46 protein-coding genes and 1 pseudogene (2 of these 47 running past the window's edge) are annotated in these 57,671 nt (G+C 72.5%); 25 read left to right on the plus strand and 22 right to left on the minus strand.

Going from position 1 to position 57,671, the window contains the following annotated elements; all coding sequences use genetic code 11:
* From ACIQJT_RS01580 to ACIQJT_RS01590, 3 genes are all read left to right on the plus strand, one after another.
* Positions 1–348, plus strand: the 3' end of a protein-coding gene (locus ACIQJT_RS01580; RefSeq protein WP_402638932.1) for a DegT/DnrJ/EryC1/StrS family aminotransferase. 771 nt of this gene lie to the left of the window's left edge; 348 of the gene's 1,119 nt are visible here — the last part of the coding sequence; the start codon falls outside the window, past its left edge; the stop codon is at positions 346–348.
* A 232-nt stretch (positions 349–580) separates the two neighbouring features.
* Positions 581–4,015, plus strand: coding sequence for a DUF4082 domain-containing protein (locus ACIQJT_RS01585; protein WP_402638935.1), 3,435 nt, complete (start codon positions 581–583; stop codon positions 4,013–4,015).
* 74 nt (positions 4,016–4,089) lie between these two features.
* The gene (locus ACIQJT_RS01590; protein ID WP_402638937.1) at positions 4,090–5,136 is read left to right on the plus strand and encodes a glycosyltransferase family 2 protein; all 1,047 of its coding nucleotides are present in this window, start codon (positions 4,090–4,092) and stop codon (positions 5,134–5,136) included.
* A 17-nt stretch (positions 5,137–5,153) separates the two neighbouring features.
* Here ACIQJT_RS01590 and ACIQJT_RS01595 read toward each other — a convergent pair whose 3' ends face one another.
* On the minus strand, positions 5,154–5,816 hold the full coding sequence (locus ACIQJT_RS01595) for a hypothetical protein (RefSeq protein ID WP_402638940.1): 663 nt from the start codon (positions 5,814–5,816) through the stop codon (positions 5,154–5,156).
* A 71-nt stretch (positions 5,817–5,887) separates the two neighbouring features.
* On the opposite strand from ACIQJT_RS01595, the gene ACIQJT_RS01600 reads away from it, so the two are divergent.
* The gene (locus ACIQJT_RS01600) at positions 5,888–7,906 is read left to right on the plus strand and encodes an O-antigen ligase family protein (protein ID WP_402638942.1); all 2,019 of its coding nucleotides are present in this window, start codon (positions 5,888–5,890) and stop codon (positions 7,904–7,906) included.
* Complete coding sequence (locus tag ACIQJT_RS01605) at positions 7,903–8,787, plus strand: glycosyltransferase family 2 protein (protein WP_402638944.1); 885 nt, start codon at positions 7,903–7,905, stop codon at positions 8,785–8,787. The genes ACIQJT_RS01600 and ACIQJT_RS01605 overlap by 4 nt, the downstream gene beginning before the upstream one ends.
* Here the strand turns inward: ACIQJT_RS01605 and ACIQJT_RS01610 are convergent.
* The 11 genes from ACIQJT_RS01610 to ACIQJT_RS01660 all read right to left on the minus strand — a co-directional run bounded on the left by ACIQJT_RS01610 (position 8,780) and on the right by ACIQJT_RS01660 (position 20,391).
* A complete protein-coding gene (locus ACIQJT_RS01610; RefSeq protein ID WP_365454629.1) occupies positions 8,780–9,571 on the minus strand; it encodes a glycosyltransferase family 2 protein in 792 nt (263 codons plus the stop codon). The two genes, ACIQJT_RS01605 and ACIQJT_RS01610, sit on opposite strands and share 8 nt — an antisense overlap.
* A gap of 11 nt (positions 9,572–9,582) precedes the next feature.
* On the minus strand, positions 9,583–10,638 hold the full coding sequence (locus tag ACIQJT_RS01615; protein ID WP_402638946.1) for a hypothetical protein: 1,056 nt from the start codon (positions 10,636–10,638) through the stop codon (positions 9,583–9,585).
* Positions 10,635–12,131: an oligosaccharide flippase family protein gene (locus ACIQJT_RS01620; protein WP_402638948.1), complete on the minus strand. Its 1,497-nt coding sequence runs from the start codon at positions 12,129–12,131 to the stop codon at positions 10,635–10,637. The genes ACIQJT_RS01615 and ACIQJT_RS01620 overlap by 4 nt, the downstream gene beginning before the upstream one ends.
* Positions 12,094–12,945, minus strand: a complete 852-nt coding sequence (locus ACIQJT_RS01625) for a Wzz/FepE/Etk N-terminal domain-containing protein (RefSeq protein WP_402638950.1) — start codon at positions 12,943–12,945, stop codon at positions 12,094–12,096. Before ACIQJT_RS01625 ends, ACIQJT_RS01620 begins: the two co-directional genes overlap by 38 nt.
* Before the next feature lie 51 nt (positions 12,946–12,996).
* The gene (gene wecB, locus ACIQJT_RS01630) at positions 12,997–14,112 is read right to left on the minus strand and encodes a non-hydrolyzing UDP-N-acetylglucosamine 2-epimerase (RefSeq protein ID WP_402638952.1); all 1,116 of its coding nucleotides are present in this window, start codon (positions 14,110–14,112) and stop codon (positions 12,997–12,999) included.
* A 3-nt stretch (positions 14,113–14,115) separates the two neighbouring features.
* Positions 14,116–15,375, minus strand: a complete 1,260-nt coding sequence (locus tag ACIQJT_RS01635; protein WP_365454644.1) for a nucleotide sugar dehydrogenase — start codon at positions 15,373–15,375, stop codon at positions 14,116–14,118.
* Entirely contained in the window at positions 15,375–16,145 is a 771-nt protein-coding gene (locus ACIQJT_RS01640) for a WecB/TagA/CpsF family glycosyltransferase (RefSeq protein WP_402638954.1), read from the minus strand. Before ACIQJT_RS01640 ends, ACIQJT_RS01635 begins: the two co-directional genes overlap by 1 nt.
* Positions 16,142–17,299: a hypothetical protein gene (locus ACIQJT_RS01645; RefSeq protein ID WP_402638956.1), complete on the minus strand. Its 1,158-nt coding sequence runs from the start codon at positions 17,297–17,299 to the stop codon at positions 16,142–16,144. The genes ACIQJT_RS01640 and ACIQJT_RS01645 overlap by 4 nt, the downstream gene beginning before the upstream one ends.
* A gap of 253 nt (positions 17,300–17,552) precedes the next feature.
* The gene (locus ACIQJT_RS01650) at positions 17,553–18,152 is read right to left on the minus strand and encodes an acyltransferase (RefSeq protein ID WP_402638958.1); all 600 of its coding nucleotides are present in this window, start codon (positions 18,150–18,152) and stop codon (positions 17,553–17,555) included.
* Between the two features lie 380 nt (positions 18,153–18,532).
* Positions 18,533–19,549 (minus strand): zinc-binding dehydrogenase, encoded by a 1,017-nt coding sequence (locus ACIQJT_RS01655; RefSeq protein WP_402640047.1) that lies wholly within the window; start codon positions 19,547–19,549, stop codon positions 18,533–18,535.
* 26 nt (positions 19,550–19,575) lie between these two features.
* Positions 19,576–20,391 (minus strand): IclR family transcriptional regulator C-terminal domain-containing protein, encoded by an 816-nt coding sequence (locus tag ACIQJT_RS01660; RefSeq protein WP_402638961.1) that lies wholly within the window; start codon positions 20,389–20,391, stop codon positions 19,576–19,578.
* Positions 20,392–20,442: 51 nt separating this feature from the next.
* On the opposite strand from ACIQJT_RS01660, the gene ACIQJT_RS01665 reads away from it, so the two are divergent.
* The 11 genes and pseudogenes from ACIQJT_RS01665 to ACIQJT_RS01715 all read left to right on the plus strand — a co-directional run.
* Positions 20,443–22,155, plus strand: a complete 1,713-nt coding sequence (locus tag ACIQJT_RS01665) for an IlvD/Edd family dehydratase (protein WP_365454659.1) — start codon at positions 20,443–20,445, stop codon at positions 22,153–22,155.
* A gap of 122 nt (positions 22,156–22,277) precedes the next feature.
* On the plus strand, positions 22,278–22,400 hold the full coding sequence (locus ACIQJT_RS01670; RefSeq protein WP_365454662.1) for a putative leader peptide: 123 nt from the start codon (positions 22,278–22,280) through the stop codon (positions 22,398–22,400).
* A gap of 98 nt (positions 22,401–22,498) precedes the next feature.
* A complete protein-coding gene (locus ACIQJT_RS01675) occupies positions 22,499–23,365 on the plus strand; it encodes a glutathione S-transferase C-terminal domain-containing protein (RefSeq protein ID WP_402638965.1) in 867 nt (288 codons plus the stop codon).
* Positions 23,366–23,808: 443 nt separating this feature from the next.
* Positions 23,809–24,792: an amino acid ABC transporter permease gene (locus ACIQJT_RS01680; RefSeq protein ID WP_053850113.1), complete on the plus strand. Its 984-nt coding sequence runs from the start codon at positions 23,809–23,811 to the stop codon at positions 24,790–24,792.
* Positions 24,789–25,553 carry an amino acid ABC transporter ATP-binding protein gene (locus ACIQJT_RS01685; RefSeq protein WP_365454671.1) on the plus strand — a complete coding sequence of 255 codons (765 nt, stop codon included), beginning with the start codon at positions 24,789–24,791 and terminating at the stop codon, positions 25,551–25,553. The genes ACIQJT_RS01680 and ACIQJT_RS01685 overlap by 4 nt, the downstream gene beginning before the upstream one ends.
* Positions 25,554–25,590: 37 nt before the next feature.
* Entirely contained in the window at positions 25,591–26,613 is a 1,023-nt protein-coding gene (locus ACIQJT_RS01690; protein WP_402638968.1) for a transporter substrate-binding domain-containing protein, read from the plus strand.
* A gap of 57 nt (positions 26,614–26,670) precedes the next feature.
* Positions 26,671–27,426: a GNAT family N-acetyltransferase gene (locus ACIQJT_RS01695; protein WP_402638971.1), complete on the plus strand. Its 756-nt coding sequence runs from the start codon at positions 26,671–26,673 to the stop codon at positions 27,424–27,426.
* 56 nt (positions 27,427–27,482) lie between these two features.
* A complete protein-coding gene (locus ACIQJT_RS01700) occupies positions 27,483–27,569 on the plus strand; it encodes a putative leader peptide (protein ID WP_402640049.1) in 87 nt (28 codons plus the stop codon).
* Between the two features lie 85 nt (positions 27,570–27,654).
* Entirely contained in the window at positions 27,655–28,851 is a 1,197-nt protein-coding gene (locus ACIQJT_RS01705; RefSeq protein ID WP_402638973.1) for an LLM class flavin-dependent oxidoreductase, read from the plus strand.
* A 59-nt stretch (positions 28,852–28,910) separates the two neighbouring features.
* A complete protein-coding gene (locus tag ACIQJT_RS01710) occupies positions 28,911–30,284 on the plus strand; it encodes an NtaA/DmoA family FMN-dependent monooxygenase (protein ID WP_402638975.1) in 1,374 nt (457 codons plus the stop codon).
* Positions 30,285–30,461: 177 nt separating this feature from the next.
* Positions 30,462–30,812, plus strand: a pseudogene (locus tag ACIQJT_RS01715) (GNAT family N-acetyltransferase); the annotation flags it as partial.
* A 201-nt stretch (positions 30,813–31,013) separates the two neighbouring features.
* Here the strand turns inward: ACIQJT_RS01715 and ACIQJT_RS01720 are convergent.
* On the minus strand, positions 31,014–32,099 hold the full coding sequence (locus tag ACIQJT_RS01720; RefSeq protein WP_402638977.1) for a M12 family metallopeptidase: 1,086 nt from the start codon (positions 32,097–32,099) through the stop codon (positions 31,014–31,016).
* A 96-nt stretch (positions 32,100–32,195) separates the two neighbouring features.
* Here ACIQJT_RS01720 and ACIQJT_RS01725 point away from each other — a divergent pair, with 96 nt between their 5' ends.
* Positions 32,196–34,040, plus strand: a complete 1,845-nt coding sequence (locus ACIQJT_RS01725) for a LuxR C-terminal-related transcriptional regulator (RefSeq protein WP_402638979.1) — start codon at positions 32,196–32,198, stop codon at positions 34,038–34,040.
* Positions 34,041–34,158: 118 nt separating this feature from the next.
* On the opposite strand, the gene ACIQJT_RS01730 is transcribed toward ACIQJT_RS01725, so the two are convergent.
* The gene (locus ACIQJT_RS01730) at positions 34,159–36,726 is read right to left on the minus strand and encodes a CHAT domain-containing protein (RefSeq protein ID WP_402640051.1); all 2,568 of its coding nucleotides are present in this window, start codon (positions 36,724–36,726) and stop codon (positions 34,159–34,161) included.
* 148 nt (positions 36,727–36,874) lie between these two features.
* Between ACIQJT_RS01730 and ACIQJT_RS01735 the strand changes: the two genes are divergently transcribed.
* From ACIQJT_RS01735 to ACIQJT_RS01745, 3 genes are read left to right on the plus strand one after another with little or no spacing between them, the layout of a single operon-like run.
* Positions 36,875–38,302: a S8/S53 family peptidase gene (locus ACIQJT_RS01735; protein WP_402638981.1), complete on the plus strand. Its 1,428-nt coding sequence runs from the start codon at positions 36,875–36,877 to the stop codon at positions 38,300–38,302.
* 59 nt (positions 38,303–38,361) lie between these two features.
* Positions 38,362–38,937, plus strand: a complete 576-nt coding sequence (locus ACIQJT_RS01740; protein WP_365454698.1) for a sigma-70 family RNA polymerase sigma factor — start codon at positions 38,362–38,364, stop codon at positions 38,935–38,937.
* A gap of 5 nt (positions 38,938–38,942) precedes the next feature.
* Entirely contained in the window at positions 38,943–39,449 is a 507-nt protein-coding gene (locus tag ACIQJT_RS01745; protein WP_402640053.1) for a hypothetical protein, read from the plus strand.
* Between the two features lie 15 nt (positions 39,450–39,464).
* Here ACIQJT_RS01745 and ACIQJT_RS01750 read toward each other — a convergent pair whose 3' ends face one another.
* Positions 39,465–40,238 (minus strand): N-formylglutamate amidohydrolase, encoded by a 774-nt coding sequence (locus ACIQJT_RS01750; RefSeq protein WP_402638983.1) that lies wholly within the window; start codon positions 40,236–40,238, stop codon positions 39,465–39,467.
* 447 nt (positions 40,239–40,685) lie between these two features.
* Positions 40,686–42,905 carry an NADP-dependent isocitrate dehydrogenase gene (locus tag ACIQJT_RS01755; protein ID WP_402638985.1) on the minus strand — a complete coding sequence of 740 codons (2,220 nt, stop codon included), beginning with the start codon at positions 42,903–42,905 and terminating at the stop codon, positions 40,686–40,688.
* Between the two features lie 235 nt (positions 42,906–43,140).
* On the opposite strand from ACIQJT_RS01755, the gene ACIQJT_RS01760 reads away from it, so the two are divergent.
* The gene (locus ACIQJT_RS01760; RefSeq protein WP_402638987.1) at positions 43,141–44,676 is read left to right on the plus strand and encodes a M1 family metallopeptidase; all 1,536 of its coding nucleotides are present in this window, start codon (positions 43,141–43,143) and stop codon (positions 44,674–44,676) included.
* Between the two features lie 3 nt (positions 44,677–44,679).
* Here ACIQJT_RS01760 and ACIQJT_RS01765 read toward each other — a convergent pair whose 3' ends face one another.
* The 3 genes from ACIQJT_RS01765 to ACIQJT_RS01775 all read right to left on the minus strand — a co-directional run bounded on the left by ACIQJT_RS01765 (position 44,680) and on the right by ACIQJT_RS01775 (position 48,481).
* A complete protein-coding gene (locus ACIQJT_RS01765; RefSeq protein ID WP_402640055.1) occupies positions 44,680–45,768 on the minus strand; it encodes a mechanosensitive ion channel family protein in 1,089 nt (362 codons plus the stop codon).
* A gap of 160 nt (positions 45,769–45,928) precedes the next feature.
* Positions 45,929–47,452 carry an amino acid permease gene (locus tag ACIQJT_RS01770; RefSeq protein ID WP_402638989.1) on the minus strand — a complete coding sequence of 508 codons (1,524 nt, stop codon included), beginning with the start codon at positions 47,450–47,452 and terminating at the stop codon, positions 45,929–45,931.
* 39 nt (positions 47,453–47,491) lie between these two features.
* Positions 47,492–48,481 (minus strand): hypothetical protein, encoded by a 990-nt coding sequence (locus tag ACIQJT_RS01775; RefSeq protein WP_402638991.1) that lies wholly within the window; start codon positions 48,479–48,481, stop codon positions 47,492–47,494.
* 288 nt (positions 48,482–48,769) lie between these two features.
* Between ACIQJT_RS01775 and ACIQJT_RS01780 the strand changes: the two genes are divergently transcribed.
* Genes ACIQJT_RS01780 through ACIQJT_RS01790 form a run of 3 tightly spaced genes read left to right on the plus strand, consistent with a single transcriptional unit; the run spans position 48,770 to position 52,850 of the window.
* Entirely contained in the window at positions 48,770–50,209 is a 1,440-nt protein-coding gene (locus ACIQJT_RS01780) for an FGGY family carbohydrate kinase (RefSeq protein ID WP_402638993.1), read from the plus strand.
* Entirely contained in the window at positions 50,206–51,624 is a 1,419-nt protein-coding gene (locus ACIQJT_RS01785; protein WP_402638995.1) for an FAD-dependent oxidoreductase, read from the plus strand. The genes ACIQJT_RS01780 and ACIQJT_RS01785 overlap by 4 nt, the downstream gene beginning before the upstream one ends.
* Positions 51,621–52,850: an FAD-dependent oxidoreductase gene (locus tag ACIQJT_RS01790; protein WP_402638997.1), complete on the plus strand. Its 1,230-nt coding sequence runs from the start codon at positions 51,621–51,623 to the stop codon at positions 52,848–52,850. Before ACIQJT_RS01785 ends, ACIQJT_RS01790 begins: the two co-directional genes overlap by 4 nt.
* A gap of 16 nt (positions 52,851–52,866) precedes the next feature.
* Here ACIQJT_RS01790 and ACIQJT_RS01795 read toward each other — a convergent pair whose 3' ends face one another.
* On the minus strand, positions 52,867–53,841 hold the full coding sequence (locus ACIQJT_RS01795) for a YbhN family protein (RefSeq protein WP_402638999.1): 975 nt from the start codon (positions 53,839–53,841) through the stop codon (positions 52,867–52,869).
* A 144-nt stretch (positions 53,842–53,985) separates the two neighbouring features.
* On the opposite strand from ACIQJT_RS01795, the gene ACIQJT_RS01800 reads away from it, so the two are divergent.
* Positions 53,986–55,893 carry an ABC transporter ATP-binding protein gene (locus ACIQJT_RS01800; RefSeq protein WP_402639001.1) on the plus strand — a complete coding sequence of 636 codons (1,908 nt, stop codon included), beginning with the start codon at positions 53,986–53,988 and terminating at the stop codon, positions 55,891–55,893.
* A gap of 26 nt (positions 55,894–55,919) precedes the next feature.
* Here ACIQJT_RS01800 and ACIQJT_RS01805 read toward each other — a convergent pair whose 3' ends face one another.
* Positions 55,920–57,137, minus strand: coding sequence for a PP2C family protein-serine/threonine phosphatase (locus tag ACIQJT_RS01805; protein WP_402639003.1), 1,218 nt, complete (start codon positions 57,135–57,137; stop codon positions 55,920–55,922).
* 129 nt (positions 57,138–57,266) lie between these two features.
* On the minus strand, positions 57,267–57,671 hold the 3' portion of the coding sequence (locus tag ACIQJT_RS01810) for a hemerythrin domain-containing protein (protein ID WP_402639006.1). It continues 165 nt past the right edge of the window; 405 of the gene's 570 nt are visible here — the last part of the coding sequence; the start codon falls outside the window, past its right edge — the gene reads right to left on this strand; the stop codon is at positions 57,267–57,269.

Below are 57,671 nucleotides of genomic sequence, written 5' to 3' on the forward strand. Positions count from 1 at the left end.
CGCTACGACGAACTGCTCGCCGACCTCGTGGACGCCGGCCGGGTCGTCCGCCCGGTGACGGCCCCCGGCAACGTCCACGTCTGGCACCTGTACGTCGTCCGGATCGCCGGAGCAGACCGCGACGACGTCGTGGGCAAGCTCAACGCCGAGGGCATCGGCGCCGGGGTGCACTATCCCGCCCCCGTCCACCTCACACCGGCCTACCGCCATCTCGGCCACGAGCGGGGCGACTTCCCGCACGCCGAGAAGGCCGCCGAGCGGATTCTGTCGCTGCCGCTCTACCCCCAGATCACCCCCGACCAGCAGCACCAGGTCGTGGCCGCGCTCGCCGAAGCGCTCCGAGGCTGATCGGTCCCCTCACCACACGCCTCACCCCGACTTCCGGGTCGGTCCTGCACAGCACCGCTGAGAGGTACACATGAACAGATGGAGCAGACGGCTCCGGGGCGGGCGCCTCGCCGTCGTAGCCGCATTGGTATGGGCTGTGCTCCCGCAGGCGGGGTCCGCCCAGGCGGCGGCCGATCCCTGCGGTACGGGCTCGAACCCGGTCGTATGCGAGAACTCCAAGGCGGGCAGCCCGATGTCCGACTGGTACTCGCCCAACGCCTACGGTGACATCAAGGGGTTCTCCACCAAGGAGAGCGTCCAGGCCGGTGACACCGTCCAGTTCAAGATCCAGTCGCCGGTCTCGTACCGTGTGGAGATCTACCGCCTCGGCTGGTACGGCGGTGACGGGGCACGTCTGATCTCCACCCCGGCCCAGGCGGCGACGACCTACCCGGCGAACTACACGACCAAGCCCGCCAGTTGCACCACCAAGGCCGCCACCGGCCTGGTCGACTGCGGCAACTGGCCCACGACCGTGAACTGGACGGTGCCCGCCGACGCCGTCTCCGGCCTGTACATCGCGAACCTCACCCAGACCGACGGCGACGGCCTGATGCCGTACCCGTTCGTCGTCCGCAAGGACTCCAGCACCTCCGACATCGTCGTGCAGACCAGTGACCAGACCTGGCAGGCGTACAACGACTACGGCGGCCAGGACCTCTACGGCGGCACCGGCCCCGCGCCCGACGGCCGTGCCTACGAGGTCAGTTACAACCGCCCGCTGGACATCGGCGGCGACAACGGCATCTACGGCTCCGAGTACATGATGCTGTCCTGGCTGGAGCGCAACGGCTACGACGTCAGCTACCTGTCCGGCGTGGACGTGTCGGTCAACGGCGCCACCCTGCTGAAGAAGCACAAGGTGTACATGTCCTCCGGGCATGACGAGTACTGGACGCAGAGCCAGTACTCCAACGTCCTGGCCGCACGGAAGGCCGGCGTCCGGCAGGCCTACTTCAGCGGCAACGAGGTGTTCTGGAAGACCCGGCTCGCCCCGAGCATCGACGGCGCCAACACGGCCAACCGCACCATGGTCTGCTACAAGATGACCAAGATGGCGCAGAACAACGGCATCGCCGACCCCAGCGGCGAGTGGACCGGCACCTGGATGGACCCGACCAGCACCCAGTACGGTCAGGCCTACCAGCCGCCGAACATCCTGACCGGCTCCATGTTCACGGTGAACGGCTACCGCGCCGACGCCATCACGGTCCCCGGTTCGTACGGCAAGAACCGGCTGTGGCGGGGCACCTCCATCGCCAACCTCACGGCGAACCAGACGGCAACCTTCCCGACCGGCACCCTCGGGTACGAGTGGGACAGCGACATCCCCAACAGCACCCGTCCCGCGGGCGCGATCCACCTGTCGTCCACCACCGTGGACATCAACGACGGGAAGTACCGCCTCGACTGGGGCAACATGTACGGCAACGGCACCGCCACGCACAACCTCGTCGAGTTCCGCGACCAGGACTCCGGAGCCCTCGTGTTCGGCGCGGGCACCGTGCAGTGGTCCTGGGGCCTGACCAACCTGCCGACGTACGACCCGGCCGACACGGTGGTCACCGAGGACGCCCGCATGCAGCAGGCGACCGTCAACATCCTCGCCGACATGGGCGTCCAGCCGCTCACCCGGCAGAGCAACCTCGTCGCCGCCACGGCCTCCACCGACACCACCGGCCCGGCCGTCACCGTCACCAGCCCGGCCTCCGGGGCCACGGTCCCGGCACTGAAACCGGTCACCGTCAAGGGCACCGCCTCCGACTCCGGCGGCGTCGTGGCCCGCGTGGAGGTCTCCACGGACGGCGGCTCGACCTGGGAGGCCGCCACCGGCCTCACCTCCTGGAGCTACACCTGGACACCGACCACCCCGGGCTCGGCCTCGGTCAAGGTCCGCGCGGTGGACGACAGCGTCAACATCGGCGCCACCACCACGGTCCCGCTGACCGTGGGCCCGCAGACCTGCCCGTGCACCATCTGGCCGGCCTCTTCCGTGCCCGGCACCGTCAACGCGGGTGACGGCAGCTCCCTGGAGCTGGGCGTCAAGTTCCGCACCACGACGGCCGGTTCCGTCACCGGTGTCCGCTTCTACAAGTCGCCCGCCAACACCGGCACCCACACCGGCAGCCTGTGGACCGCCTCCGGCACCCGCCTGGCCACCGGCACCTTCACCAGCGAGACGGCCTCCGGCTGGCAGCAGCTCAACTTCTCCACCCCGGTGACCGTCAAGGCCAACACCACCTACGTCGCTTCGTACTTCGCGCCCAACGGCGGATACTCGTACGACGGCGGCTACTTCTCCGGCAAGGCCGCGGGCCTCGCCCCGCTGACCGGGCTCCAGTCCGGCACCGACGGCGGCAACGGCGTCTACCGGTACAGCTCCACCAGCGCCTTCCCGTCCTCGGCGTCCTCCGGCAGCAACTACTGGGTCGACGTGGTGCTGGACACTTCGACGGCCAGCACGACCCCGCCGGCGGTCACCTCCACCTCGCCCACCTCCGGCGCGACCGGGACCTCGATCACCGCCCCGGTGTCGGCCGTCTTCGACCACGCCATCGACGCCGAGAGCCTGACGTTCACCGTGAAGGACCCGGACGGCAACACCGTGCCGGGCGCCAAGACGCTCCCCGCGTCGAACAAGGCGACCTTCACCCCGTCGACCGAGCTGGCGCTGCACACCACCTACACCGCGTCCGTCCAGGCCTCCGACCTGTGGGGCAACGCCATGGCGGACCCGGTGACGTGGAGCTTCACCACCAGCTCCCAGCCGCCGGCGGTCACCTGCCCCTGCACGCTGTGGAACTCCTCCGCCACCCCGGCCACCGCCGCGGTGACCGGCGACGGCAACTCGGTCGAACTCGGCACCCGGTTCACGTCCTCGGCCGACGGCTGGATCACCGGCGTCACGTTCTACAAGGGCGCGACCAACACGGGCACCCACACCGGCAGCCTGTGGTCGGACGACGGCACGCTGCTCGCCACCGGCACCTTCACCGCCGAGTCGCCGTCCGGCTGGCAGACGATGACGTTCGCCAACCCGGTGGCCGTCACCGCGGGCACCGCCTACGTCGCCTCCTACCACGCGCCGAACGGCAACTACGCGGTGGACGGCGGCTACTTCACGGCGGCGCACCAGTCCTATCCGCTCACGGCCACGGCCGACACCAGCGCCCACCACAACGGGCTCTACCGGTACGGCAGTTCCACGGCCTTCCCGAACGGCTCGTACGGGTCCGCGAACTACTGGGTCGGCCCGGTCTTCACCGCCGACGACCCGAGCGCGTCCCTGGCGACGGCCAACGCCTCGGAGGTGACAGCGTCCTCGCTGGCGCACACCGCCGACGCGACGAGTCCGCTCGTCACCACGCTGCCCGCCTCGAAGCTGTCGTCCGTCACGGCGACCGTGACCGTCCTGAGCGGCTCCAAGGCCGCGAAGAAGCTCCACGTCACGGCCGTCACCTCCTACGACCGGGCCACCCACAAGGTGTCCGTGCACCTGTCGTCGCCCCTTCCGGACGGCACCCGGTTCAGGATCGGCGTCAAGGCCCAGGACAAGAAGCACCACACGGTGAAGTCCAGGACCTGGACCCTGACCAGCAGGACGACCGTCCACAAGAAGAAGAACTGACCGACCAGAACCCACCGGTGGTGTCCGCGCCGGGTTTCCGGCACGGACACCACCGGGGATTGGCTTCCCCACAGATGAGCACCGTCAGTGTTGTGATCCCCTGCTACAAGTACGGCCATTTCCTGGCCGACTGTGTGAGCAGCGTCCTGGACGAGCAGGACGGCGTCGACGTCCGGGTGCTCATCATCGACGACGCCTCGCCCGACGACTCGGCGGAGGTGGCGCAGAAACTGGCCGCCTCCGACCCGCGGATCGAGGTCCACGTCCACGAGACCAACAAGGGGCACATCGCCACGTACAACGAAGGCCTGCTGGAGTGGGCCGACGGCGACTACGTGGCCCTCCTCTCGGCCGACGACCGGCTGGTCCCGGGCGCCCTGGTGCGGGCCGCGGCCCTCCTTGACGCCCACCCCGAGGCCGGTTTCGCCTACGGGCGCCCCCTGCGCTTCCAGCACGGCGGCCCGCTGCCCAAGGCCCGTACCCGCAGTACCGGTTCGGTCGTCTACCCCGGGCACTGGTGGCTGGACCGGCGGTTCCGCGAGGGCACCGGCTGCATCACCTCACCGGAGGTCGTCGTCCGCACCGGCCTCCAGCGCAGGGTCGGCGGCTACGACCCGGCGCTGCCGCACGCCGGCGACATCGAGATGTGGATGCGGCTCGCCGCGCACGCCGACGTCGGCTACATACGCGGGGCCGACCAGGCCTTCTACCGCGTCCACGGCAAGAACATGTCCACCGTCGACTTCGGCGGCCAGCTCGACGACCTGCGCCAGCGGCTCGTGGCCTTCGACTCGGTGCTCGCCAAGTGCGGCGACCGGCTGCCCGACGCCGACCGCCTGGCCGACCAGGTCCACACCCGGCTCGCCCGCTTCGCGCTGCGCCGCGCCTACCGGGCCTACGACCGCGGACGCACCGGCGTCGTCCCGGTCGACGAGTGCGTGGCGTTCGCCGAGGAGTGCCTGCCCGGCTACCGGGCCCTGCCCGAGTACCGGGCGCTGCGGCTCAGACGGCGGATCGGGCCGAAGGCCATGCCCTACCTCCAGCCGCTGGTGTGGTCGGCCGTGGCCGAACGCGGGCGCGAGTGGCTGTGGTGGGAGTCCTGGAAGCGCCGCGGCATCTGATGAGCCACCTGTTCCACTCAGCTCACGACGGGCACCGGCTCGGTGCGACGGCGGCGGCCCGGGGCGTCCTTGCGCCGGCTCAGCAGGAACCGGTCCAGCCACAACGCGCCGAGGACTCCGCCCGCCGCGCCCAGCAACGCCGTACCCGCGAGGCCACGGCTCTTGTTCCCCTGCACCTGGGCGGCGCTCGGGGAGGTCAGGACGGTCGCGGTGATCCGCGCCCCGGCCGGCACCCCCTGGGCCTTCTGCAACGCGTCGACATGACGGGTGTAGACGTCGATGATGCGGCTCACGGACGTCACCGCGGCCTCGGCACCGGACGCCTGCGACTGCACCTGGAGGGAGGGGATCAGATAACGGGGCGTCGCACTGGTGCCGCTGTTGCGGGGCACGAGGTGGTAGGTCCCGCGCACACCGGCCGCCTTCAACTCCCTGGCTCCGGCCGGGGATTCCAGCTGCCGTACCACCCCGTAGGAGAGCACGGCGAGCGGCGGCTGGAGGTTGGTGAGCTGGTTGGGCTGGTTCTGCGTCACCGGAGGCTTGAGCACCACCACCGCGGAGCCGACGAACTGGGGGGCGGGGCGCACCACGTGGTAGGCCCCGGCAGCCGTCAACAGCAGCGCCACCACGAGGACGTACCAGCGGCGGAGCAGTGCGTCGGCGACGTTCCCGGGCGACATGTGAGTTCCTTCCGTCGCCCCCGATACTGGCAGGACATGTGTCCGGATGCCACCGAAAGGAGGAATGGTTCGTGAGCATTGGTGAGATATGGGCCATTCTGCGCCGACGGTGGTACTTCATGGTGCCCTTCACGGTGCTCAGTCTGCTCGGCGGCGCCTATCTGTACGAGACGGTCCCGGTCTCCTACCAGTCGCAGAGCTCGGTCGCGCTGCTGGACTCCTCGGCCGTCGCCCGGCTGGCGCCCACCTTCGGCAACCCCATCTCGAACGCGGGCGGTTCGCTGATCGTCACCGCCGACGTGCTGATCAGAACCCTCGAATCGAGCGACGCGGCCAAGGAGTTGCACGGCAGGGGCGTCACCGACCCGTACACGACCGGCTTCGCCCCGGACAGCGAGAGCCCGCTTCTGGTGCTCAGCGTCACCGGGACCGACCGGGAGAAGGTCCTCAAGGAGACCGACATCCTGACGGCCTTCGCGGGCGAGCAGCTCGACGCCCTCCAGGCCGCCGCCAAGGTGCCGCCCGCCTACCTCGTGCAGACGGCCCCGGTGGTCCTGCCGCAGACCCCGGTGGCGGAGTCGAAGAACCGCTACCAGGGCATCGCAGCCGTCGTCATCGGAGGCGTGGTCAGCGCCTTCCTGCTGTCGATCCTGATGGAGGGCGTGACGGTCGTACGGCGCCGCCGCAGCGCCGCCGCCCGGACACGCCAGGCCCGCGCTCCCACCCGCGCACGGGTCGGCTGGCTGAACCGAAGGGTCGACGCCACCGCGATCCTCACCGTCTACCTGGTGCTGGCCCTCTTCATCCCCTCGAACCTGGCCCTGCCCGCCCTCGGCGGCGTCGGCACCCCGGCCAACGTCTTCGCCCTGCTCGGCCTGTTGTGGTACCTCGCCACCTGGCTCGGCGGCCGCATCCTGCCCGCCCCGGGCACCAGGCTCGTCCGGGTCTCGATGTGCGTCCTCGGCACGGCCGTCCTCATGGCCTACATCGCGGACGCCATGCGCGAGAGCTCGCACCAGGAGATCCTCGGCGCCGACCGCGGGCTCATCGGCTACCTGGTGTGGGTCTCGCTCGTCGTCCTGACCTCCGCCGCCATGCAGGAGCGCGGCCGGCTGGACGTCCTGATGCGCCGGGTGGTCGTCCTGGCCTCCGTCGTCGCCGCGATCGGCTTCTACGACTTCTTCGCCGCCACCAACATCGCCGACTCCATCCACATCCCCGGCCTCCAGACCAGCGTGGCCCAGGTGAGCGTCATGGACCGCGGTGCCTTCACCCGGCCCCGGGCCACCACGGCCCAGCCGCTGGAGTTCGCCGGCATGCTCGCCATCCTGCTGCCCTTCGCGATCCAGCAGGCCTTCGACCCGGTACGGCGCCACCGCCACGTCCTGCGCCGCTGGGGCCCGGTGGTGCTCATGGGCGGCGCGCTGCCCCTGTCGGTGTCGCGGACCTCGATCGTCGGGCTGCTGCTGGTGGCCCTGGTGATGGTGCCGCGCTGGAAGCCGGCCCGGCGCTGGGCCGCGATCGGGGTGATGACCGCCTCCGTGGCCGTGTTCAAGGTGCTCGTCCCCGGGCTGATCGGCACCATCACGGGCCTGTTCGCGTCCTTCCTGTCCAACTCGGACAGCAGCACCCAGGCCCGCACCGTCAAGTACAGCGCGATCGTGCCCTATCTGAAGGAACACCCGCTGTTCGGGCGGGGCTTCGGCACCTTCACCCCGGACCTGTACTTCTTCACCGACAACCAGTACATGCTGACCCTGGCCGAGATGGGGGTGCTCGGACTCGTCGCCCTGCTCGTCCTGTTCGTCACCGGCATCCACCACGGCGGCGCGATCCGCAGGCTCGCCCGCGGCGAATCCGACCGCGAGCTCGGGCAGGCGTTCTTCGCCTCCTCGCTGGTCGCCCTGGTCAGCAGCGCCACCTTCGACTCGCTGAGCTTCCCCATGTTCGCCGGCATGTTCTTCCTGGTGCTGGGGGCGGGGGGCAGCTACCTCGGGTTCATCCGGCGCGAGGCGGCGGCCGCCGCTGCCCCAGCCGTGCCCGCCGAGACCGCCGAAGACCGGCTTCCCCAACTCGTGGAGTCCCGTTGAGCCCCGTCGCCGTCATCGTCGTCACCTGGAACAGCGCCGAAGTGCTGCCCGGCTTCCTCGCCGCCCTCCCGGACGGCATGGCCGGCCTCGACTGGCGGCTGGTCGTCGCCGACAACGACTCCGCCGACGACACCGTGGAGGTCCTCGCGAAACTGGCCCCCGACGCGACCCTCGTGCAGACCGGCCGCAACGCCGGGTACGCGGCCGGGGTCAACGCGGCGTTGCAGGCCGCCGGTGACCTGGGGGTGGCCCTGATCTGCAACCCCGACATCCGGATGCGCCAGGGCTGCGCCAAACGTCTCGTCGACAGCCTCGGCGACGGCGTGGGGATCGCCGTACCCCTGCTGTACGAGGAGGGCCGGGACACCCCCCACCACTCGCTGCGGCGGGAGTCGAGTGTGCTGCGGGCCCTGGGGGAGGCCGTGATCGGCAACCGGCGGGCCGGGCGGTTCCCGCGGCTGAGCGAACTGGTCACCGACCCCGGGGCGTACGAGCGGCCCACGCGCGCGGACTGGGCCACGGGCGCGCTCATGGCCGTCTCGGCCGAGTGCCGGGCCGCCTGCGGGCCCTGGGACGAGTCCTTCTTCCTCTACTCCGAGGAGACCGAGTACTGCCTGCGCGCCCGGGACCTGGGCTGGGCCACCCAGCTGGAGCCGTCCGCCGAGGCGGTCCACCTCGGCGGCGACTCGCAGGTCTCGCCCCGGCTGTGGTCCCTGCTCACGGTCAACCGGGTGCGGTTGTACCGGCGGCGCCACGGAGCCGTCGCGACCGCCTGCTTCCGGGCCGCCGTGCTGCTGCGGGAGACGTCACGGGCCGCCCTGGGCCGGCCTGCCAGCAGGGCCGCGGTCTCCGCGCTGCTCCGCCCGGGCGCGCTCAGCTAGACCACGTCGTCCAGAAGCTCCCCGGGTTCACCAGGTACCGCACGGTGGCGTGCGGGACATGGCGGACGGTGTGCCCGCGGCTGTAGCGGTACACGAGCTCCCAGTCCTCGCGCGGCAGCACCTGCGGGGTACGGCGCAGCCGGCTGAAGCGCAGGGAGCCGTCGCGCCGGGCGACGAACGCGTTGGTGTCCAGGAAGGACTCCCGGGCGGCCCGGCGCCGGTCGAACTCCACCGACAGCACGTCCCGTTCGGTGCCGTCGGGGAGGACCCGGCGCAGCGCGGTGTAGACGCCGTCGGGGCCACCGGGGGACTCCAGGACGGCCAACGCCCGTTCCAGGTGGTCGGGTTCCCACAGGTTGTCGTCGTCCAGGAACGCCACGTACCGCGAGCGGGTCAGACGGATGCCGACATTGCGCACCACACCCGCCACGGCGGTGTTGCGGGCCAGCGAGACGGCGAACAGCCGTGGGTCGTCCGGGAGTTCGGGGAGGCCCGCGCCGTCGTCCACGACGATGACGACCTGGTCGCGCACGGTCTGGGCCAGTGCCGAGGCGACCGCCGCCCGCAGCGCCTCGGGGCGCCGGTGGGTCGCGATGACGGTGGCGACGAGGGCCTCGGGCACGGGCCCGACGACAGCCGCGAGGCGGCGGGTCTCGGCGTCCTCCAGGCGGCGCAGCCGCACCGCGGAGGGCAGGAGCAGGACCTTGTTGCGCAGTTCGAAGAGGACGAGCCAGCCGAAGGCGCGCTTGAGGAGCTCCCAGGGGGCGCGGGCGATGCGTCGCATGATCCTCTTCCTCAGCCTGCCGGTTCGGGGGTGATGGGGGTGCCGTCGGAGAACCGGTTGCCGCGCCAGACGTTGCCCGCGCCGCCCGCGTTCCAGGCGGTGACCGCTCCGTAGGCGCCGGAATAGCGGTGGTACCGGGTGGAGAACACGTTGTTCGTGACGGTGATCCCGGTGGCGCCGTCGCCGCCGCCGTACAGGGCGTAGGCGCCGCCGGCCAGCAGGTTGCCGTCGATGACGGTGTTGGAGACGTGCCCGGTGTCCGCGAACAGGCCCACGGCGGCCGACGCGCCCTGGTCGACGGGGACCGGGTTGAGCAGGGTGTTGTGCCGGACGACCAGCGTGCCCTTGCTGCCGCCGCCGCTGATCACCGCGTCGGTGTGCTGCCACTCGCCGCCGTTGTTGCGGAAGGGGACCAGGCCGTGGACGTAGTTGTCGTGGAGGTTCCCCTGGCCCATGGACAGGGCGTTGCCGAACACCGAGATGTCGCACCAGCCGACCTCGATGGAGCTGCTGCCCATGTTGGAGACGGCGTAGTTCACCCCGCCGTTGTCGGGACCCTTGCCCGGCACCGCGGTGATCGTGGTGTGCAGGACCCGCAGCCCGCTGTAGCCGGGACGCAGGTTGATCCCCCACCAGTTGGTGGAGGTGATCCGGCTGTCCACGACCGTCACGTTGTTCGCGTAGACGTCGAGCGAGCCGGTGATGTCCTGGCCCCTGATCACGGCCCCGTCGGTCCTGACGCTGATGTTCCCGGCGGCGCGGGGCCTGAGCCGGACGCGGGGGCCGGTGTTGCCGGCGTCCGGGAAACCGGCTTCCGCGCCTCCCGCGGTGGGGGCCGGGGCGGTGCCGGGAGAACGGGCGGGCGCGGACGGCCTGGGCCTGTGGGTGGGCGTCGCGAGAGTCGGAGCGGAGGAGGCCGAGGCACTCGGGGAGGGCGTCGGGTCGGCGGCGACCCGGGGTGCCCGCGTGGGCGCCGGGTCGGAGCGGTCGGCCGTCTCACCGCCCGAGGAGCACGCGGCCGTCAGTAAGAGCGCCAGGCCGAGGAGGAGTCGGCGGAGCGTGGTCATACGGTCTCCGGGGTCCGGGAGCCGAGCAGGAAACGGCGGCTGGGCAGCACGCACACCACGTAGCAGGCGAGGGCGGCCGCGCCGATCACGAACAGGGCCAGGGTGCCCTCGCCCAGCAGCCGCTTGGCGCCGAGCAGCACCAGGGTCATCGCCACGCCACCGAGGAAGGGCCAGGCGCAGGCCCGCGCCATGGGGGCGAGGCCGATCCCGGCGCGGGTGAGGGCGTGCAGGAAGACGGGGACGACGAGCCCGGCGCCCACCAGGACATGGCCCTGGGCGACACCCACGATCCCGCCGAGCCGGGCGCCGACGACCAGGACCGGGACGAGCGCGGCCACCCACAGGCCCTGCACGAGGATGAGCGAACGGCGCCGGCCGACCGCCACCAGACAGTCGTAGGTGAGTTCGCAGACGATGCGGATCAGGCCCAGGGCCATCAGCCACGGCAGCGCCTCGGCGGCGGGCAGCCACTTGCCGCCGTAGACGAGGTGGATGACCGGGGCCGCGAGACCGCCCAGCAGGACGCACAGCGGCACGGTGCCGGTGACCAGGACGCCCAGAGCCCGGCTGAACCCCTGGGCCAGCGCCTTCGGCGAGTCGGCCAGGCGGGAGAAACCGGCGAAGGAGACCCGCCGGGCCGCCTCGGAGATGACGCGCACCGGCCAGCCCGACATGTTGAACGCCAGGACGTAGAAGCCGAGCGAGATCTGGCCGAGGGAGGAGCCCACGACCATGGTGTCCACGTTGACCACGGCCAGGGCGAGCAGGCTCGCGCCGGCCAGCGGCAGCCCGAACTTCAGCAGGGCGCGGGCCTGTTCGCGGTCCCAGCCGAACCGCAGGGTTCCGGGAACGGCGATCGCGCAGCCTACGAGCGCGGCGACGTTGCCCGCGACCGCCCCGCAGGCGAAGCTCATCGCGCCCCAGCCGGCGAAGGCCAGCACCAGGGTCACGGCCGTGCTGAGGACGAAGTTCAGCGCGTCGATGACCATCCGCCTGCCCTGCGCGAACTCCCGGGTCAGGATGCCGGCGGGCACGTGTGCCACCGCGTCGATCACCAGGCACAGGCACATCACCCTGAGCACGTCCGAGGCGCCGGGCGAGCCGAGCAGCCGGGCCACCGTGGGCGCCGAGGCGAACAGCGCGACGTACAGCAGGCCGCTGGACAGCACGCTCAGGGTGAGCACGGTCGGTGCGAAGCGGCGCGGCTCGCCCTCCCAGCGGATGATGGCGAGGCCCACGCCCAGTTCGTTCGCGGACAGCAGGACCAGGAGCACGGTCTGGGCGATGCCGTAGACGCCCCATTCCGCCGGGCCCAGGGCGAACCGCGCCAGCAGGATGCCGGTGGCGAAGTTGCCGAGGCGCATGACCAGGGTGTTGATCAGGCTCCAGCGGGCCGCGGAACGGACCTTCGTGCCGAGGGAGGCGGGAACGGGAGGTGACGGGCTGTCGCCCGGCTCAGCTCTCTCGCTGTCCGGTGTGCGAACGCTGTCCATGTGTCGACTCCTCGTCGAGCGCGTCGGCGGCGGGCGCCACGGTCATGACGGACCGCCGGTCGCGCGGCCCTTCGGCGTGCCGCCGCTCGGCGGACCGCGACCAACTGGGCGGTGTCCGCAGGGCCATCGTCTGCTCGGCGACCGACTCGGCCGCCTCGCCGGCCGGCTCCGGGTCGGCGGCCGGCTGCACGGGCTCCTCCTCGCGCACGGACGGACGCGGCCGTCGGCGCGCCTCCGCGTAGAAGGTGGCGACGAGGCTGAGGACCAGACCGAGACCCCCGGCCATCACCATGTACTCGATGCGGGTCTTGGTCTGCGCGATCGGGTTCTGCGGGGCCACGATGGTCGACATGCGGATCATGGCGTCCGTCGTGACCGACTGCTGCTTCTGGAACTGCACCAGCCGCTCGCCCGCGTACGCGGTCAGGATGCGGTCCGACTTCAGGACGGCCTTCTTGTCGGTGCCGGTCACCGTGAGCCACATCAGCGGCCCCTGCGCGTTGTCGGCGAGCTTGGCCTCGAACGTGCCGGTGGCGCCACGGGACTTGAGCTCCCGCAGCGAGGCGTCGGAGTTGAGGTTGCGGGCCAGGCTGTCGGCCATGCCGGTCAGCGAGGTCTGGGTGCTGAGGAAGGGATTGCCGTCGTAGGCCTTGGTGGCCTTCTCGGAGTTCAGCAGGACCACCGTGCTCTGCGACTGGTAGGTGACCGGGACCGTCACCGCCACGGCCACGGTCAGGCCGACGGTCAGCAGCAGTCCCGGAAGCAGGACGTACCAGCGCCTGCGCATCACCCGGAAGATCTCAGCGAGATCCATGGTGGTCCCCCCTCGCGCCCAAACGTTCGACGAGCATATGTTGCAAGCGGATCATATGGGGAACGTTCGATCGGTGGGCCTCGGTCGGGTGTTCGCCGTGCCTCCCTCCAGCAGGACCTCGGCGATGCGGTCACTGGCGTGCCCGTCCCACAGTTCCGGCCGCCGCGGTGCGGGAGGCGCGTCGAGCACCCGGTGCACGACGGACACGATCCGGGACGGGTCCCGGCCGGCCAGCACGTTGGTGCCCTCCTCGACGGTGATGGGACGCTCGGTGTTGTCGCGCAGGGTCACGCAGGGCACGCCGAGCGCGGTGGTCTCCTCCTGGATGCCGCCCGAGTCGGTCAGCACGACACGCGCGGCGTCCTGGAGGGCGATGAAGTCCAGGTACCCGGCGGGCGGCACCAGCCGGATGCCGCCGGGCACGCCGATCTCGGCCAGCCGGCCGGCCGCGCGCGGATGCACGGGCAGCAGCAACGGCAGCCGGCCGGCGATCTCGCCGAGCGCCTTCAGCAGCCCGGTGAGAACCTCGGGATCGTCCACGTTGGCCGGGCGGTGCAGGGTCATCAGCCCGAACCCGCCCCTGCTCAGGCCGTGTCGGGCGAGGACGTCGGAGGCCCTGGCCCGCTCCAGGTTGGCGAGCAGCGTGTCGATCATGACGTTGCCGACCAGGTGGATCTGGTCCTCCCGGTAGCCCTCGGCGCGCAGGTTGTCGGCGGCGTCGGGGGAGGGGGCCAGCAGATAGTCGCTGACCCGGTCGGTGGCGACCCGGTTGACCTCCTCGGGCATGCCCCAGTCCCGGCTGCGCAGCCCGGACTCGACATGGGCGAGCAGCGGGCCGGCCTTCGCGGTGACCAGGGCGCAGGCCAGGGTGGAGTTGATGTCGCCGACCACGACGACGATGTCCGGGGCGAGTTCGGCGAGCAGGGGCTCGAACGCGGTCATCACGCGTCCGGTCTGCTCGGCGTGGCTGCCGGAACCGACCCCGAGGAAGCGGTCGGGCGGGCGGATGCCGAGATCGGCGAAGAACACGTCGTTCATGGCCGGGTCGTAGTGCTGGCCGGTGTGCACGAGGATCACCTCGGCGCCCCGGCTCTCCAGGGCGTCCATCACCGGTTTGATCTTCATGTAGTTGGGGCGGGCCCCGGCGACGCAGACGATGCGCGGCATGGTTCAGAGCACCTCGATCGTGGGTCCGGACGGCAGCCGGCGTCGGCAGTCGAGGACGAAGGGGGCGTGTTCGGCGACGAGTTCGTAGTCGAAGCTGTCGTGGTCGGTGAGCAGGACGACCACGTCGGAGGCCGCGAGCTCCTCCGGGGTGACGTCGACCCGCACCAGCCGGGTGTCCACCGGCAGGCTCTCCACGACGTGCGGATCCGCCGCCCGGACCTGGGCGCCCATGTCGAGCAGCAGTTGGGAGATGCGCAGGGCGGGCGACTCGCGGGCGTCGCCGGTGTTCTTCTTGTAGGCCAGGCCGAGCAGCAGGACGCGCGAACCGTTGACGGAGCGGCGCCGCTCGTTGAACAGGTCGCTGACGCGGCGAGTCACGTACTCGGGCATGTGGTTGTTGATGTCGTTGGCCAGTTCCACGAAGCGGAAGCTCTGGCCGAGTTCGCGCTGTACCCGCCAGGACAGGTACGACGGGTCGATCGGCAGGCAGTGGCCGCCGACGCCGGGCCCCGGTGTGAACCGCATGAAGCCGAACGGCTTGGTGGAGGCCGCGTCGATGGCCTGCCAGACGTCGATGTCCAGGTGGTGGGCGAACATCGCGATCTCGTTGACCAGCGCGATGTTCACGTGCCGGAAGGTGTTCTCCAGGAGCTTGGCGAGCTCGGCCTCCTTCGGCGAGCCCACCGGCACGGTGGTGTCGACGAGTTCGGCGTAGAAGTCCTGAACGGCCTTCAGCGAGGCCTCGTTGACGCCGGAGACGACCTTCGGGGTCTCCTTGAAGCCCCACACGGTGTTCCCGGGGTCGATCCGCTCCGGGCTGTAGCCGAGCTGGAAGTCGGTGCCCGCGGTCAGGCCCGAGCCGTCCTCCAGGATCGGCGCGAACATCTCCTGGGTGGTGCCGGGATAGGTCGTCGACTCCAGGACGACGGTCGCCCCGGGTCTCAGGTAGCGGGCGAGGGTGACCGCCGACTCGCGGATGTACCGCAGGTCGGGGGTGCCCTCGTGCAGCGGGGTGGGCACGGTGACCACGGCGACGTCGAAGCCGCCGCAGTCCCGGGCCGCCTCGCTCGGCCGGTAGGCACCGCTGTCCAGGACCGCGCGGATCCGCTCGGAGGTGACGTCCTCGACGAAGGACTCACCGGCGGCGAGGCTCTTGACCCGCCGGGAGTCGACGTCGTACCCGATCACCTCGTGGCCGACCTCGGCGGCCCGGATGGCCAGCGGCAGACCGACGTATCCCTGTCCAACCACGACGACACGCATCAGTGACTCCTGTTCGCGGGAGCGGCCTGCGGGGTGATCCGGATGAACTCCCGTGCCGTCATGAGAAGGAAGGCGGTGTTGGTGGTGAGGTAGCGCTTGCCCAGCCGGCGCGGCTCCTGGAGCGCGCGGTAGAGCCACTCGACGCCGAGCCGCTGCCAGGACGCGGGGGCCCGCCTGGTGACCCCGGCGAGGATGTCGAAGGAGCCGCCGACGCCGTGGACCACGCGGGCACCGGTGCGCGCGCCGTGGGCGGCGGTGAAGATCTCCTTCTTCGGCGAGGTCATGCCAAGGAAGAGCATCTGGGCGCCGGAGCGCGCGATGCCGTCCGCGATCTCCTCCTGCTGGGAGTCGTCGAAGTAGCCGTTGCGGCTGCCGGCGACCTTGAGGCCGGGGAAGCGGTCGGCCACCCGGCGCAGCATCTCCTCCAGCACCTCCTCCTTGGCACCCAGGAAGTACACCGAGATGCCCGCCGACTCCGCCTCGGCCAGCAGCCGCAGGAACAGGTCGATACCGGCCACCCGTTCGGGCAGCGGGGCGCGCAGGACCTTGCCGGCCCAGACCACGGCCTGGCCGTCGGCGAGGACCAGGTCACAGCCGGATACGGCCTCGGCGAGCCGGGCGTCGCGCCGCATGTTCACCAGCTTCGCGGCGTTGACCACGCCGATCTCGAGCTGTCTGCCGTCCCGCACCGCGGCCAGGCAGCGCTCGAGGGTCTCGTCCATCGTCAGCGGGTCCACTTCGACCCCGAACAGGGACTGGCGGTCGTTCATATGAGGCCCCCCTGCCAGGCGTAGAGCATCCAGCCGAACTCGTACGGCCGGCATTCGCGGTCCACGGAGAGCGGACGGTAGACCCGGTCCAGGGTCTTCAGGCGCAACCCCGGGGCAACCCGGGTGGAGAGTCCGCGGGCGGCGCGTACGGCCTTCTTCGGGTCGCCCCGGTAGACCTTGCGCCAGGTCACGCCGAGCTCGTCGAGGATCAACGGCTTCGGGTCCGCGGCCAGTTCGGGCGCGTCCGTCATCCAGCGCAGGCCCTTGCGGATCGCCGGGCCGAAGTCGCTGCCGCCGGCGTCGGTGAGGTCGAACAGGGCGGTCGGCGCCATCGCGTGCTGGTGGACGCTGTAGACCGGGTAGCCCTCCACGACCTGGCCGGTGCGCGCGTCGTAGTGCCACCACCACTGCCCGCCGTCGCCCTGGAGCTCGCAGATGCGGGCCGCACACGCCTCGGAGGCGGCCAGCGCCTCAGGGTCGCCGTCGCCGCTCGCGTGCGCACGGGCGAGGGCCTGGAGCGGGTACGTCTGGTCGGCGAAGCAGGCCACGTGCGCCCGGTACCAGGGCACCAGGCCGGGGCCGGTGGCGTGCGGGAAGAGCGGGCTGTCGCCGACACGGGCCCGCAGCAGGCGGTCACGCACTGCGGAGAAACGTCTCTCCACGTCGACCGTGCTGCGCACCGCGGCCATGGCGGACAGCACCCAGGCCGCCTCGACGGTGTACTGCGGCCGCCCGTCCTCGTCGAGGGCGTCGACCCGGGCCAGGGCGTCGGACAGCTTGGGGTGTCCGGTCTCGGCGGCGGCCCAGGCGATCAGTGCCGCGTCACCGAGGTTGGTGACGCCGGGCAGCGACTCGATCAGCAGGCCCGTGAACTCCTCGGCGGTGCGCCCGCCGAGGACCGCGCGCTGGCGGTCCTCCGGAAGGAACCGGACACCGAGCGCGGTGATGGCCGCGTAGCGGGTGCTGGTCCCGCGCCGCTCCAGGGTCCAGGAGCCGGCGGCCGTCCGCCGTCCGGCCATGGTGAAGGCGAAGGCCTCGCCGCCGGGCAGCAGCATCGACGGCAGCCCCGACTCGGCGACCGTGAGGAGTCGTCGGGCGAGTGGGAGCAGCGTCGGTTCCTCATGGCCGAGCGCGGCCAGACGTGTGATGCTCATCGGTTGGACACACCAACCCCCCTGTTTTTGCGCAGACTTGTGAGCGCCACGGCACGGACGGCCGGGCGGTGGAAGGCAGGCGGACGTCAGGCGTCGGAGCTGGTGCCGACCCTGTTTTCAGACATAGGTGTTTCCACCCGGTGACCCCCCTGGGCACTACTGGTTCGTGTGCTCATTGTGCTTGGTCTGCACAGTTCGCACACATGTTATGCCGGTGAATGTTCGAAGATTTGCGATTTGGCGGAAACAGGAGTCATGCGCGCTCGACGAGTCCGCCGTCCTTCTCGTCGTACCGCGCACCCGTCTCAGGACATTCCCAGGCCCCCGGCTCGCCCTCCCGCTCCACCAGTCGTACGCCGGCCCGCCCCACCCAGCCGATGCGGCGCGCCGGAACACCGGCGACGAGCGCGTGGTCGGGCACGTCACGGGTCACCACCGCGCCCGCCGCGACCAGGGCCCAGCGGCCGACGCGCACCGGAGCCACGCACACCGAACGGGCCCCGAGGGAGGCCCCTTCGGCCACCTCCACCGCCACGGCCTCCCAGTCGCCGCCGCGCTTGAGCCTGCCCTCCCGGTCCACCGACCGGGGGAAGTAGTCGTTGGTGAGGACCGCGGCCGGGCCGACGAACACCCCGTCGCCGAGCACCGCCGGCTCGTAGACCAGCGCGTAGTTCTGGAGCTTCACGTTGTCGCCGATCCGCACCCCCGGGCCGACGTAGGCGCCCCGGCCTACGATGCACCCGCTGCCCAGCCGGGCGTCCTCGCGGATCTGGGCCAGGTCCCAGACCGTCGTCCCCGCGCCGATCGTCGCCGTCTCGTCGACCTGGGCGGTCGGCTGCACCTTGAAGTCCACCGGGCTGAACCCTTCGTCTCGTCGGCCATGTCCGGTCGTCGAACATGCCGACGGTGTCCATGGGGGATCGAGTCTGATCACCCCGGCGACGGAATACCAGCCTCCGTTCGTGAGTCCTCGCCGGTCGGGGCCGGAACCGGTCGGCGGCACCCTCGTCGGGCGAGCGGCGCATGCACGGAACCGGCCGACGGCAGCCGCGTCGGGCGAGCGGCGCATGCACGGGAGCGCCGGCACCTGTCGGGCCCCGCTCGTTCTCGGCCACCGGCCCGGCCGGGCCTCGTCCGGCGGTCGGTGCACGGGCAGGGCGACGCATCGGCGGCATCGCGCGCCGGCGGCGGTGCTCGACGAACCGGAAGCCCTCCGCCCGCGCGCCCGACCCCTCACGCCGGCCGGGGATCGACGTGGATCTTCGGTCCCGGACCGGCGCCGGGCGGCCGTTCGCCGGCGAGCACCGGGCCGATCGCGTCCAGCGCCACGGTCGCGGCCACCAGCGGCCGCGGGTCGACGAGCTTCTCGGCGTAGGCCCTGATGACCGCGTCGAGCCCGGGGGAGGCCGACAGCACACCGACCGCCGTCACGTCCTTGAGGACGAGCGCCCGGGTGTCGATCCTGCTCGGCTCGGCGGCCAGCCCGATGTACACGAGCCGGCCGCCCGGTTCGACCAACTCCTGCGCCCGGGCGGGCAGGCGGACCGCGTTGGTGGCGTCCACGACCGCGTCGAACGGCAGGTCGGGCAGCGTGTCCTCACGCCAGGCGTGCGACAGGCCCAGGGCGCGCGCGAAGGCGAGGGAGTCCTCCGTGGCGCCCATCAGGTGCACCTCCGCCCCGGCTGCCCGGACGAACAGCGCGACCAGCAGACCGATGGTGCCGGGCCCCAGCACCAGGACCCGGTCGCCGGGCCCCGCAGCGGTCGCCCTCGCGGCCCGCAGGGCGTTGCCACCGGGTTCGACGAGCGCGCCGAGCACCGGGTCCACGGAGTCGGGCAGGGCGTGCAACGACGCCGCGGGAACGGCGAGTTGTTCGGCGAGGGCACCCGCACGGCCGCCCCGGATGCCCACCTCCTCGCGCTTCTCGCACACGTGCTGCACCCCCCGCCGACAGCGGCGGCAGGACCCGCAGCCGAGCATCGTGTCGCCCATGACCCGGCGCCCGACCCAGCCGGGATCGACCCCGGCCCCCACCGCACGCACCCGGCCCGCCCACTCGTGGCCCAGCCGCATCGGGTAACCGGCGTGTCCCTGGTGGAGATAGGCCATGTGCCCCGTGAAGAACTCCAGGTCGGTGCCGCACACGCCGACCCGCTCGACGTCGACGACGACCTCACCGGGCACGGCCACGGGCCTGGGGACCTCTCGGACCGCGAACTCGCCGGGGGCCGTGAGGACGAAGGCACGCATGTGCCGGTCAGCGGCCGAGGGGGCGTTCACCGCAGGGGCTCCCGCAGCGGGCCGGGGGCGTCGCGGATCTCCCCGGCGGCGTCGACCGGCGTCCGCAGCGGGGTCCGGTACGCCGGCGCGCTCACGCTCACCGCCCCCGAGGGAACCGTCGGCGAGATGGCGTAACCGGGCAGCGCCAGGCAGCTGACGCCGGTCTCGTTCCACGGGTCGTCCAGGGCGTGGCTCCGCCGGCGCGGGCCCTGTGGCTCGCGGGGCAACTCCTCGGCCGTGCACAGGGTTCGGGGCGTCCGGCGCTGCGGGAGCACCGAGCCGATCCATCGCCGTACGGCGTCGAGGGCGCCCAACTCCTGGGCGGGCAGCGCCTTTCCGGCTCCGGTCGCGCGGGCGGGGTCTCGGCCGCCGGCCGTGGAGGTCAGCCGGGCGGCACCGGAGCGCGGGTCACCTTCGGCGCGGTGGACGACCTGGCGGCCGACCAGGACGGCGTGGTGGGCCGTCCCGCCGCATCGGGCGGCCGGAGCCTCCAACAGCGGCCGCACCCCCACGTGTTCGGGGCGGACCCCGTGGTGGGCGAAGGCCATCCGGCAGAACTCGTCTCCCGGCACGGAGCGGCCGCCCGGTTCCCGGCCGGCGAGCCCGGCGCGGCGTGACGCGGCCGGAGCCCGGTGCACGGTCGGCTCGGGACTGCCGACCGCCCGGGTGAGCTCGTCCGGCGCCACCCCGTCCGGGTGCCGGGCCGGCTCCTCGAGCAGGGCGGGCACCCGGTCCGGACCCACCGGCCCGGACCCCTCGGCACCTGCCGTGACGTGGGCTGTCGAAGCGGGGGACCGCTGCGTATGCTGCATGGCGTTCCGGATAGTAGACCGCTGTACCGATGACCGGAAAGAGCACCGGCGATGAACCTTCGCAGCGCGCAGTGGTACGGGGGACAGGACCGCAACGCCTACATCCACCGGGCCTGGATGCGCCGGGGCGTCCCGGCCGACGCCTTCACCGGCCGGCCCCAGATCGCCATCGCCAACACCGCCTCCGACCTCACCCCCTGCAACGCCCATCTGGACGAGGTGGCCAGGTCCGTCCGCGACGGCGTGCACGAGGCGGGCGGCATCCCGCTCGACCTGCCCGTGGTGTCGCTGGGCGAGACCAACGTGCGGCCCACGGCCATGCTCTGGCGCAACATGGCCGCGATGGCCACGGAGGAGATGCTGCGGGCCAACCCCCTCGACGGAGTGGTGCTGCTGGGCGGCTGCGACAAGACGATCCCCTCCCTGCTCATGGCCGCCGCCTCGGTGGACCTGCCCGCCGTGGTGGTGCCCGGCGGGCCCATGCTCACCGGCACCTTCCGCGGCACCCCGCTCGGCTGCGGCACCGACGTGTGGCGGCTGTCGGAGGAGGTCCGGGCCGGGACCCTGTCCCAGGAGCAGTTCACCCGCTCCGAGTCGTCGATGATCCGCAGCCGCGGGCACTGCAACACCATGGGAACCGCCTCCACCATGGCGCTGGTCGCCGAGGCCCTGGGCACGGTCGTCCCCGGGGTGGCCGGCACCCCGGCTCCGGACAGCCGGCTGCTGGAGGCGGCGCACGGCACCGGACGGCTGGCGGTGGAACTGGTGTCGGGCGACCGCCGCCCCAGCACCTTCCTGACCAAGGGGTCCTTCCACAACGCGATCGTGGCGCTCGCCGCGATCGGCGGCTCCACCAACGCCGTCGTCCACCTCCTCGCGATCGCGGGCCGGCTGGGCGTCGAGCTGACCCTGGACGACTTCGACCGCATCGGCTCCCGGGTGCCGGTCCTGGTGGACCTCCAGCCCGCCGGACGCTTCCTCATGGAGGACTTCCACCGGGCCGGCGGACTGCTCGCCGTGCTGCGCGAGGTCGCCGACCTCCTGGACCCGGACGCGCTGACCGTGACCGGGAAGCCACTGGTGGACCACCTCGACGACGCCCCGATCTGGGACGCCGAGGTGATCAGGACCCGGTCCCGCCCCCTGGTCGAGGAGGGCGGCATCGCCGTCCTGCGCGGCAGCCTCGCCCCCGACGGGGCGCTGATCAAGCCCGCGGCGGCCTCACCGCACCTGCTGCGCCACCGGGGCCGGGCGGTCGTCTTCGACAGCATCGAGGACTTCCACGCCCGCGTCGACGACCCGGACCTGGACGTCGACGCCGACTCCGTCCTGGTCCTGCGCGGCTGCGGCCCCAAGGGCTACCCCGGCATGCCCGAGGTGGCCAACATGCCGCTGCCCACCAAGCTGCTGGAGCAGGGGGTGCGGGACATGGTCCGCGTCTGCGACGGCCGTATGAGCGGCACCGCGTACGGTACCGTCGTCCTGCACGTGGCCCCGGAGGCCGCGGCGGGCGGTCCGCTCGCCCTCGTGCGGACCGGTGACGTCATCAGCCTCGACGTCGAGGCCCGCCGCATCGACCTGGAGGTGCCTGCCGGCGAACTCGCCGCGCGCACCCCGAACGCGGCCACCGTGGAGGGGTTCGCGAACCCGCGCCGCGGCTGGGAGCGGCTGTACGTCGACCACGTCCAACAGGCGGACCAGGGCGCGGACCTGGACTTCCTCGTCGGCTCCAGCGGCTCGGAGGTCAGCCGCGAGTCGCACTGATCCGGAAGAGGGCTCGGCGGGGTTCCGGCCCCGCCCCTGCCCACCTCGTGGACGCCCCCTTGACGTGCGCCCCGGCCCGATCGACACTCCAGACGGGAATCCTAGTGAACAGGTAGGGAAACATGAGGCGCCTTGAACCGGCCGTCGGCCGAGTGAGCCGTACCTCCCGGCCCTCGCCTCTCCTCACCTCCCGCCGTCACATCGATCTGCTGCGGGTCAGCAGCGCGACCAGGCCCCTGGGCTGAGCCCGGCCGCCGCCCACCTCCCTGTCCCGGCCCGCACCTTCGGCCCGACGACGCTTCCGCCGCGCGTACGTCTGCGCACCGACACCCCGGGGAGACCCATGTCCGTCACACCGCTCGCCCACGTCCCCGCCGTCCACCCCGCCCCCGCCTTCCGCGGCCGGATCGGACGGGACGCGCGCAGTGGGCACTACGCCGTGCCGCGCCGCTACCGGCTCCACCTGGCCGCCGCCTGCGCGGACGGCCTGCGCATCGCCGTCGTGCACAGCCTGCTCGGCCTCGACGACGTCTGTCCCGTGACCTTCCTGGACCCGGTCCCCGACTGTCCCGACGGCGGCCACTCCGCGCTGCGCCCGCTGTACGAGGCCAGCGCCCACCGGTACCCCGGCGCGGCCGTCGCGCCGGTGCTCAGCGACGACTGGTCCGGACGGATCGTCAGCACCCACGCCGCCGACATCACCCGCGACCTCGCCCGGCACTTCGGCGGCGGCCGCCCGGCGCTGTACCCGTGCGGAGCCGAGTCGGAGACCGAGGCCGTCGAGCGCATGTGCGGCGCCATCGGGCAGGCCGCGCAGCAGGCCGGTTCGGCGGGCGGCGGGGTACCCGAACGGGCCACCGCGCTGGAGCGGTTGCTGGACTCCCTCGGCTCGCTGGAACGCTGGCTGGTCGGACGCGACCACCTGATCCGGGATCACATCACAGCCGCCGACGTCGAGTTGTGGGTGGCACTCGTCCAACTCGACACCGTGCACCGCCACCACCTGGACGCCGACGCCGTGCGGCGCGTGGCCGACCACCCCACCCTGTGGGCCTACGCCCGCCGGCTGACCGCCCACCCGGCCTTCGGCGCCCACCTCGACCTCGACGGCATCGCCCGCCGCCACCATGCCCGCTGCCGGGGCCTGGAGGCCGCCGGGGCCGCCGTGCAGATCCTGGACTGGGCCGCGCACGCGGCTCGTAGCGCCTGACCGTTTCACCTGATGGACCGGCATTGACAGCGGTTCGGACGACTGCCTTAACCTACGGGTCCGACAAGGGCCTGTTTCAGCCACAGGGCCCCACGGGTTCCGAGAGACCCCCGAGAACAGCGACGGTGACCGACATGTACGCAGCTCCCAGGACGGCCGCACGCCGTTCCCCGGGCTGCGTACGGCCGTACGGCGACCCGCTGGTCGCCAACCGGGTCGTCGACCTGCTCCGCGTGAGCAGCGCACTGTGTACCGCACCGGGCCGTGCCCGCTGTCGGGGCTGACCTTCCGCCTACGCAGCCCCCGCGTTCCTGACGCACACCGCGTTCGCGGTGTGCCGTCGTCCGCCCCGCCCCCGGTTCCCGTGCGTCGCGTCCTGCGCCTGTAGTACGCCCCGTTCGCCGTGTCCCGGGGGAATCTCCCGACTCCGCCGGAGCTTCCTCATGAGTGAACCCCCAGGCGCCGCCGTGTCCGTCACCGAGGCACCGCCGCTGCCCGACGTACCGTCAAAACACCTCACAGCGCAGCGGGTTGTGCCACTGCGGCGGCCCGGACGCTGGATCGCCACCGCCGTCGTCCTGGTCCTGGCGGCCCAGTTCGTCCACGGTCTGGCGACCAATCCCTTCTACCAGTGGGACCGCTTCGGCTACTGGTTCCTGCGGCCGACCGTCCTCGACGGGCTCCTCATCACACTCGAAGTCACCGCCTACAGCGCGGTGCTGGGTCTGCTCGGCGGCATCCTGCTCGCCCTGGCCCGGCTTTCGAAGAGCCCGGTGCTGCGGGCGGTGAGCTGGACCTACGTCTGGGCGCTGCGCTCGATCCCGCTGATCGTCGTCCTGCTCTTCCTCTACAACTTCTCGGCGCTGTACAGGACGTTGAGCGTCGGCGTCCCCTTCGGGCCGGCCTTCTTCTCCTTCGACGAGTCCCGGCTCGCCACCGACATGGTCATCGCCGTGATCGGCCTCAGCCTCAACGAGGCCGCCTACGCGGCCGAGGTCGTCCGCGGCGGCATCCTCTCCGTCGACCAGGGCCAGCACGAGGCGGCCTCCGCCCTCGGCCTGCCCAAGAGCTACCAGTTCCGCAGGATCGTCTTTCCGCAGGCACTGCGCTCCATCACCCCGAACTACGTCAACCAGCTCATCGGTCTGGTCAAGAGCACCTCGCTGGTCTTCTACGTCTCGCTGCTGGACCTGTTCGGCACCGTGCAGTCCATGGGCGCCACCTACCCCGGCGACATCGTGCCCCTGCTGCTGGTCGCCACCGTCTGGTACCTGATCCTGACCAGCGCCGTCTCGGTCGTCCAGTTCTACGTCGAGCGGCACTACGCCCGGGGCGCCACCCGCTCCCTGCCGCCGACCCCGCTCCAGAAGCTGCGGGCCGGCCTCACCGACCTGCGCGCCCGCATCCGCAGGGAGGCCGCCGTATGACCGCCGCAGCTCTCGAAGTGCACGGTGTGCACAAGTGGTACGGCGCCCACCGCGTCCTGGACGGCGTCGACCTGACCGTACGCCCCGGCGAGGTCACCGTCATCCTCGGCCCGTCCGGCTCCGGGAAGTCCACCCTGCTGCGGGTCATCAACCACCTGGAGAAGCCGGAGATCGGCTACGTCAGCGTCAACGACGAGCTCATCGGCGTCAGGCGCCAGGGGGAGCGGCTCAAGGAGCTGAGCGAACGAGCCATCCTGACCCAGCGCAGCCGCATCGGATTCGTCTTTCAGAACTTCAACCTCTTCCCGCACCTGACCGTCCTCGACAACGTGGCCGCCGCCCCGGTGGCGACCGGCAGGCTCGGCAGGACGGAAGCGCAGGAGCTGGCCCGTGCGCTTCTCGGCCGGGTGGGCCTGGCCGACAAGACCGGCGCCTATCCACGCCAGTTGTCCGGCGGCCAGCAGCAGCGGGTGGCCATCGCCCGCGCCCTCGCCCTGCGGCCGGGCGTCATCCTCTTCGACGAGCCGACCTCCGCCCTCGACCCGGAGCTCGTCGGTGAAGTCCTGGCTGTCATCAAGGACTTGGCGACCAGCGGCACCACTCTCGTCATCGTCACCCACGAGATCGGCTTCGCCCGCGAGATCGCCGACCGGGTCGTCTTCATCGACGGCGGCCGGATCGTCGAGCAGGGGCCGCCCTCCGAGGTCCTGGACCGGCCACGGCACGAACGGACCCGGGACTTCCTGAGCAAGGTCCTCTGAACCTCTTTCCTCCCTCTCTCAACTCCTAAGGACAGTCATGCCTCTTCACCCCTCCCGGCGCAGCCTCGTGCGCGGCATCACCGCGGCCACCGCCGTCACCGCCCTCGTCGGCGGGCTCGCCGCCTGCGGCGGTGACAGCGACGCCGCCACCCGGACGACCGACAGCGCCGGCACGGTCACCGTGGGCCGGCTCTCCAACGGCGCCGCCAAGGAGACCACTCTCAAGGTCGCCGAGGTGAAGTCCATCAGCGCCGAACTGCCGGACGCCGTCAGAAAGAGCGGCAAGCTGGTCATCGGGTCCGGCACCCTCCCCTCCGGTTCGCCGCCGCTGGGCTTCGTGGGCAGCGACCAGAAGACCCTCACCGGCTCCGAGACCGACCTGGCCCGCCTGGTCGCCGCCGTCCTCGGCCTGAAGCCCGAGGTCAAGCGGTTCACCTGGGAGAACCTCTTCGTCGGCATCGACAGCGGCAAGGTGAACGTCGGCTTCTCCAACATCACCGACACCGAGGAGCGCAAGCAGAAGTACGAGTTCGCCTCCTACCGCAAGGACGACCTCGCCTTCGAGACGCTCAAGACGTCGAAGTGGACGTTCGACGGCGACTACGAGGCCCTCGCCGGGCAGACCGTCTCGGTCGGCGCCGGCACCAACCAGGAGCGGATCCTGCTGGAGTGGCGGAACAAGCTGGAGAAGGAGGGCAAGAAGCTCACGATCAAGTACTTCCAGGACAGTCCCAGCATCTATCTGGCCCTGGGCAGCGGCAAGATCGACTCCTACCTCGGCCCCAGCCCCAACCTCTCGTACCACGTCACCCAGACCGCGGGCACACCCAACGCGACGAAGATCGCGGGCCAGTACTCCGGTGCCGGTGACTCCCTCCAGGGCCTGATCGCCGCGACCGCCAAGAAGGGCAGCGGTCTCGCGAAGCCCCTCGCCGACGCGATCAACCACCTGATCGACAACGGCCAGTACGCCAAGTGGCTCGCCGCGTGGAACCTCTCCAACGACGCCGTGACCAAGTCCGAGGTGAACCCGCCCGGGCTGCCGCTCGACAACTCCTGACACTCAGTCACGAACCCGGCCTGCCTGCCTGTCGCCCAGGAAAGGAACTCCGCCTCCGTGGTCCAGCCCACCGAAGTCCGCGGAGGCGCAGCCTCCCCGGAGAGCGGCACAGCCGACGCCTCCGTCCTCGACAACGCCGTATGGGCCGCCCTCGACGGCCCGCACGCCTACCTCGCCGAACGCGTCGGCCGTGCCGCCCGCTACCCGGCGGACGTGTACGCCGTCGCCGCCCTCGCCGATCCCGGCGACCCGGCGGCATGGGCCGACCTGCACCACCTCGTCGGACCCGGAACGACCGTACGGATCAAGCCGGTCGAGCAGGTCCCGGAGGGGTGGGAGATCGTCGGCGGGGGAGTGGGCGTCCAGCTCGTCGACACCGCGCTGCGGGCCGAACCCGCCCCCGAGGCGGTACGGCTGGGGCCCGACGACGTCCCCGACATCCTCGACCTGGTCGCCCGCACCAGGCCGGGCCCCTTCCTCGAGCGGACCGTCGCACTGGGCACCTACCTCGGCATCCGGGACCGGGGACGCCTGATCGCGCTGGCCGGCGAACGGCTCAGGCCGCCCGGCTGGACCGAGATCAGCGCGGTCTGCACCGACCCGGCACACCGCGGCCGGGGCCTCGCCACCCGACTGGTCCGCGCGGTCGCCGCCGGCATCCGCGAGCGCGGCGACACCCCCTTCCTGCACGCGGCCGCGGACAACACGTACGCCGTCCGGCTCTACGAGTCGATCGGCTTCACGCTGCGCCGCCGCTCACCCGTCCTGGTGGTCCGCAGCCCGGGAACATCCCCTGGGAGCGCGGTGTTGTGACTCACGACGAGATCTGCCGGGCGCCGACGCGCACCCAGAAAGAGGAGGTGACGGGCGTGACCAGCGCACTCCGCTCCGCCCACCTCCACACCCGGCCGCACATCGATCTCCAGCGCGTGTCCGCCGCGCTCTGTTGTTCCTGACCCGTCACCTGCCTGCCCCCAGTCGCCGAGCCCTGCCCACCCACGGGCCGGCGCCCCGTACGGATCTCCAGGAAGGCACCCACCCGTGTCCCCTTCTTCTCCCCTGCACCTCGCCGTCGCCCTGGACGGCACCGGCTGGCACCCCGCCTCCTGGCGCGAGCCGGCCGCCCGGCCCCGTGAGCTGTTCACCGCCGGATACTGGGCCGACCTGGTCACCGAGGCCGAGCGCGGCCTGCTGGACTTCGTCACCATCGAGGACGGCCTCGGCCCGCAGTCCTCCCGGTTCCTCGACCCGGACGAGCGCACCGACCAGGTCCGCGGCCGTCTCGACGCCGTGCTGATCGCCTCCCGCGTCGCCCCGCTCACCCGGCACATCGGCCTGGTGCCGACGGCGGTGGTCACCCACACCGAGCCGTTCCACCTCTCCAAGGCGATCGCCACCCTGGACTACGTCAGCACCGGCCGCGCGGGTCTGCGCGTGCAGATCACCGCGCGCCCCGACGAGGCAGCGCACTTCGGCCGCCGCACCGTCCCGCGCATCGAGGCCTACGACAGCCCCGAGTCCCAGGGACTGATCACCGACCTCTTCGACGAGGCCGCCGACTACGTGGAGGTCGTGCGCCGCCTCTGGGACAGCTGGGAGGACGACGCCGAGATCCGCGACGCCGCCACCGGCCGCTTCATCGACCGCGACAAGCTGCACTACATCGACTTCGAGGGCAGGTACTTCAGCGTCAAGGGCCCCTCCATCACGCCCCGCCCGCCGCAGGGCCAGCCCCTGGTCACCGCCCTCGGTCACCAGACCGTCCCGTACCGGCTCATCGCCCGCCAGGCCGACGTCGGGTACACCACCCCGCACGACACCGAGCAGGCCCGGGCCGTCGTCGCCGAGATCCGCGCGGAGCAGGAGGCGGCCGGCCGCGCCGACGAACTCCTGCACGTCTTCGCCGACGTGGTCGTCTTCCTCGACGACGACCCCGCCGAGGCCGCCGCCCGCAGGGACCGTCTCGACTCGCTCGCGGGAGAGCCCTACCGGAGCGACGCCCGCGTCTTCACCGGAACACCGGCCCAACTCGCCGATCTGCTCGTCGAGTTCCAGGCGGCCGGGCTCACCGGCTTCCGGCTGCGTCCCGCGGTCCTCGGGCACGACCTCCCGGCGATCACCCGCGGCCTGGTCCCCGAGCTCCAGCGCCGGGGCGCCTTCCGCACCGCGTACGAGTCCGACACCCTGCGCGGCCGTCTGGGCTTCCGCCGCCCCGCCAACCGCTACGCCGCCGCCTGAGCCCTTGAGCCTTTGAGCCCTTGAGCCTCTGAGCCTTTGAGCCGGAAGGACCGCAGACCATGAGCAAGCCCCTGAAGCAGATCCACCTGGCCGCCCACTTCCCGGGCGTCAACAACACCACCGTGTGGAGCGACCCCGAGGCCGGCAGCCACATCGAGTTCAGCTCCTTCGTGCACTTCGCGCGGACCGCCGAACGCGCCAAGTTCGACTTCCTGTTCCTCGCCGAGGGCCTGCGCCTGCGCGAACAGGGCGGGAAGATATACGACTTGGACGTGGTCGGCCGCCCCGACACCTTCACGGTCCTGGCCGCGCTCGCCGCCGTCACCGAGCACCTGGGACTGACCGGCACCATCAACTCCACCTTCAATGAGCCCTACGAGGTGGCCCGCCAGTTCGCCAGCCTCGACCACCTCTCCGGCGGCCGCTCCGCCTGGAACGTCGTCACCTCCTGGGACGCCTTCACCGGCGAGAACTTCCGCCGCGGCGGCTTCCTCCCGCAGGAGGAGCGCTACTCCCGCGCCAAGGAGTTCCTCGCCACCACCCAGGAGCTCTTCGACTCCTGGCAGGGGGACGAGATCCTCGCCGACCAGGCCTCCGGCGCGTTCCTGCGCGACGCCAAGGCGGGCTCCTTCGTCCACAAGGGCCAGCACTTCGACATCCACGGCCGGTTCAACGTCCCGCGCTCCCCGCAGGGCCGCCCGGTCATCTTCCAGGCCGGGGACTCCGAGGAGGGCCGCGAGTTCGCCGCCTCCTCCGCCGACGCCATCTTCAGCCGGTACGCCACCCTGAAGGAGGGCCGGGAGCTCTACACCGACGTCAAGAACCGGCTCGCCAAGTACAACCGCCGGCACGACCAGTTGCTGATCCTGCCCGCCGCCTCCTTCGCCCTCGCCGACACCGACGCCGAAGCCGAGGAACTCGCCCGGACCGTCCGACGCCAGCAGGTCAGCGGCGCCACCGCCATCAAGCACCTGGAGTTCGTCTGGAACCGGGACCTGTCGTCGTACGACCCCGAAGGGCCGCTGCCCGACATCGACCCCTTGGTGAGCGAGGAGCACATCTCCCGGGGCCGCGCCCAGGTCCGCATGTACCGGGACCCGCTGGCCACCGCCCGCGAGTGGCGCGAGCTGGCCGAGGCCAACAAGTGGTCCATCCGCGACCTGGTCATCAACACCGGCAACCGGCAGAACTTCGTCGGCTCACCGGAGACGATCGCCCGCACCATCAACGAGTACGTGCAGGCCGACGCCAGCGACGGCTTCATCCTGGTCCCGCACATCACCCCGACCGGCCTCGACGCCTTCGCCGACAAGGTCGTCCCGCTCCTCCAGGAACAGGGCGTCTTCCGCACCGAGTACGAGGGCCCGACCCTGCGCCACCAGCTCGGCCTCGCACACCCCGACGACGTCAAGGGCGAGCAGCGGGTGGCCTAGCCCTGTTCGGACGGGTCACCGCGCCCGGTCGAGCTGGTGCTCGGGAGGGCTCACCGACCGTCCGTACGCGACCGCTTCGGCGCGGCCCCCGTCGCCGCGCCGAAGCGGAGGACCTCACCCGCGAAGACGACCACCCGCTCAGGCCCGACGACGAAGTCGGCGCACCACACACCGGGGCGATACTGGGGCGACCGTGACCTGCGCGCCCTCCATCTCACGGCGCTGGTGCAGGAGTTCGGCTCGACCTGCCTGGTCGCCCGCGCCGAGGACGGCATCCGCGGCCACCTGATCGGCTTCGTCACCCACGACCGCACCGGATACGTCCACCTGATCGCCACCCGCGACGACACCCGCGGCACCGGACTCGGCCGTACCCTCCACGAGGCATTCACCGAGGCCGCCCGCCGCCAGGGCGCGGTCCGCCTCAAGGCCATCACCTCGGTCACCAACCAGGGCTCCGTCGCCTTCCACCGCGCCCTCGGCTTCGACGCGCGCGTGGTGGAGGACTACGACGGCCTCGGCCGCCCCCACCACGGGCACGGTCGGGAAACTGCTGGGTGGCCGCGGCAGCCTGTTGTCGCGGGCCGCGATCCCGTATCGGGAGTGAGAGGCCTCTTGGACGCCGCGTGGCCGGAAGTACGTATCCCTCCCCCGAAGGTTACGTACTTCCGGCCATTCCCCCGGCGCCGGACAGTGGTCCAGCCTCGTCCGTGCGGCCCGACTGTGCTGTCACCAGCACATGACCGCGGTTTCCCCCGAACCCCACGCGGAGTACAGGCGCACACGGACGAAGTAGCGGCGGCCCTTGACGAGACGGGCCCTGAGCGTGGCGTTGTGCGGAGTGCCTCCGTCGTCCCGGCCGGCGAGGTAGCGGGCTTCTCCGTCCCGCTCCTCGAAGACCACGACGACGGTGTCGCTGTCGCCGAAGGTGCCCACGGTGTACTCGCGGGTCTCCGGCGGTTCCACGGTGAAGTCGGCCTGCCCGCCCGGGCCGAGCCCGAGCGGCGCGGACCGGAAGGGCACCAGCGCCGGCGGCCGGCCCGGTTCGGCCGGCGGGTACCAGCGCAGGACGTACTCCTTGTCGGCGGCCGACAGCGTGCCGGGCGGGTCGAGGCCCGCACGGTACTGCTCGGGCTCCAGGATCAGCCCCGCCTCGAAGGGATATTCCATGATCGACTGCGGGTCCCAGACGGAGCCGTTGACCTCGTCCGGGCCGAGCTTGCGCAGGATGTTGAAGAACGTCCGGTCCCGGCTCCAGAAGTTCGGCGGGCCCGCCAGATCGGCGTAGACGGCCTCGTCGTCCCAGTGGATCCCGGCGAACGGACTCTGGTGCTCGTGCAGCATGCCGAGCGCGTGCCCGATCTCGTGCAGGGCCGTCCCGCGCTCCCCCGGCGCGGTCAGGTCCCACCCGAAGTTCATGGTGCGGTCGTTCAGACCGACCAGGAGCGCGTCCTTGCCCACGGTCGACCAGGAGCCGTCGCCGATCTGGAACCCGATGCGCAGCTCGGCCTCCGAACGATCGCCGACCTCGGCGAACCTCACCCCGATCCCGAGGTCCTGCCACTCCTCGAAGCACTCGCGCACCACGTCCTGCTGCTCCTTGGCGCCACCCCACGACACCCGGCGGGACTGCCCGGTCCCCGGAACAGGAATGACCGACCCGTCGGTGTCGCCGTCGAAGAAGCAGTAGTGCAGGACCGTGCCGTTGACCCACATCCGGCTGCCGCCGATGAGCGCACTCAGCCGCTCGGCGGCCAGCCCCGGTGCGAACGCCGGAGCCGACTGCTGCGCGAGGGAGCAGTAGCGTGCGGTCATGGCGTTCAGCGTGCCCGTCGGGCGCCCCGGGGCGCCTGAGTCGGGGGCTACTCAAGTCCCCCTGTATCAGGACTGAGTAGCGGTGCTCTACCTTCCGTGACGACTTTCGAACCGGACGCGAAGACACTGGAGCTGCCCTGGCCGTTCACCGGCCGGGAGGACGAACTCGAGCTGGTCCGCAGGTCCATGACCGGGGGACGGCAGGGCATCGCGGTGACCGGGCCGGCGGGCCGGGGCAAGACCCGGCTCGTCACGGAGGCCGTGCGCGGGACGGACTGCACGAGGGTGGTGGGCGCGCCCGAGACCCGCGGGCTGCCGTTCGCCGCCTTCGCGCACCTCCTGCCGGAGACGGTGTCCCTGCACCGAGCCGTTCACCTCATGTCCTCCGTACGGCTGCTGCTCGTCGACGACGCCCACCTGCTGGACGACGCCTCGGCAGCCCTGGTCCACCAGCTCGCGGTGCACGGCCGCACCCGGCTCCTGGTCGTCGCCACCGAGGGCGCGCGGGCACCGGAGGCGATCTCCCGGCTCTGGACCGGAGAGCTCCTGCCGCGCCTCGCCCTGGAACCGCTGCCCCGCGAGGAGACCGCGCAGCTGCTCGCGGCCGGCACCGGCGGTCTGGAAGCCCTCACCGTCAACCGGCTGCACCGCCTGTGCCAGGGCGATCTGCGGCTGCTGCGCGAGCTGGTGGACGCGGTGCGCGAACGGGGACTGCTGCACCGGCTCCCGGACTCGACCGACCGGGAGTGGCGCGGGCCGGTGCCGGTCACCGCGACCGTGCGCGAGCGCACCGCGCACCTCCTCGACCGCACCGGTCCCGAACGGGAGACCCTGGACCGCCTGGCCTTCGGCGAGCCGCTCCCGACGGACGCGGACACGCTCGATCTCGCCGCCCTGGAGGCCCTGGAGGCCGACGGCCTGGTCCACGTCGGCGAACAGGGCGCCGTCCGCCTCGCCCATCCCCTGCACGGCCCGGTGCTGCGAGCGGCCGCCGGACGCCTGCGGGCCCGGCGGCTGACCGGCCCCCTGGACCGCTGCGCGGCCGCCCTGGAGGCCGAGACGGCCACCCTGACCCGGGCGATCGCCGAGGCGGACGTACGAGCCGTCCCGGCGCCCGTGGGGGAGTGGCTGGTGGCCGAGCACACCGGCATCCCGGCCCGGCACGCGGCCGTCCGGGCCCGCTTCGCCCGCCTGCGCGGCGAACTGCGCGAGGCCGCGGCCTGGGCCGCGCAGGGCCTGCGCGGCTCCCCGGACGCCGAGTCCTGCCGCCTCGAACTCGCCCTGGCGGCGGCCCAGTCGGGCGATCCGGAGCACACACCGGGCCCGACCGGCGCGGCCACCGGCGACGCCGCCCCGCCCCCGGCCGAGCCGGGCGGCGGCCGGCCGGACATCGCCGCCGCCACCTGGCGGGCCGTCGCCCGCGGCGATCTCGACGCGGCCCTCGGGACGGCCGACCCGTACGACGCCGTCCGCCTCGGCGTGCCCGACCGGGCCGTCGGCCGGCTGAGCGGTGTCCTCGCCGACCACGCCGAGGCCCTCGCCCGCGGCGACGGTCCCGCCCTCGACGAGGTCGCGCGGACTTTGGAGGAGCGCGGTTTCCTGCTCTTCGCGGCCGAGGCGTACGCCCAGGCCGTAGGGGCGCACCGCGACCCGAGCGCCGCCCGCACCTCACGCACCAGGGCCGCCGCGCTGGCCCGGCGCTGCCAGGGCGCCCGCACCCCGGCCCTGTCCGGGCTGGTCCTGGGCGAACTCACCGCCCGCCAGCGGCAGATCGTCACCCTCGCGGCGGCCGGACTGAGCAACCGCCAGATCGCGGAGAAGCTGACCCTGTCGATCCGTACGGTCGGGAACCACCTCTACAGCGCGTACGCCCGCCTCGGCGCGAGCGACCGCGACGCCCTGCCCTGCCTGGTGGAGCTGCCGGAGGCACAGCCGGCCTGAGCCGTACCCCGGACCGGGGCGGTCTGACCCCCAGTATTCGGGGGAGGGGTCAGGCCGCCCCCACATACCGCACACACCGCCCGAGCCGTCACGCCGCCCCCGCACACCGCCCGAGCCGTCACGCCGCCCCGAACGCCGAGAACGCCCACCCCGTCGCCCGGTGCACCGCGTCCCCCGGCAGCGAGGCCCGCGCGTCACGCAGCGCCTCCGCCAGGGACGCCCCCGCGCTCAGCCCCTTGTGCAGGGTGAGCATCAGCGGCACCACCGCCTCGTCGTTGACCGGCGCGCTGCACGCCACCACCCCCGCCGTGCCCAGCGGCAGCAACGCGGTGACCAGGCCGAGCAGTTCGTCCGCGCCGACCGAGGCGAACCGGGCGGTGTCGCAGCAGGACAGGATGATCCGGTACGGGCTGCGGTCCAGCCGCTCGAAGTCGTGGACGATGAGCGGCCCGTCGGCCATCCGCAGCGACGAGAACAGCGGGCTGTCCGCACGGAACGTGCCGTGCGCGGCGATGTGCGCCAGCGCCGCGCCGTCCAGTTCCTCCAACACCCGCGGCACGCGCGCGTCCTCGTGCTCCAGGACCGTCGCGGAGCCGTTCCGGCCGGCCAGTTCGGGCACCTCGGCGCCCCCGGTGGCCAGCCCCGGACCGCGCACCAGCACCTGACGGCCGCCCGGCGGCGGCACGGTGTCACGGGCCCGCAGCCAACTGCTCGCCGACGGCGACACGCTGAACACCCGGTCCCGCAGCGAGGGCAGCAGCGCCCACGGCACCTGGTGCAGCCGCCCCGGCGGCACCACCACGACCGGCCCGGAGCCGAGCCGCGCCGCCGCCGGCCCGAGCAGCAGCTCCTCCAGCCGCCGCCCGGCCGCCTCCACCACCGGAACCCGTGCCTCCGCCCCCGGGTGGGCCAGCCGCCTGAGCCCCGCCTGGACGTGCTCCGCCTCGCGCTCCGCGTCGGCCAGCAGCCCGGCCTCGAACCGCCGCACCCGCCCCTGCGCGCACAGCAGCACCTGAACACGCCCGTCGAGCACGGCGAGTTCCACCAGCCGCACGTCGTCCCCGAGCCGCTCCAGCAGTCTGCCGGGGTCGAACCGGTAGCCGTCGCCGGGCGCGTCGCCGCGGCTGTGGAGGGTGCGGGAGCGGATCTCCCGTTCCAGGCGGCGCTGTTCACGCTCCAGCGTCGGCACGGGGCGGCCCTCCATCCTGGCCGCCTCCGCGCGGGCCGCTATCTCCCGGAAGGCGGTGAGGTCACCGAGCAGGGCCGGGTCGGCCGGCGGGCGGGTCGGCGGCGCGGACAGCACCGTCGCCCGCCAGCGCTCGCTCCACACCAGCAGCCGCCGCGGCCCGCCCGACGCGAGCGAGGCCCGCGCCGCGAGCCCGGCGAGCTCCGCGCCCTGCGCGGTGGCCCGGGCCCGCAGTTCCGAGGCGCCCAGGGTCGTGCGGTGATCGTCGAGGACGTCCAGACCACGGCGGCAGGCCTCCAGCACCCGCCGGTCGGACCCCATCGCCCGCGCCCACAGCGCCCGCGCCGCCCAGCCCGTCATCCTGGCCAGCGGCGGCCCGCTGTGCCGGCTGCGGGCGGCCACCTCGAGATGCCGCCGGGCGTCCTCCCGCCACCCGAGGTCGAGGGCGATCCGGCCCGCGAGGAGGGCGGCCTCGGGGGCGGCCGGCGCGCCGAAGGAGGCCAGCCGGTCGGCGACCGCGGCCGCGTCCGCGACCAGCCGCCCCGAGCCGCGCCCGGCGGCGACCCGCGCCTCGATCAGCACCAGCCGGGCGTGCGTCTCCCACCAGGTGCGCCGTTGCCCCGCGAACAGCCGGACCGCCATGTCGGCGCGGGCGATCGCGGTGTGCGCGTCCCCCGCGTGCCGGGCCGCCCGCGCGGCGGCGAGCAGCAGTTCCGCCTTGAGGGTGGACTGTCCGCCGATCCCGTCGAGCACCCTGATCGCCGCGTCCGCCTCCGCGAGCGCCTCCGGGGCCAGCCCCGCGGCCATCAGGACCTCGCAGCGCCTGATGGTGAGCATGAACGTCGGCGTGCCGAGCTTGGCGTACCGCTCCTGCGCCTCGTCGAGCAGCCGCAGCGCGGCCGGGATGTCCCCGGACCGGTAGGCGGCAAGGCCCCGGCTCTCCACCGCGTCCGCCTTGTCGTGCTCCTGGCCCGTGGTGTCCCACAGCGCCTCGGCCGCCGTGAAGTCGGCGTCCGCCCGCTCCACCGCCCCGAGCGCCAGGTGCACGGTGGCCCGCAGGGTCAGTGCCCGCGCCGTCCAGATCACGTCCCGCGCCTGCCGCAGCACCGGCACGGCCCGCCGCACGTCCTCCAGCGCCGCCCGGTGACGACCGAGCACCCATGAGGCGTACGCCCGCCGGAACAGGACCTGCGCCCTGGTGTGCCCGCTGCTGACCGCGACGCCCCGCTCCAGCGACTCCAGACCCTGCCGGGTGCGACCGGCGTGCACCAGCGCCACCCCGAGCGCGGCCAGCGCGTCCGCCTCCCGGTCGGTCGACTCCGAGCGCGCGCCGAGATCGCGGGCGCGGCGCAGATGGTCCAGGGCGATCCGCATGTCGCCCCAGTCCCGCTGCCAGATGCCGATGACCTGGTGGGCGACGGAGGCGTGCAGCGGTGAGGGGTCAGAGCCGAGCACTTCCTCTGCCCTCGCCAGCGCCTGCCTGGGCGCGGCGAACACCATCGGCAGCAGTTCGAGAACCGAGTCGCTTCCCGCTGTCACTCCATGGATGGTAGTGGCCCAGGTGGCGGGCCACACCGGTTTGGCGCTGTATCAATCACCGGACCCGCGGCTCTGACTGACGACCGACGCCTCAGTGGGAGGACACGCCATGGCACCTCAGCGATTCCACGAGCAGTTCGACCAGATCCAGCGCTCCATGCCCGATGTCCCGCTGGCCCTCGGACCCGACGACGCCTCGGAGTTCATCTACGAGAAGGGCGTGGTGCTCGCCCGCGACGGCCGTGACGCGGCGCTCGTCGAGGAGACCGTCCGCACCCACTTCACCGAGGCGACCGGTCTGACCGGCGACTTCGTGCGCCGGGACAGCCCCGAGACCAACCGCTCGGGCATCACCCGGATCAAGGTCGGCGACCCGGGCCACGGCGACCGGCGAGGCGACCGCGCGGTCACCCACGCCCTGCGTGCCATGAGCGAACGCGAGGGACGCGCCGGGCGCCGCCTGGTCAGCCGCAACCACGTGGTGTCGATCGCGGTCAACTCCTGCCCCGGCGACGAACCCGTGCCCGCCGCCCTCAGCCAGGGCACCAACCCGGCCCCCGCGGAGACCGGTCACGACCCGGACACCGCCGTGGACGTCCTCGTCGTCGACAACGGCCTCACCCACGACCACGCGCTCGTCCCGCTGCTCGCCCACGTCGGGGGCGACCTGCACGGCACCGAGACCGACGGGGACGGGAACCTCCTCCAGTACGTCGGCCACGGCACGTTCATCGCCGGTGTCCTCGCGGCCGTCGCGCCCAACACCGACATCACCGTCCGCAGCACCCTCAACGACGCCGGCGCCATCCTGGAGTCCGAGCTCGGCGAGAAGCTCTTCGAGGCGGTCGCCGGCGGCTGGCCCGACATCATCAGCCTCTCCGCGGGCACCTCCAACGGCCGCACCGACGGACTGCTCGGCATGGACGCCTTCATGCAGGAACTGCGCGCCCACGGCACCCTGTTGGTCGCCGCGGCCGGCAACAACGCCAGCGCCAGCCCGTTCTGGCCCGCCGCCTACGCCGCACTGCCCGACTACCAGGGGGCCGTCCTGTCGGTCGGCGCGCTGCGCGCCGACGGCGAGTTCGGCGCCTGCTTCAGCAACCACGGCTCCTGGGTCAAGGTCTACGCCCCCGGCGAGCGCCTCACCAGCGCCCTCACCGGCTTCGACGCGCCGGTGCCGTACCTGTACCAGCACTCCACCTACGACGCCTGCCGGTACGGCTTCACCTACGTGTGCACCTGCCAGTCGCCCTCCCACGTCGGCGTGTTGAGCGAGGACGGCAGCACCGCCCAGCCGGACCAGGTGATGTTCGAGGGGTACGCGCACTGGAGCGGCACCTCCTTCGCGACCCCGGTCGTGGCGGGTCTGGTCGCCGCCCACATGACCGCGCACAAGGAGACCGACGCGCGTGCCGCCCGGCAGCAACTGCTGGCCGCCAACACCCAGTTCGCCGAAGTGCGCGGGGCGCACGTACCGGCGCTGAAGCCGGCCGGCTGGCGCCCGGTGCCGGTCGTGCAGCGTCCGGTCGGCACATGACGGCCGGAGCGGTCCCTTCCACGGCGTACGATTACTTGCCGTACACGAGGGGTGGGACCGTGGACCGAGCAGATGTCGGTGCGCTGGTCCAGTCCGCCGTCGACGGGGACGCGGCGGCCTGGAAGGCGCTCGTGGAAGGGCTGAGCCCGCTGGTGTGGGCCGTGGTGCGCGCGCACCGGCTCTCCGACGCCGACGCGCACGAGGTGTACCAGACCGTGTGGTTCCGCTTCGCCCAGCACCTCGGGCGGATCCGTGAACCCGACAAGGCCAAGTCGTGGCTGGCGAGCACCGCGCGCCACGAGTGCCTGAAGGTGCTCAAGAACCTGCGGCGGCTGACCGTCACCGACGATCCGCAGCTCCTGGACCGCGTCAGCGAGGACCGTACGCCCGAGCAGTCGTTCATCGACTCCGAGGAGGCCGCCGCCCAGAGCGAGCGGGTGCGGCGCCTGTGGCAGGAGTTCGAGGAACTCGGCGAGCGCTGCCGGCAGTTGCTGCGCATCCTGATGGCCTCGCCGAAGCCCGGCTACCAGGAGGTGTCCGCCGCCCTGGGGATCGCGGTGGGCAGCATCGGACCACTGCGCCAGCGCTGCCTGAGGCGGCTGCGGGCGCGGCTCGAAGCCCGGGGGGCGGTATGAGCGACATGAACGACGACCTCGGCGACGACGTCCTCGGCCTCGGCGAGGACCTCGGCGAAGAGGCGCTGCCCGACGAGGAGTTCGCCCTCGAACTGCTGGAGGAGGAACTGCGCCAGGCGACGGCCATCCTGGACCCCGTCCCGGCCGCACTGCGGCAGGTCGCCGTCGAGGCGTTCGCGCTGCACGACCTGGACAGCCGGATCGCCGAACTCGGCTTCGACTCGGTGGTGGACGCCCTGCCGGTGCGGGGGGCGACGGGGACCCCGCGGATGCTGACCTTCCACGCGGGCGAGGTGACGGTCGACGTCGAACTCACCCCGCAGGGTCTGATGGGGCAGGTGCTGCCGCCCCAGTCGGCCCGGATCGAGGTGCTCAGCGGTCCGCAGTTGGGCTCGCCGCTCACCACCGACGACATGGGCCGTTTCACCAGTGCGGAGTCCCCGGCGGGTCCCTTCGCGCTCCGGCTGCGGACCGGCGAGGGAGTGATCGTCACCGACTGGCTGACCGTCTGAACGCCCGCGGCCGGGTCAGCCAAGGGAGTCCACGAGAGCGGCCAGCGCCTGGGCGAGCCGGTCGAGCCCCGGTCCGGCGGGGCCGCCCGGTTCCGTCATGTACGTGTCCCGCCGGATCTCCACCATCAGGGCACTGACCCGGGGATCGCGGCCGTAGAACTCCAGCGGCACGTACGTCCCGCTGAACGGACTGTTCAGCCCGACCTCCCCGAACACCTCCCGGGCCGCGGCGAGCAGCCCGGGCGGCGTGTGGAAGGGGTCGGTGCCGAGGCACACCGGGGGCCGCGGTCCCTCGCCGTGCAGTTCATAGGGCAGCGGCGCGCTGGGGTAGGAGTGCACGTCGATGACGACGGCCCGTCCCGTCGCCTCCAGCCGCTCCGCCACGGCGTCGGTCATGGCCCGGGCGTACGGATGGAAGTAGCGCGTGAGGAGCGGCCCGGGATCGGTGTCGTCCGGCCGCAGGACCTCCCGGTGCGTCGTCCTGGTGTACACGGCCCCCATTCCCACGGCGAGCATCTCCTCCCGTCCGTCCGGGAACCGCTCGGGATCCACGACCAGCCGCGACAGCCGGTTCACGAACCGCCACGGCACCACCCGGGACAGCCGGGCCGCCCGTTCGGCGAGTTCCGCCGTGTGCGCGTCGACGATGTGGTCCAGCTCCCGCTCCAAAGCCACGTCGTCCAGCACGATCCCGGCCCGCACCTCGGCGGGCGTCTCCCGCGCCGAGTGCGGCACATGCAGGATCACCGACGACCCCTCGGCACCGGCCGACAACTCGAACGAGGACATACGACTGCTCCCGGGACGTGATCGGTGACGCGGTGCACCATCTCAGCATGAACACCGGCGACGGGGGGACGCGGGGCCACTGATCGCGCCCCTGAGCGGCGACCCACCGCGAGCCCCCGGCCGACTCCCGTGCCCGGAGCGGCCTTCGGGGTGTGTTCAGTCGTCCGTGTCCTGCGAATCCGGCTCCGTCTGGCCGGACGGAGGCCGACCCGCGCGGGGAAGTGCCCCGGCCGATTCCCGGGACCGTCAGCCGCCCGCCCCGCCGACTCTCTTGCCGGATACGGTGCCCTGTCCTGCGCGCCCTCCGGACACGCCTCACCCACCGGCTCCAGCCCCCCACGCGCTCGCGGGACCCACGGCCGCAGCCGACCGCTACGCGCCCCGTGCACACCTCCGCCCCGGCGGGCAGCAGCCGGCCGGGGCGGAGGTGTGCAGCGGGTGGGCGTGTCAGCTCAGGGACGCCAGCGCCTCGTTCCACGTCGTCGACGGGCGCATGACCTTCGCGGCCTTGGCCGGGTCGGGCTGGTAGTAGCCGCCGATGTCGGCCGGCTTGCCCTGAACGGCGTTCAGCTCGGAGACGATCGTCTCCTCGTTCGCGGCGAGGGTCTCGGCGAGCGGGGCGAAGGCCTTCGCCAGGTCCGCGTCGTCGGTCTGCGCGGCCAGCTCCTGCGCCCAGTACAGGGACAGGTAGAAGTGGCTGCCGCGGTTGTCGATGCCGCCGACGCGACGGGTCGGGGACTTGTCCTCGTTGAGGAAGGTCGCCGTGGCGCGGTCGAGCGTGTCGGCGAGGACCTTGGCCTTGGAGTTGTTCGTGGCCGTCGCGTACTGCTCCAGGGAGGGGACCAGCGCGAAGAACTCACCGAGGGAGTCCCAGCGCAGGTAGTTCTCCTTGACGAGCTGCTGGACGTGCTTCGGCGCGGAACCGCCGGCGCCCGTCTCGAACAGGCCGCCGCCCGCCATCAGCGGGACCACCGACAGCATCTTGGCGCTGGTGCCCAGCTCCAGGATCGGGAAGAGGTCGGTCAGGTAGTCACGGAGCACGTTGCCCGTCACCGAGATCGTGTTCTCGCCGCGGCGGATGCGCTCCACCGAGAGCTTCGTCGCCTCGACCGGCGCCAGGATGCGGATGTCCAGGCCCTCGGTGTCGTGCTCCGGCAGGTACGCCTTGACCTTGGCGATCAGGTTGGCGTCGTGCGCACGGGTCTCGTCCAGCCAGAACACGGCCGGGTCGCCGGTGGCGCGGGCGCGGGTGACGGCCAGCTTGACCCAGTCCCGGATCGGCGCGTCCTTGGTCTGGCAGGCGCGGAAGATGTCGCCCGCGGAGACCGTCTGCTCGATGAGCGCGGTGCCGTTCTGGTCGACCAGGCGGACGGTGCCGGTGGTCGGGATCTCGAAGGTCTTGTCGTGGGAGCCGTACTCCTCGGCCTTCTGCGCCATCAGGCCGACGTTCGGCACCGAGCCCATGGTCGAGGGGTCGTAGGCGCCGTTGGCACGGCAGTCCTCGATCACGGCCTGGTAGACACCGGCGTACGAGGAGTCGGGCAGCACCGCGAGGGTGTCGGCCTCCTGGCCGTCCGGGCCCCACATGTGACCGGAGGTGCGGATCATGGCCGGCATCGAGGCGTCGACGATCACGTCGGACGGCACGTGCAGGTTGGTGATGCCCTTGTCGGAGTCGACCATCGCGAGCGCCGGGCCCTCGGCGAGCTCGGCGTCGAAGGACGCCTTGATCTCGGCGCCCTCGGGCAGGGACTCCAGGCCCTTGTAGATGCCGCCCAGACCGTCGTTCGGGGTCAGGCCGGCCGCGGCGAGCGTCTGGCCGTACTGCGCGAAGGTCTTCGGGAAGAACGCGCGCACCACGTGACCGAAGATGATCGGGTCGGAGACCTTCATCATCGTGGCCTTGAGGTGCACGGAGAACAGGACGCCCTCGGCCTTGGCGCGGGCGATCTGCGCGGTGAGGAACTCCCGCAGCGGGGCCACGTGCAGCACCGAGGCGTCGACGACCTCGCCCTCCAGGACCGGTACCGACTCGCGCAGGACGGTGGTGGAGCCGTCGTCGCCCACCAGCTCGATCTTCAGCGAGCCGGCCTCGGAGATCACGACGGACTTCTCGGTGGAGCGGAAGTCGTCCACGCCCATGGTGGCCACGTTGGTCTTGGAGTCGGCCGACCAGGCGCCCATGCGGTGCGGGTGGGTCTTGGCGTAGTTCTTGACCGAGGCGGGGGCGCGGCGGTCGGAGTTGCCCTCACGCAGGACCGGGTTCACGGCGGAGCCCTTGACCTTGTCGTAGCGGGCCTGGATGTCCCGCTCCTCGTCGGTCTTCGGGTCGTCCGGGTAGTCCGGCAGCGCGTAGCCCTGCGCCTGCAGCTCGGCGACGGCGGCCTTCAGCTGCGGGATCGACGCCGAGATGTTCGGCAGCTTGATGATGTTGGCCTCGGGCGTCTTCGCCAGTTCGCCCAGCTCGTGCAGGGCGTCCGGGATCCGCTGGTCCTCGGACAGGTACTCCGGGAACACCGCGATGATGCGCCCGGCCAGCGAGATGTCCCGCGTCTCCACAGAGACACCCGCCTGCGAGGCGTACGCCTGGACCACCGGCAGGAAGGAATACGTCGCCAGGGCCGGGGCCTCGTCAGTGTGCGTATAGATGATGGTCGAGTCAGTCACCGGGTGCTCCGCTCCACGTCTGCAACATTGCTCGACATCAAGATATCTCGTGACCGGCCCGGTCTCGACAGCGGTCCTCGACAACAGCGCTCCCCGACAGCGCCCCTCGGCCGTTGGGGAAGTCCCCGCAGATCCCGCCGGGCAACCAAGGCGTCTGATCTTGTGGTCATGCACGTTGATCGCAGTCGTCCGACGGCCGGACCCGACCAGCCGGCCGCCCGAGGGAAAGCAGACCATGAGATATCGCACCAGAGTGACGGCCCCGGCAGCGCTGCTGGGCAGCGTGGCGGCCCTGACCGCGGCCGCCCCGGCGCACGCCGGCCCGGAGACCGGCACCCCGGGCCCGGAGACCCTCGGGGACCCCGTCTTCCCCGGCCTCGGCAACGACGGCTACCGCGTCTCCTCGTACGACCTCGACCTCGCGTACGACGCCACGACCCGGCTCGTCGACGCGACGGCGACCCTGACGATCACCACCAGCCATGAGCTGAGCCGCCTCTCCCTGGACGCGCTGGGCCTCGACGTGCGCGAGGTGCTGCTCGACGGCGTGCCGGCCGCCCGCGAGCAGGCCGGTGAGAAGCTGCGGATCACTCCGGCCGCCCCGCTGGCCGCGCGGACCACGGCGACCGTGACCGTGACGTACACGGCGGACCCGCGGGCCGCGCTCACCCCCACCGCGTGGGTGCCCACCCCTGACGGTTTCGCGGTCTGCCCCCAGCCCGACGCGGCGCACACCGTCTTCCCCTGCAACGACCACCCCTCGGACAAGGCGGACTTCAGCTGCCGCATCACCGTCCCGGCCGGCCTCAAGGGCGTGGCGAGCGGCCACCTGGTGGACGTCGAGGACCTAGGGGACGGCCGGACCGCGTACCGCTACCGGTCCCGGGAGCCGATCGCCACGGAGGTCGTGCAGATCACGGTCGGCGACTACGTGATCAGGGAGCGGCAGGGCCCGCACGGACTCCCGCTCAGGGACGTCGTCCCGGCCGCCCGGGCCGCCGCCCTGGAGCCCGCCCTGGCCCTCACCCCGAACCTGGTGAGCTGGATCGAGCAGCGGCTCGGGGCGTTCCCCTTCGAGACGTACGGTCTGCTGCCCTGCAACAACGACGCCTCGAACGCCTTCGACTTCACGGGTCTGGAGACCCAGACCCTCACCCTGTACAAGCCGAACTTCCTGCTCCAGGCGGAGCGGAGCATCGGCTCGCACATGATGCACGAGCTGGTCCACTCGTACTTCGGCAACAGCGTGAGCCCGGCCACCTGGTCCGACCTGTGGCTCAACGAGGGCCACGCCGACTTCTACGGGCTGCTGTACCGCTACGAGCGCGGCTGGGCCGACTCCCTGGGCCTGACCACCATGGAGGCCCGCATGAAGGACACGTACGCCCGCGGCGACCAGTGGCGCAGGACCTCGGGCCCCGTAGCCGCCCCGAGCGCGGCCGACCTCTTCGACAGCCAGCGCTACCTGGGCGGCGTCCTCGTCCTGTACGCGCTGCGCCGGCAGGTCGGCGAGACGGTCTTCGCGGCGATCGAGTCGACGTTCCTCGAGCGCTTCCGCAACGCCTCCGCGTCGACCGACGACTACATCGCCGTCGCCTCGGAGGTCTCCGGCGCCGACCAGTCGGGCTTCCTGGGCGACTGGCTCTACGGGACGAAGACCCCGAGGATGCCCGGTCACCCGGACTGGACGGTGACGCCCGTCAGTTCCGCGCTGCGCCGGCCGCAGAACCGGACCGACGGCCACTGGCACGACAACTCGGCGACGCTGTAGGGCTCAGTCGAGCCGGGCGGAGGGCATCTCGCCCGGCTCGACCACCACCGTCTCCGCGCCGCGCTGGTGCGGGATCGACACCGAGCCCTGCTGGAGGGCCACGGTCCGCGTCGGCGCCGGGATCCGGATGCCCTCCTCGCGGTACCTCTTGTGCAGCTGCTTGATGAACTCGTGCTTGATGCGGAACTGGTCGCTGAACTCGCCGACGCCCAGGATGACCGTGAAGCCGATCCGGGAGTCGCCGAAGGTGTGGAAGCGGACCAGCGGCTCGTGCTCCGGGACCGCGCCCTCGACCCTGGTCATGACCTCGGTGACGACCTCGCAGGTGACCCGCTCGACGTGGTCGAGATCGCTGTCGTAGGCCACCCCGACCTGCACCAGGATCGTCAACTGCTGCTCGGGACGCATGAAGTTGGTCATGTTCGTCTTGGCGAGCTCGCCGTTGGGGACGACGATCAGGTTGTTGGAGAGCGCGCGGACCGTCGTCTGGCGCCAGTTGATGTCCTCGACGTAGCCCTCCTCGCCGCTGGCCAGCCGGATGTAGTCGCCGGGCTGGACCGTCTTGGAGGCGAGGATGTGGATGCCCGCGAAGAGGTTGGCGAGCGTGTCCTGGAGGGCGAGCGCGACCGCGAGACCGCCGACTCCCAGGGCGGTGAGCAGGGGCGCTATGGAGATGCCGAGGGTCTGGAGCACGACCAGGAAGCCGATCGCCAGGACCAGGACCCGCGTGATGTTGACGAAGATCGTGGCCGATCCGGCGACTCCGGAGCGGGACGTGGTGACCGTCCTCACGAGCCCCGCGACCAGCCGGGCCGCCGCCACCGTCACCACGAAGATCAGCAGCACCGTCAGCACCTGGTTGACCGTGCGCTGGACGCCCTTGGTCAGCGGCAGGGCTGCCGCGGCGACGGCGAGACCGCCCGCGACCGCCGCCGAGGGCACCACGGTCCGCAGCGCGGCCACGAGGACGTCGTCACCGCCCCACTTGGTGCGGTCCGCGTGCTTGCCCAGCCACTTGAGCAGCATGCGCAGCAGGAAAGCCGCCACCAGGCCCGCGACCACGGCGACACCGGCGCCGATCATGTCGTCCATGGTGAGATCCCGTTGAAATGCCGTCACGTTGCCACCTGTTCGATATTGCGGGATGTGCGATCGCGTCGGCCGTGTGGAGGTTCCGTGGCCGACGCGACCGCTCATCCTGCCGTATCCGACACGGCGGTTCGTACCGGGCGGGGCGCCGGATCGCCTGGTTTCAGACGATGCCCTCGGCGAGTTCGGCCTGTTCCCGGTCGGAGTAGGCGGCGGTCGTGGGCGTTCCGTAGGAGCGCCGGGCCACGAACCACCACACCGTGGCCAGGAGCAGGACGACGGCCAGCGCCACGGAGGCGTAGTTCATCGTGTCCACCGTCACCGGCGAGGACTGCGGCAGGCAGAACAGCACCGTCACACACGCCACCCACACCACAGCCGTCCATCCGATGGGCTTGCTCCACCTGCCCAGGCTCCACGGACCCGGCTGAAAACGGTTCCCCGCGCGCAGCCGCAGCAGGACGGGGATGGCGTACGCGGGTGTGATGCCGATGACGTTGATCGCGGTCACCGCGCCGTAGGCGGTCGCCGAGTACAGCGAGGGCAGGGCGAGGACCCCGGCGACCACGACCGACAGCCACACGGCGGCGACCGGCGTCTGGGTGCGGGCGCTGACCTTCCGCCAGAGCGCGGAGCCCGGCAGGGCCTTGTCCCGGCTGAACGCGAACACCATCCGGCTGGCCGCGGCGACCTCGGCGTTCCCGCAGAAGAGCTGGGCCACGATCACCACGACGAGCAGCGCGCTCGCGCCGTCGGTGCCGAGCCCGTCGAGCAGGATCTGGGCGGGCGGCACCCCGGTCGCGCTGGCCCGGGTGGCGTCGTAGTCCTGGATCGCGAAGGTGAGCCCCGCGAGCAGCACGAACCCGGCGACCCAGGACACCCAGATCGCCCGCACGATGCCCTTGGCCGCCGACACCGAGGCGTTGGAGGTCTCCTCGGACAGGTGGGCGGAGGCGTCGTAGCCGGAGAAGGTGTACTGCGCGAGCAGCAGGCCGATCGCGGCCACGTAGACGGGGTTGTGCCAGCCGGTGTCGTTGACGAACTCCGTGAACACGAAGGACGGTGACCGGTGGCTGTCCGGGACGATCCACAGGGCGCCGACGATGGCCGCCACACCGGCCAGGTGCCACCACACGCTGACCGAGTTGAGCACGGAGACCAGCCGCACGCCGAACAGGTTCAGCACCGCGTGCAGCGACAGGATCGCCAGGAAGATCAGCATGGTCTTCCCCGGGGTCGGCTCGAAACCCCACTGGAGGTTGGCGAAGGCGCCCGCGAACAGGGCGGCCCCGTAGTCGATGCCCGCGATCGCGCCGAGCAGACCGAGCAGGTTCAGCCAGCCCGTGTACCAGCCCCAGCGGCGCCCGCCGAGCCGGTCCGCCATGTAGTACAGGGCGCCGGACGTCGGGTAGGCGCTGGTGACCTCCGCCAGCGCGAGTCCCACGCACAGGACGAACAGGCCGACGCCGGCCCAGCCCCACAGCATCACCGCGGGGCCGCCGGCGCCCATGCCGAAGCCGTACAGGGTCATGCAGCCGGACAGGATCGAGATCACCGAGAAGCTGATCGCGAAGTTGCCGAAGCCGCCCATGCGCCGGGCGAGCACGGGCCGGTAGCCCAGTTCGCGCAGCCGCTGCTCCTCGTCGGGCTGCGGGACCTCGGGGGACATCGACGGTTCTGACGACATACGGAGACCTCCGGTGAAGGGGCGGGGGACGTACGGGAGTCAGGGGCCCTGCACGGCGGACCGGCTGCGGGCCCGCGCCTGGAGGAAGACCTGCACGCCCTGCCCCCGCTCGCCGCTCGCGTCGGCGCGGTAGGACCAGGGCAGCGGCGTGTAGTAGGGACCGAGCGCGTCGAACACCTCGGTCGCCGCCTCGAACCGCAGGGCGCCCCACAGGGCGTGGGCGAGATGGTTGAGGTCGAGCGGGGTGCGCTCCTCGGCGGGGGCCCGCGCGAACCAGGCCTCGTGCGCCCGGCCCGCCTCCCGGACGGCGTCCTCGGCCACCCAGTGCAGGTCGAGCGCGGCGCTGTGCCCGGCGCCGCGCCGGTAGCGCTCGACCCGTACGTACAGCGGCAGCACATGGAGCGCGGATCCCGGCGGGGCGGACTCGGCGGCCCAGTGCGCGTAGCCGACCGCCTCCGCCAGCCGTCCCGAGGAGGCCCGCGCGTACAGGAACTGCAGCATGCGGTGGTGCGCCTCACGGTTGTACGGGTCCCGCTTGTCGGCCTCGGCCAGCAGCCCCCAGGGCCCCGGCGGCAGCATCGGCCCGGGCGGCTCGGCCCGGTGCTCCTCCCACAGCAGCCGGTCGTCGAGCTGGGCCAGGGCCAGCAGGCACACCCAGGGCACCGGGTCGTGGGCGGCGATCCGGGACGCGGTCCGGCTGACGTCCCAAGCCTCGATCCACAGTTCGTGCGTACGGCGGTGCCGCTCGCGCCGGGCCCGCAGCGCGCGCTCCACGGCGACCCGGGCCCGCATCACCGCGGCCGGCACACTGCCGGGCTCCTCGCCGAGCCAGGTCCGCACCACGTCGGTACCCGCCGCCGCCGCGGCCAGCACCTGGGTGCGCTGGGTCCACTGCCACCAGGCGGTGGTCCGCTCCAGCAGGGTGCGCATCGACATCCAGCGGCCGGTGCGGACCTCCTGGAGGGCGGCGCGCAGTTCCGGGTCGTGGCCGGCGGGATCGTAGACGGGGCGTGCTCCTTCTCTGGCCATCACCGGCCCGCCCCGGACGCGGGACCGGGCAGGACGGCGGGGTGGAGTAACAACAGCCCTCCTCGGGGCGGCGGTTGAGGAGATCGCGCGTCGGTCGGCGGTCACTATAGGGGCGGACAAACGACAGCACACCACCTTCCCGATCATTCAGAACTTCTTTTCCTCGAGGGGAAGTTGACTGGTGATCAGCCAGTCAACCCGGGCACGTACCCGCTGGTGGGAGCGGCTTGACGCGGCACGGGCGGCGACGGCAGGCTGTCGGACCGTGATCACTCGGGGAGGCATGTGATGACCGGTCCGGTGCTCGCCGTCGACCAGGGCACCTCCGGCACCAAGGCCCTGGTGATCTGCCCGGAACGCGGTGTCATCGGCACCGGGTTCGCGGCGGTACGGCCCCGCCACCTGCCCGGCGGTCTGGTCGAGGCCGACCCCGCGGAGCTCTGCGACTCGGTGGTCGAGGCGGGTGCGCGGGCCCTGGCCGAGGCGGATGAGCCCGTGGTCGCGCTGGGCCTCGCCAACCAGGGCGAGACGGTACTGGCCTGGGACCCGGAGACGGGCCGGCCGCTCACCGACGCGCTCGTGTGGCAGGACCGCCGGGCGGAGTCCGTGTGCGCCGAACTCTCCCCGCATGGTGAAGAGTTGCGGCAGCTGACCGGACTCCCGCTCGACCCGTACTTCGCCGCGCCCAAGATGGCGTGGATACGGCGGCACCTCACCCGGGAGGGCGTCGTCACCACCAGCGACGTCTGGCTCGTCCACCGGCTCACCGGCGCCTTCGTCACGGACGCCGCCACCGCCGGACGGACCCAGCTGCTCGACCTCGACCGCGCGCAGTGGTCGGAGCGCGCCCTCGACCTGTACGGCCTCGCCGGTGAACGGCTCCCCGAGATCGTCGACAACGCCCGACAGGCCGGTGCGACCAGGGCGTTCGGCCCGGAGATCCCGCTCACCGGTCTGGCCGTGGACCAGCAGGCCGCCCTGCTCGCCCAGCGCGTCACGGCACCCGGCGGCGCCAAGTGCACCTACGGGACCGGGGCGTTCCTGCTCGCGCACACCGGGTCCGCACCCCGGCGCGGCGGTTCGGGACTGGTGAGCTGCGTGGCCTGGCGGCTCGACGGGCGTACGAGCTACTGCCTGGACGGCCAGGTGTACACGGCCGCGTCCGCGGTGCGCTGGCTCACCGACCTGGGTGTCATCGGGGGCGCGGACGACCTCGACGCGGTGGGCGGTGCGGTGCCCGACAGCGGCGGGGTCACCTTCGTCCCCGCCCTGGCCGGACTCGCGGCCCCCTGGTGGCGGGGCGACCTGCGGGGCTCCCTGACCGGCCTCGGCCTCGACACGGGTCCCGGGCACCTGGTGCGCGCCCTGTGCGAGGGCCTGGCCGCCCAGGTCGTGGAGCTCGCCGAGGCCGCCGCGCGGGACCTCGGCACACCGCTGGAAGTCCTGCGCGTCGACGGGGGCCTCACCCGCTCCGCCCTCCTCATGCAGACCCAGGCCGACCTGCTCCAGCGCCCGGTCGAGGTGTCGGCACTGCCGGACGCGACGGCCCTCGGCGTGGGCGCCCTGGCCCGCCTCGGCGCGGAACCCGGCCTGGGGCCGGCCGACGCACTGCCCGACTGGAGGCCGGCCACGGTCTACGAACCGAGGGTGTCACCGCAGGAGGCGGCCGACCGACTGGGCCGCTTCCGCAGCGCGGTCACGGCACTGCTCGAAGGAACGTCCCGGTGAAACGCGCGCAAGGAACCGTCACCCGCCACGGTCCGCTCCCCGCGACGCCGTACGACGTGACGGTCGTCGGCGCCGGTGTGGTCGGCAGCGCGACGGCCAGGGCCCTCGCGCACCACCCCCGTCTCCGCGTCGCGCTCGTCGAGGCACAGGACGACATCGGCCAGGGCAGCTCGAAGGCCAACACCGCCATCCTGCACACCGGCTTCGACGCCACCCCGGGCTCCCTGGAGGCCCGCCTGGTGAGGGAGGGCGCACGGCTGCTCGCCGACTACGCGGCGGCCACCGGCATCCCCGTGGAACCCGTCGGCGCACTCCTTGTCGCCTGGGACGAGGAGCAACTCGCCGCCCTGCCCCGCCTGGCGGACAAGGCCGTGCGCAACGACCGCCCGGACACCCGTCCGATCGGCCCGGACGAGCTCTACGTCCGCGAACCCCACCTGGGCCCCGGCGCACTCGGCGCCCTGCACGTGCCCGGCGAGAGCATCGTCTGCCCCTGGACGACGACCCTGGCGTACGCCACCCAGGCCGTCCGCAACGGCGTCGACCTCCACCTCGGCACCCGGGTCAGGACGGTCGGCCGGGACGACGACACCCACGTCCTCCACACGGAGCGGGGCACCCTGCGCACCCGTTGGCTCGTCAACGCCGCCGGTCTGCACGCCGACACCCTCGACCGTGCCCTCGGCCACGACGACTTCACGGTCACCCCGCGCCGCGGCCAGCTCCTCGTCTTCGACAAGTTCGCCCGCGACCTGGTGCGGCACATCCTGCTGCCCGTCCCCACCGCCCTCGGCAAGGGCGTCCTGGTCGCCCCCACCGTGTACGGCAACGTCCTCCTCGGCCCCACCGCCGAGGACCTGGACGACAAACGGGCCACCCACTCCACCGCCGAGGGCCTGCGGGCACTCCGGGACCAGGGCCGCCGCGTCCTGCCCCGCCTGCTCGACGAGGAGGTCACCGCCGTCTACGCGGGCCTGCGCGCGGCCACCGAGCACGAGGACTACCGCATCGCGGCCCACCCCGGGCAGGCGTACGTCACCGTCGGCGGCATCCGCTCGACCGGACTGACCGCCTCCCTCGCCATCGCCGCGCACGTGACGGACCTGCTCGCCGACGCCGGACTGGACCCAGGGCCCGCCGAGGAGCTCGAACCGGTCCGCATGCCCAACCTCGGCGAGGCGTTCCCGCGCCCCTACCAGCGCCCCGAACTCATCGCCGCCGACCCCGAGTACGGCACCCTCGTCTGCCACTGCGAGCGGGTCACCCGCGGCGAGATCCGCGACGCCCTCACCGGCACGATCCCCCCGGCCGGCCTGGACGGACTGCGCCGCCGGACCCGGGCCCGGGCGGGACGGTGCCAGGGCTTCCACTGCGGGGCCGCGGTGCGGGCGCTGTTCGAGGAGGCGCGGAGGTGAGCGGTGCGCGTCAGGTCGACGTCCTGATCGTCGGCGCCGGCCCCGCCGGACTCGCGGCCGCCGCCCGCCTGGCCGCGGCCGGGGTGGCCCGCGTCGAGGTCCTGGACCGCGAACCGCAGGCCGGGGGAGTGCCCCGGCACTGCGCCCACGGCGGCTTCGGCACCTGGTCGCACCCCCTGACCGGCCCCGCCTGGGCCCGGCTCCTCGTCACCGCGGCCGAGGGCGCCGGAGCCGTCGTACGCCCCGGGGTCACCGCCCTCGACTGGGCGGGGCCGCTGTCGCTGCACACCGTCGGCCCGCGCGGACCGGAGACGATCGAGGCACGGGCGGTCGTCCTGGCCACCGGCACCCGTGAACGCCCGCGCTCCGCACGGCTGGTGCCCGGCACCCGCCCCGCCGGTGTCCTCACCACCGGCGAACTCCAGCAGGCCGTGCACCTGTACGGGCAGCGCGTCGGGGAGCGCGCGGTCGTGGTCGGCGCGGAGGACGTCTCCTACGCGGCCGCCGCCACCGTACGGGCCGCCGGAGCGGAGGTCGTCGCCATGGTCACCGGCCTGCCCCGAGCGCGGACCACACCCGCCCGCGCCGCCGACGCCCGCCTGCGGCAGGGCATTCCGCTGCTCACCGCCACCACGGTCACCGAACTCCTCGGCCACGGCCGGCTGTCGGGCGTGCGGGTGCGGCACCGTGACGGCAGGACGGCCGTACTGCCCTGCGACACCGTCGTGTTCACCGGCCAGTTCGTGCCCGAGCACGAACTCGCCCGGCGCGGCGGGCTGATCCTGGACACCGGCACCCGGGGCCCGGCCGTCGACGGGGCGCTGCGCACCTCACGGCCCGGCGTCTTCGCGGTCGGCAGTGTGCTGCACCCGGGGGAGAGCGCGGCGGCCGCGGCGCGCGAGGGGACGCGCGTGGCCGGCGCCGTCCTGGAGGCACTCGCCGGAGCCGGAACCGGAGCCCCGGACGGCGTCCCGCTGTCGGTGGCGCCGCCGCTGCGCTGGATCGTCCCGAACCGGGTCGCCCCGGCCGACCGCGGGCCGTACGTCCTGCGCACGACGGCCCCGCTGACCCGCCCGCTGCTGCGGGTCACCCAGGACGGCCGCACGCTGTACCGCCGGCGACTGGCCAGGGCGGTTCCGTACCGGCCCCTCACCCTGTCCGCGCGCTGGACCCGCCTGGTCGACCCCCGGGGCGGTCCCGTGCGGGTGACGCTCGGCGACCAGTGAAGGACACGAGCGCCGGTCAGATCACCTTCAGCCGCACCAGCGCGCCGAGCGTCAGCGCTCCCGGCACCAGCGGCACCCAGACCGTGATGATCCGGTAGGCGAGCACCACCGCCGTGGCCACGGCCGCCGGGCCGCCCGCCGCCACCAGCGCCATCACCAGGGCCGCCTCCACCGAACCCACCCCGCCCGGCGTGGGCACCAGCGCCACCGCGCAGGTCGCCGCGAGGTAGGCGAGGGCCATGTGCGCGGGCGGCACCGACAGCCCCATCGCCCGCCCCACCATGGCGAGACCGGCCGCCTGGAGGGCCGGGAAGGCCAGCGAACCGCCCCACAGGGCGAGCGCCCGGGACGGCCGCGCGTGCACCGAGCGGGCCTCGCCGAGCGCGGTCCGCAGGAAGGAGCCCACCGCCGTGCGCACCCGGCGGACCCCGGCGAGCACACCCACGGCCACCACCAGCACCGCGACCACGCCCAGCAGCAGCGGACCGGCCGCCGTGCCGGGCAGCAGGGTGCCGAGCCGCAGCGCGCCCGGGAAGGCGACGAGCAGCGCGCTCAGCAGGGTGAGCCGGCCGACCGACTCCGCCAGCAGGTACAGGGCGAGCGCGGCCGACGAGCGGGCGAGCGGCACCCCGCACACGGTCATGAAGCGCAGGTTGACCGCGCTCGCGCCGAGGCCCGTCGGCAGCAGGTGGTTGGCCGCCCCCGCCGCGAACTGCGTGGCCAGCAGCCGCCGCCGGGGCAGCCGCTCCACGACGGCGCCCTGCCGGGTGAAGGAGGCGGCCACCCACGTCAGACAGGTGGTGCCGACCGCGGCCGCGAGCCACGGCCACTGGGCGTGCCGCAGATGACCGAAGCCCTCGGCGAGCACCGAACGGTGCCGCACCGCCACGACGGTGACGAGCAGGAGCGGCACCAGGCACAGGATCTGGCGGATACGGCGGACGGGGAGACGCCGGAAGGCGCGTCCCTGGGGGAGTTCTACCGCGGTCACACCGGGAGAGACTTTCCCCGTCGCGCCAACGGCGGGTTGCGGAATCGGGGCCGGGGGCTTGCGTACCGTCATCGAGTCCTTCGGTCCTGCGGTCGGGGTGCGGGCGTTGACCTCGACAACGCTTGAGGTTCTAGGTTCTCTCCCATGAGCATGGAGACCACAGCCTGGACACAGCTGCACAGTGTCATGAACGCCGAGCAGGAGCGCCGCCCGTTCGCCCGCGCGACGCTGCGCCGCATCGGCGCGTTCGCCCGCCCGCACCGTACCCGTATCGCCCGCTTCGTCGTGCTCGGGGTGGCGACCGCGCTGCTCGCCGTGGCCACGCCCGTGCTGGCCGGCAACGTCGTGGACGCGATCGTGTCGGGCGACGACGAGGGCAAGGTCGTCCGTCTGGCCCTGCTCATCGCTCTCATCGCGGTGGCCGAGGCCGCGCTCGGCATCCTCGCCAGGCGCCTGTCGGCCACGCTCGGGGAGGGACTCATCCTCGATCTGCGCACGGCTGTGTTCGATCATGTGCAGCGCATGCCGGTCGCGTTCTTCACACGCACTCGTACGGGAGCGCTCGTCTCCCGTCTCAACAACGACGTCATCGGCGCCCAGCGCGCCTTCAGCAACACCCTGTCCGGCGTGGTCAGCAACCTGGTCACGCTGCTGCTGACCCTCGTGGTGATGCTCACCCTGTCCTGGCAGATCACCCTGCTCGCGCTCGCGCTGCTCCCGGTGTTCGTGATCCCGGCCCGCCGCATGGGCACCCGGATGGCCCGGATGCAGCGCGAGGCGGCCGCCCTCAACGCGGCCATGGGCACCCGGATGACCGAGCGCTTCTCCGCTCCCGGCGCCACCCTGGTCAAGCTCTTCGGCCGCCCCGAGCAGGAGTCCGTGGAGTTCGCGGCCCGCGCCCGGCAGGTGGCCGACATCGGCGTCCGCACGGCCACCGCCCAGTCGGTGTTCATCACCGCCCTGACCCTGGTCTCCGCCCTTGCCCTCGCCCTGGTCTACGGCCTCGGCGGCTGGTTCGCCCTGCGCGGCAGCCTGGAACCCGGCGCCGTGGTCTCCCTCGCCCTGCTCCTGACCCGCATGTACGCCCCGCTCACCGCCCTCGCCGGCGCCCGCGTCGAGGTGATGAGCGCGCTGGTCAGCTTCGAGCGGGTCTTCGAGGTGCTGGACCTGAAGCCGCTGATCGCGGAGAAACCGGACGCCCGCGAGGTCCCCGGGGGACCGGTAGCCGTCGAGTTCGCCGACGTGCGCTTCGGCTACCCCTCCGCCGACAAGGTCTCCCTCGCCTCCCTGGAGGAGGTCGCCTCCCTCGACACCCGCGGCGGCGCCGAGGTCCTGCACGGCGTCTCCTTCCGCGCCGAACCCGGCCGGACGGTCGCCCTCGTCGGCTCCTCAGGCGCCGGCAAGTCGACCGTCGCACAACTGCTGCCGCGGCTGTACGACGTCGACGAGGGCGCCGTCCGCGTCGGCGGCGTCGACGTCCGCGACCTCACCGCGGACTCCCTGCGGGCGACCGTCGGCATGGTCACCCAGGACGGCCACCTCTTCCACGACAGCGTCCGCGCCAACCTGCTGCTGGCCCGCCCGGAGGCGAGCGAGGACGAGCTGTGGGACGCCCTGCGCCGTGCCCGCCTCGACACGCTCGTGCGGTCCCTGCCGGACGGCCTGGACACCGTGGTCGGCGAGCGCGGCTACCGGCTCTCCGGCGGTGAACGCCAGCGCATGACCATCGCCCGGCTGCTCCTGGCCCGCCAGCGGGTCGTCATCCTCGACGAGGCCACCGCCCACCTGGACAACACCTCGGAGGCGGCCGTCCAGGAGGCGCTCACCGAGGCGCTGGAGGGCAGGACGGCGATCGTGATCGCGCACCGGCTGTCCACGATCCGCACGGCCGACCTGATCCTGGTGGTCGAGGACGGACGGATCGTGGAGCGCGGCACGCACGAGGAGCTGCTCGCGTCGGACGGCCGGTACGCGGAGCTCTACCGGACCCAGTTCACCTCACAGGACGGCGGGGTGCCGGAGATCGCGGGGGCGGGCGAGGCCGTGGCCTAGGCACACGGCCGCGACGGGCGCCCGGGTCAGGGGACCAGCCGGTCCTGGTGGCCTGCCCGCCACTCGGTGAGCAGGACGGTGGCGTCGTCCTCCAGCTTGCCCGAGTGATGGTCGAGGACCGCGTGCATCAGCCGGCGCAGGGTCTCGTGGAGGGTCTGCCGGCCGGAGTGGTGGCGCACCACGAAGTCGACGAACCGGTCCCGGCCGAACCGCTGCCCGGTGGTGTCGCGGGCATCGACGATCCCGTCGGTGTACAGCAGGAGCCGGTCGCCCGGCTCCATCTGGTGCCGGCTGACGACGATCGGCAGTTCGAGGCAGGTGCCCATCGGCCCGGCCGGAGGGCAGGTCAGTTCGGCGGTCCAGCGGTTGTCGCGGATGACGAGCGGCAGGTGGTGACCGCGGTTGATCCAGGTCAGGTGTCCCGTGTCGAGGTCCAGGTCGGCCAGGATGCCGGTGACGTACCGGCTGGTGCCGAAGTGGGAGACGAGGACGCCTTCGACCGCCCGGCTGGTGTCGGCCAGCGAGGCCCCCTGCCGGCGGGCGTTGCGACAGGCGGCCACCGCCACGTTCGCGGTGATCCCCGCGGTGGTGTCGTGGCCCATCGCGTCGAACACGGACAGATGAAGGGTGTTGCCGCTGACGGCGTAGTCGAACGCGTCGCCGCCCATCTCGTAGGCGGGCTCGCTCGCGGCACCGACGGTCACGTCGTGGCCGGCGAAAGCGGGCGGCGGCATCAGCTTCCACTGCATCTCCGCCGCCACGTTCATGGGTTCCGTGCGCACCAGCCGGGCGTAGGAGTCACTGAAGGACCTCTTGCTGAGCAGGATCAGGGCCACCAGGGAGGCGAGGTCGCGCAGGTCCTGCCGTACGTTCCCGTCGTCGTCCTCGGTGTCCGCCCGGAGCACTCCGATGCGCTCGACGCCGTCGGTCACGGGCACCCACCACCGATGCCGTCCGGAAGGTTCGCGCGGAGGCTCGGCGAGGAGCGCCACCCGCTGGTAGGCCCGTCCGGGCAGGGTGCCGTCGATCCGGATCTCCTCCCCGCCCGCCGCCGCGTCGGGGCCGCGACCGGTGATCTGCCGCAGCAGGGTCTCGCGGATGTCGACGGCGAAGACGGCCACGTCGTACGTCCCGGCCGCCTCCGCATGGCAGGCGATGAGGCCGGGCAACTGCTCCAGCGTCACCGTGTGCGCGGCCTGCATCAGCCGCCGCAGCATCCGCCCGGTGTCACCGGTGTTCTCCATGCCACCACCCCGGTCGCACGATGGGTCACCCCTCGCGTACCCGTGACCGGACACCTGACTCCTGAGCCGCGGCCGTCACTGCCGAAGCCACAGCCCAGGATGGTTGTGCCGGACCGGTGGGGCGGCCGGTCAGCCGTCCTTGCCCATGGCCTTGCGCACGGCGTCCCGGGTGCGGTCGACCACGGCGGCGATCGGGCCCAGGGCCATGTTCTTGGCCGCCGACTCGGTCCCCGGGTGCGGGTGGGTGGGGGCCACGGCCTCGGCTGCCTTCAGCGCGGTGGCCATGGAGGACAGCCGGGCCTTGTCCGCGTGCCGGCGGATGTGGTTGAACTCGTACCGCTCCTCGGCGCGGGCGTGCTTCATCACGTCCAGGCGCAGCGTCATGAGCTCGGGCAGGAACTTCGGGTCGTCGGTGTCCATCCCGTCGAGCCGCGACAGGAGCTCCTTGGCCTCCCGCTCCTCGGCCAGCCGCTCGTCCGCCACCTTCGCGCCGTCCGGCACGGAGGTGCGGGTGAAGGGACGGACGACCTCCTC

Source organism: Streptomyces sp. NPDC091972, assembly GCF_044756385.1.
Lineage (GTDB): Bacteria > Actinomycetota > Actinomycetes > Streptomycetales > Streptomycetaceae > Streptomyces.

Excerpts from the sequence above, each read along its gene's own strand:
- ACIQJT_RS01585 (WP_402638935.1), top strand. The coding sequence starts at position 581 with ATGTCCGACTGGTACTCGCCCAACGCCTACGGTGACATCAAGGGGTTC.
- ACIQJT_RS01590 (WP_402638937.1), top strand. The coding sequence starts at position 4,090 with ATGAGCACCGTCAGTGTTGTGATCCCCTGCTACAAGTACGGCCATTTC.
- ACIQJT_RS01595 (WP_402638940.1), bottom strand. The coding sequence starts at position 5,816 with ATGTCGCCCGGGAACGTCGCCGACGCACTGCTCCGCCGCTGGTACGTC.
- ACIQJT_RS01610 (WP_365454629.1), bottom strand. The coding sequence starts at position 9,571 with ATGCGACGCATCGCCCGCGCCCCCTGGGAGCTCCTCAAGCGCGCCTTC.
- ACIQJT_RS01615 (WP_402638946.1), bottom strand. The coding sequence starts at position 10,638 with ATGACCACGCTCCGCCGACTCCTCCTCGGCCTGGCGCTCTTACTGACG.
- ACIQJT_RS01620 (WP_402638948.1), bottom strand. The coding sequence starts at position 12,131 with ATGGACAGCGTTCGCACACCGGACAGCGAGAGAGCTGAGCCGGGCGAC.
- ACIQJT_RS01625 (WP_402638950.1), bottom strand. The coding sequence starts at position 12,945 with ATGGATCTCGCTGAGATCTTCCGGGTGATGCGCAGGCGCTGGTACGTC.
- wecB (WP_402638952.1), bottom strand. The coding sequence starts at position 14,112 with ATGCCGCGCATCGTCTGCGTCGCCGGGGCCCGCCCCAACTACATGAAG.
- ACIQJT_RS01635 (WP_365454644.1), bottom strand. The coding sequence starts at position 15,375 with ATGCGTGTCGTCGTGGTTGGACAGGGATACGTCGGTCTGCCGCTGGCC.
- ACIQJT_RS01640 (WP_402638954.1), bottom strand. The coding sequence starts at position 16,145 with ATGAACGACCGCCAGTCCCTGTTCGGGGTCGAAGTGGACCCGCTGACG.
- ACIQJT_RS01645 (WP_402638956.1), bottom strand. The coding sequence starts at position 17,299 with ATGAGCATCACACGTCTGGCCGCGCTCGGCCATGAGGAACCGACGCTG.
- ACIQJT_RS01655 (WP_402640047.1), bottom strand. The coding sequence starts at position 19,549 with ATGCGTGCCTTCGTCCTCACGGCCCCCGGCGAGTTCGCGGTCCGAGAG.
- ACIQJT_RS01660 (WP_402638961.1), bottom strand. The coding sequence starts at position 20,391 with ATGCAGCATACGCAGCGGTCCCCCGCTTCGACAGCCCACGTCACGGCA.
- ACIQJT_RS01665 (WP_365454659.1), top strand. The coding sequence starts at position 20,443 with ATGAACCTTCGCAGCGCGCAGTGGTACGGGGGACAGGACCGCAACGCC.
- ACIQJT_RS01670 (WP_365454662.1), top strand. The coding sequence starts at position 22,278 with ATGAGGCGCCTTGAACCGGCCGTCGGCCGAGTGAGCCGTACCTCCCGG.
- ACIQJT_RS01675 (WP_402638965.1), top strand. The coding sequence starts at position 22,499 with ATGTCCGTCACACCGCTCGCCCACGTCCCCGCCGTCCACCCCGCCCCC.
- ACIQJT_RS01680 (WP_053850113.1), top strand. The coding sequence starts at position 23,809 with ATGAGTGAACCCCCAGGCGCCGCCGTGTCCGTCACCGAGGCACCGCCG.
- ACIQJT_RS01685 (WP_365454671.1), top strand. The coding sequence starts at position 24,789 with ATGACCGCCGCAGCTCTCGAAGTGCACGGTGTGCACAAGTGGTACGGC.
- ACIQJT_RS01690 (WP_402638968.1), top strand. The coding sequence starts at position 25,591 with ATGCCTCTTCACCCCTCCCGGCGCAGCCTCGTGCGCGGCATCACCGCG.
- ACIQJT_RS01710 (WP_402638975.1), top strand. The coding sequence starts at position 28,911 with ATGAGCAAGCCCCTGAAGCAGATCCACCTGGCCGCCCACTTCCCGGGC.
- ACIQJT_RS01720 (WP_402638977.1), bottom strand. The coding sequence starts at position 32,099 with ATGACCGCACGCTACTGCTCCCTCGCGCAGCAGTCGGCTCCGGCGTTC.
- ACIQJT_RS01730 (WP_402640051.1), bottom strand. The coding sequence starts at position 36,726 with ATGGTGTTCGCCGCGCCCAGGCAGGCGCTGGCGAGGGCAGAGGAAGTG.
- ACIQJT_RS01735 (WP_402638981.1), top strand. The coding sequence starts at position 36,875 with ATGGCACCTCAGCGATTCCACGAGCAGTTCGACCAGATCCAGCGCTCC.
- ACIQJT_RS01745 (WP_402640053.1), top strand. The coding sequence starts at position 38,943 with ATGAACGACGACCTCGGCGACGACGTCCTCGGCCTCGGCGAGGACCTC.
- ACIQJT_RS01750 (WP_402638983.1), bottom strand. The coding sequence starts at position 40,238 with ATGTCCTCGTTCGAGTTGTCGGCCGGTGCCGAGGGGTCGTCGGTGATC.
- ACIQJT_RS01760 (WP_402638987.1), top strand. The coding sequence starts at position 43,141 with ATGAGATATCGCACCAGAGTGACGGCCCCGGCAGCGCTGCTGGGCAGC.
- ACIQJT_RS01765 (WP_402640055.1), bottom strand. The coding sequence starts at position 45,768 with ATGGACGACATGATCGGCGCCGGTGTCGCCGTGGTCGCGGGCCTGGTG.
- ACIQJT_RS01770 (WP_402638989.1), bottom strand. The coding sequence starts at position 47,452 with ATGTCGTCAGAACCGTCGATGTCCCCCGAGGTCCCGCAGCCCGACGAG.
- ACIQJT_RS01775 (WP_402638991.1), bottom strand. The coding sequence starts at position 48,481 with ATGGCCAGAGAAGGAGCACGCCCCGTCTACGATCCCGCCGGCCACGAC.
- ACIQJT_RS01780 (WP_402638993.1), top strand. The coding sequence starts at position 48,770 with ATGACCGGTCCGGTGCTCGCCGTCGACCAGGGCACCTCCGGCACCAAG.
- ACIQJT_RS01800 (WP_402639001.1), top strand. The coding sequence starts at position 53,986 with ATGAGCATGGAGACCACAGCCTGGACACAGCTGCACAGTGTCATGAAC.
- ACIQJT_RS01805 (WP_402639003.1), bottom strand. The coding sequence starts at position 57,137 with ATGGAGAACACCGGTGACACCGGGCGGATGCTGCGGCGGCTGATGCAG.